The following is a 55,860-nucleotide window of genomic DNA, read 5'->3' as shown; positions in this document are numbered from 1 at the left end:
CGGCGCGCATCGCCTCGCGGTAGTTCACCAGCTCCTCGGCCACGAGGAATGCCAGCTCCAGCGATTGCGAGGCGTTCAGCCGCGGATCGCAGGCGGTGTGGTACCGATCCGACAGGTCCTCGTCCGTCACGTCGCGCACGCCGCCGGTGCACTCGGTCACGTCCTGCCCCGTCATCTCGAAATGCACGCCGCCGGGCACGGTGCCCTCGGCGCGGTGGATGGCGAAGAACTCCCGCACCTCGCGCAGCACGCTGTCGAAGGGCCGGGTCTTGTAGCCCGAGGCCGACTTGATCGTGTTGCCGTGCATCGCGTCACACGACCAGACCACGTTGGCGCCCTCTTCCTTCACGGCCTGGATCAGGCGCGGCAGGTGTTCGCCCACCTTGCCCGCGCCGAACCGCGCGATCAGGGTCAGGCGGCCCGCCTCGTTGTCGGGGTTCAGACGCGACATCAGCACCTTGAGGTCCTCTGCCGTGGTGGTCGGACCGCATTTCAGCCCGATCGGGTTCAGCACGCCGCGCGCGAATTCGACATGCGCGCCGTCTGGCTGCCGCGTGCGGTCACCGATCCAGATCATGTGACCCGAACCCGCCAGCCACTTGCCCGAGGTCGAATCGAGCCGCGTCAGCGCCTCTTCGTATTCCAGCAGCAGCGCTTCGTGGCTGGTGTAGAAATCGACCGATTGCAGGCTGTGCGCGGTCGCGGGCGTCACGCCCGCGGCGGTCATGAAATCGAGCGTGTCGCTGATCCGGTTCGCCATGTCGCGGTACTGCGCGGCACGATCCGACTCGGTGAACCCCAGCGTCCAGGAATGGACCTGGTGCACGTCTGCATAACCGCCCGTCGAAAAGGCCCTGAGCAGGTTCAGCGTCGCGGCGGCCTGCGTGTAGGCCTGCAGCATCTTGCGCGGATCGGGGATGCGCGCGCCCTCGTTGAAGTCGAGTTCGTTGATGATGTCGCCACGGTAGCTGGGCAGCTCCACGCCATCCTTGACCTCGGTCGGCGCGCTGCGCGGCTTGGCGAACTGGCCCGCCATGCGACCGATCTTCACCACCGGCACCTTGGCGCCATAGGTCAGCACGATCGCCATCTGCAGCATCACCTTGAACGTGTCGCGGATGCCGTCGGCCGAGAATTGCGCGAAGCTTTCGGCGCAATCGCCGCCCTGCAGCACGAAGGCCTCACCCCGGCTGGCGGCGGCCAGTTCGGACTTGAGACGCCGGGCCTCCCCGGCAAAGACAAGCGGCGGATACTGCGCCAGCTGACCTTCGACAGCCTCCAAAGCGCCCGAATCCGTATATTCGGGCATCTGAACCCTGGGCTTGGCGCGCCAGTCGGTTTTATGCCACGTGCTCATCTGATCTACTCCGTTTGTGGTATGTCCGAGGCGCATCTATACGCGAGCGCTAACGGGTGCACCACCGCCGATTTGCCATTGACGCACCATTTGCGATCGGGCCACATGATCTGCCAAGAGACACCCAAAGGCAGGGGTGAACGAGCCATGAAGCCAAGCCGCACAGCAGAACGCAACGTGCCCCCGGAAGACCGCGCGCAACGCTTTGTCTTCCTGCTTCTGCGCGACTTCACGCTTCTGTCCTTCGCATCGGCCATCGAACCCCTGCGACTGGCCAACCAGCATCTGGGCTATGACAGCTTCGAATGGCGGCTGGCCAGCGAGGATGGGCAGACGGCCTATTGTTCGAACGGGACGGGCCTGACGGTGCATATGGGCCTCGACGAGTTGTCGCGGGATGACGTGCTGCTGGTCTGCGGCGGCATCAACATCCAGCACAACACGACCAAGCCGGTCGTCAACTGGCTGCGGCGCGAGGCGCGGCGCGGCGTGACCATCGGCGGGCTCTGTACCGCGTCGCACACGCTGGCCAAGGCCGGGCTGCTGGACGACCGCAAGGCCACGATCCACTGGGAGAACCAGGACAGCTTTGGCGAGGAATTCCCCGAGGTGAACCTGTCCAAATCGGTCTTCGTGATGGACGGCAACCGGTATTCGACCGCCGGGGGCACCTCGTCCATCGACCTGATGCTGAAACTGATCGCCGACCGGCATGACGAGGAACTGGCGAACGCCGTCGCGGATCAGCTGATCTATTCCTCGATCCGCACGGACCAGGACACGCAGCGCCTGTCGATCCCCACCCGGATCGGCGTGCGCCATCCCAAGCTGAGCCAGGTCATCCAGCTGATGGAACAGAACATAGAAGAGCCGATCAGCCCCTCGATCCTTGCGCAGGACGTGGGCATGTCGACGCGGCAACTGGAACGGCTGTTCCGGCGCTACCTCAACCGCTCACCCAAGCGGTACTACATGGAATTGCGGCTGCAGAAGGCGCGGAACCTGCTGTTGCAGACGGATATGAGCGTGATTAACGTGGCGCTCGCTTGCGGGTTCACCTCGCCCTCGCATTTCTCGAAATGCTACCGGGCGCATTACGACACCACGCCCTACCGCGAGCGCGGCACGCAAAGCGCGCGTCTATCTGTCTGACCTGACATCCGAATTCCGCGCCGGGCGAAGATTTTTCCTGCGAAAAATCTTCGCTACCCGCCCGAGCTTTCCGCGCCCATGCGATCGTCGAGGCTGTCGGCCAGCGCCTCGGCCTGCGCGGCGAGTTCCGCCAGCTTGTCGCTCACCTCGGTCGGGATCACCGGCACCTCGATCCGTTCCGGCGCGGGGGCCGGACGATCCTTGAGGTCGCGCAATTCGTTCACCTTTTCCGACATCTGCTCCTGAGTCTCGCGCAGCCGGTCCTCAAGGCCCGCCGTCTTGTCGGCCAGCATCAGCCCCGCCATCAGCAGCATCCGCGCCTCGGGCATGCGCCCGATCTGGTCCGCCAGCACCTGCGCTTCGTTGTCGAGCATCTTGGCCGCCGACAGCAGGTAATGTTCCTCGCCCTCGGCGCAGGCCACTTCGAACGAACGGCCCCCGATCTGGATCACCACTTCAGGCATCAGTTCACCCCGCCATCTGCTGGCGCCTCGGCCAGCGCCGGTTCCAGCGCGCCGAGAATCGCCGCCGCCTCGGCCACGTCCGCCGCGCGGGCGGCCCGGACGGCCTTCAGTTCCGCGGCCAGCGCCGCATTGATCGCGTTCGGGTCACCGACCCCGCCCTCGGCCGAGGCGCGCAGGGCCGCGCTTGTCCGTTCCAGTTCGTCATGGGCCTTGCGCATCTCGTCCAGCGCCGCCTCGACCCGCTGGGTCTCTTCGCGCAGCGTGCGGATCTCGGCGCGCAGGTCGGCAACCGTGCCTTCCTGCCGCTCTTTGAGGGCATGCACCCGCTGTTCCAGCTGGGCATTGGCCGTGCGTTCCTCGGCCAGCGCGGTCTGCGCCGCCTCCAGCGCTTCGAGCGTCGCGGGACTGTCGGCCTGTTGCGCGGGCAGCGCATCCAGCCGCGACCCGATCCGGTCGAGCGCCGCCGCCAGGCGACTTTCCAACTCGTTTATCTGGCTCATCCGCTCCTGCCTCGCCGTCTTCGCGCCCACGATTGCGACCGCGCGCGCGGGTCTGATGTGCGGGCCCCGTCCGAATCGACGCCCTTGGCACGAGTGTATCTTCTTAACTCACACGCGCAAATTGCCCATTGGACGCGTTGTCAGTCACTTACGGCATGCGCTTGACGTGAAACCCCACCCTGTTACATCGGGCGCCAATCCAGCGCCGTTGATAGCCACAGGAGCCGCATCTTGGATATTTCCGCTCTTCGCACCGCTCACCCCGAACACTGGATGCGGGCGACCGCGCTGCGGACGCTGGCGCTCGATGCCGTCAACGCCGCCAATTCCGGGCATTCGGGCATGCCCATGGGCATGGCCGACGTCGCCACCGTCCTGTACGGCAAGCACCTGAAATTCGACGCCTCCGCGCCCGACTGGGCCGACCGCGACCGGTTCATCCTGTCGGCGGGTCACGGCTCGATGCTGCTCTATGGCCTTCTGTACCTGTGCGGCGACCCGGAAGTGACGCTCGACGAGGTGAAGAACTTCCGCCAGCTGGGCGCCAAGACCGCTGGCCACCCTGAAAATTTCCTGCTCAAGGGCGTGGAGACGACGACCGGCCCGCTCGGCCAGGGCATCGCCAACTCGGTCGGCTTCGCCATTGCCGAGGAAAGCCTGCGCGCGCGGTTCGGGCGCAAGCTGGTCGATCACCACACCTACGTGATCGCCGGTGACGGTTGCCTGATGGAAGGCATCAGCCAGGAAGCCATCGCGCTGGCAGGGCGCCAGCAGCTGGGCCGCCTGGTCGTGTTCTGGGACAACAACAACATCACCATCGACGGCGAGGTCACGCTGGCCGACCGCACCGACCAGATGCAGCGCTTCCGCGCCAGCGGCTGGCACGTGCAGGAAATCGACGGCCACGATCCCGAGGCGATCGACGCCGCGATCGAGGCCGCGAAGAAGACCCGCAAACCGTCGATGATCGCCTGCAAGACGCATATCGCCATCGGCCACGCCGCGCAGGACACCTCGAAAGGTCACGGCGCGCTGACCGATGACGCGCAATTGCAGGCCGCCAAGGACGCCTATGGCTGGCCCTACGGCCCGTTCGAGATCCCCGAGGACGTCAAAAGCTGGTGGGAAGGCGTCGGCGCCCGCGGTGCCGAAGAGCGCGCCGCGTGGGACGCACGCCTCGCCGACGTGTCCGAACGCCGGCAGGCGGAATTCCACCGCACCATGGCGGGCGAGACGCCCAAGAAGCTGACCGCCGTCATCCGCGCCTTCAAGAAGCAGGTGTCCGAAAGCCAGCCCAAGGCCGCGACCCGCAAGTCGAGCCAGATGGTGCTGGAGGTCGTGAACCCCGTCCTGCCCGAAACCATCGGCGGGTCCGCCGACCTGACCGGATCGAACAACACGCTCACCGCCGATCTGGGCGTCTTCGACGAAACCGACCGCAAGGGGCGTTACGTCTATTACGGCATCCGCGAACACGGCATGGCGGCGGCGATGAACGGCATGGCCTATCACGGTGGCATCCGCCCCTATGGCGGCACGTTCATGTGCTTCACCGACTACGCCCGCCCCGCGATGCGCCTCGCCGCGCTATCGAAACTGCCGACCGTCTTCGTGATGACCCATGACAGCATCGGCCTTGGCGAAGACGGCCCGACCCACCAGCCGGTCGAACACCTCGCCATCAGCCGCGCGACGCCCAACACCCATGTCTTCCGCCCCGCCGACACGGTGGAAACGGCCGAGGCGTGGGAACTGGCGCTGATGTCCACCGGCACGCCATCGGTCCTGTCGCTCACCCGCCAGGGCCTGCCCACCGTGCGCACCGAACACAAGCCGCGCAACCTGTCGGCACAGGGTGCCTACGTCCTCGCCGAAGCCGAGGCCAAGCGGCAGGTCATCCTGATCGCCACCGGCTCGGAAGTCGCGCTGGCGCTCGACGCCAAGGCCACGCTGGAAGCCGAAGGGATCGGCACCCGCGTCGTGTCCATGCCCTGCATGGAGCTTTTCGCCGAACAGGACGAGGCCTATCGCCGCAAGGTCCTGCCAGCTGGCGCCGTCCGCGTCGGCATCGAGGCCGGCGTGCGCCAGGGCTGGGATCGCTGGCTTTTGGGTGAGCGTGGCCGCGAGGCGAAAGCCGCCTTCATCGGCATGGACAGCTTCGGCGCCTCCGCACCCGCCGAGGCCCTGTTCGAACATTTCGGCATCACCGCCGAAGCCGCCGTCGCGGCCGCCAAGGCGATGCTCTGACCCGGTCGCTCCCGGTGCCTCGCGGGCATCGGGAGCCTCCACCACGCGCTCGGTATGTTGCCGCCCTGTTTCCGCTAACGTGAGCGCAATCATCATATTTCTGCCCACCTTTATCGCTAACACTCTCTAAAACCTACAATTTCTTCATTGCTCTGCCGCATTTTCAGTGTACGCCCGTGCACAGGCATCACGGGGCATCAGGAGTGGCAGACATGACCGTCACAGTCGGCATCAACGGGTTCGGGCGCATCGGGCGCTGCACGCTTGCACATATCGCGGAAAGCGCGCGCAACGATGTGCAGGTGGTCAAGATCAACGCCACAGGCCCGATCGAGACGAACGCACACCTGCTCCGCTACGACAGCGTGCATGGCCGCTTCGGCGGTGACGTGACCGTCAAGGGCGACACGATGGACCTTGGCCGCGGCCCGATGCAGGTCTTTTCCACCTACGATCCGCAAGAGCTGGACTGGGACGGCGTCGACGTCGTGCTGGAATGCACCGGCAAGTTCAACGACGGACACAAAAGCTCCGTGCACCTCGAACGTGGCGCCAAGAAGGTCCTGATCTCGGCCCCGGCCAAGAATGTCGACCGCACGGTCGTCTACGGCGTCAACCACCGTGACCTGCTCGCCGACGAGCGGATGATCTCGAACGGGTCGTGCACCACCAACTGCCTCGCACCGCTTGCCAAGGTGCTGCACGAAGCGATCGGGATCGAGCGCGGGATCATGACCACGATCCACTCCTATACCGGCGACCAGCCGACGCTCGACCGCCGCCATAGCGACCTCTACCGCGCCCGCGCCGCCGCCATGGCGATGATCCCCACCTCGACCGGCGCCGCCAAGGCGCTGAAAGAGGTGCTGCCCGAGCTTGAAGGCCGCCTCGACGGCACCGCGCTGCGGGTGCCCACGCCCAACGTCTCCGCGGTCGACCTGACGTTCGAGGCGGGCCGCGACGTGAGCGTCGATGACGTGAACGCCATCGTGGCCGAAGCCGCGGCGGGCCGCATGGGCAGCGTCCTGTCCTACGATCCCGACCCGAAAGTCTCGATCGACTTCAACCACACGACGCACTCGTCGATCTTCGCACCCGACCAGACCAAGGTCGTGGGCGGGCGCACCGTGCGCGTGCTGGCATGGTACGACAACGAATGGGGCTTCTCGGCGCGCATGGCCGATGTCGCCGCCGCCATGGGGCAGCTTCTGCACTGATCGGCACGGGGGGTCGGCTGCGAACCAGCCGACCTACAACTACCCGCCGGTAAGTCGGCTGCTTGCCAGCCGACGCATCCTCCTTCCGCACCTGACGTCGTAGGTCGGCTGATGATCAGCCGACCTTCCTGCTTGACCGGCCCCGTGCGCCTCGGGCACCAAGGCGGCATGACCAACACCGTCGCCTACTCGCTCGCCGCGCTGATCGGCCTCGCCATCGCGGCGGATGTTGTCCTGAACGACGGAACCGCGCTCCTGTTCCTCGCCAAAAAGTTCTCCGACCTCCTCTACGTCGTCGCCTTCTGGCGCTGATCGGCCCGCGCGCCGGTTGACACGCCACGCATGCGCGCGTATGCGCGGAATTGTTCGTGTTATCGCTAACACGAACCTGTCGCCGATCCCCACGGAGGAGCCTTCCATGACCGTCACCGTCGCCATCAACGGCTTTGGCCGCATCGGCCGCAACGTCCTGCGCGCCATCATCGAATCCGGCCGCACCGACATCGAAGTCGTGGCCCTCAACGACCTGGGCCCGGTGGAGACGAACGCGCACCTGCTGCGCTATGACAGCGTGCATGGCCGGTTCCCGGCCGAGGTGACCGTCAAGGGCGACACGATCGACGTGGGTCGCGGCGCGATGCGTGTCACCGCCGAACGCAACCCCGCCGACCTGCCGTGGTCGGACGTGGACATCGTGCTGGAATGCACCGGCATCTTCACCTCGAAAGAGGCCTGCCAGGCGCATCTTGAAAACGGCTCGTCCCGCGTGCTGATCTCGGCGCCCGGCAAGAACGCCGACAAGACCATCGTCTACGGCGTCAACCACGACACGCTGACCGGCGATGACCTTGTCGTGTCGAACGCGTCCTGCACCACCAACTGCCTCGCCCCCGTGGCCAAGGTGCTGAACGACAGCGTCGGCATCTCCAAGGGGCTGATGACGACGATCCACTCCTATACCGGCGACCAGCCGACGCTCGACACGATGCACCGCGACCTCTACCGCGCGCGGGCCGCGGCGATGTCGATGATCCCGACCTCGACGGGTGCGGCCAAGGCGGTGGGCCTTGTTCTGCCGGAACTGAACGGCAAGCTCGACGGCGTCGCGATCCGGGTGCCGACGCCCAACGTCTCCTGCGTCGACCTGACCTTCGAGGCCGCCCGCGAAACGACCGTGGAAGAGATCAACGACGCCATGCGCACGGCCGCGGGCGGGCCCCTGAAAGGCGTGCTCGGCGTGACCGACGAAAAGCTCGTCTCGATGGATTTCAACCACGATCCCCATTCCTCGGTCTTTGCGACCGAACAGACCAAGGTGATGGAAGGCACGATGTGCCGCGTGCTGGCGTGGTACGACAACGAATGGGGCTTCTCGAACCGCATGGCCGACACCGCCGTCGCGATGGGCAAACTGCTCTGATCACGCCCCGCCACGGGTTTTTTCACCGGACGCCGCCGCTTGGGGAACCTCGCGGCGGCGTTTCTCGTTTCCGGAGCGAACCCGGACCAAGGAACGCTCCCGATGCCCAAGTCTTTCGAAACCGCGCTCGCGACGCTGCACGCCCGGCATGTGGACGCCAAGGCCGGGTTCGATGTCATGGTCGACCGCGCAAAGCCCGGTTTCAAACCCGTCGCCACGCGGTTCCGCGATTTCCATGCCGAACAGGCACGGGCCATCGCCGCGCTGTTGCCCGAAGGCGCGCGGAAGGACGGGTCGTTCATGTCCACCGTGAACCGCACGGTGGTGAGGTTGCGCGATATCTTCGACGAACTCGACGAACACGTGATGAAGCACATCCGGTCGGGCGAGGAATGGGTGCACACCGCCTATCTCGACGCGATCGAACTCGCGCCGCCTGATGCCCGCGCGGTGCTGGTGGACGGCATGGTGCAGCTGGAGACGCTGATCGCGGACACCCGCCGCCAAGACTGACCCTTGCGCGCCATGCATTGCCGCCTTGCCGCCACTGACCTTGCGCCGCCGCGGTGACCCTATATCTCGGTGTCGAGCAGAGGTGTTACCGCTAACGCACCCCCCGGAAATACAGACTGGAGATCAAAATGACCCAATTCCTGCAATCACTTGCAGACCGTTGCGAGAAACGGGCGCGCTACAACCGCATCGTGTCCGAAATTGAATCGATGCCGCTCGACGTGGCGCTCGACCTCGACATCTATCGCGGCGACGCGCATCGCATCGCGCGTGCCACCGTCTATGGCGGCTAGGCCGCGCGCCTACCGCACGTCCGGCGCGCGGTCCTCGTAACGGCCCGAGGTCACCCGCTCCGCATCCCCTACATCCCATGAATAGAGGTAGGACCGCGCCCGCAGGGTCGCGCCGTCTTCCATCGTGACGGGCACCTCGCGCAGGATGAATTCGTGCGGTTCGGGGTGGTCAGGGCTGCAGGCCTCGTAGCGGTCGAAGGCCGGGAAGACCGCTTCCGGGTCCACCACCTCGTAAACCTCGCCATGAACCCTGTCTTCAGGGTCCGGCGACGGCAATGCACCGGGATAGAAATTCTGCCCCGGCTCGTCGGGGTCGTCGATCACGTACAGGCGCGCGCGGATATGGCCCCGCCCCACCAGCCGCGCATGGTCGCGCAACAGCCGCCCCATGGGGTGATCGGCGCTCGCGCGGAGCGTCCCGTAGACGAACAGCGCCTCCATGGCCCCGTCAGCCGCCCAGCCGTTCGATCAGCGCCGCGTTGACCGGCGCGGGCACGAAATGGGACACGTCGCCGCCCAGCCGCGCGATCTCTTTCACCAGCTTGGATGCAATCGCCTGGTGCCGCGCCTCGGCCATCAGGAACACCGTCTCGACGGAATCGTCGAGCACGCGGTTCATGCCCACCATCTGGTATTCGTATTCGAAATCCGCAACCGCCCGCAGGCCCCGCACGATCAGCGTCGCGTTCACGTCGCGGGCGCAATCGATCAGCAGGTTCTCGAACGGATGAGCGACGATCTCGACCCCGCTGTCCTTCGACAGCTTGGCGCATTCCGCCTCTACCATCGCCACCCGCTCGTCGAGCGAGAACAACGGCCCCTTGTCGCGGTTGATCGCCACGCCGATCACCAGCCGGTCGACCAGCCGCATGGCGCGGCGGATGATGTCGATATGGCCCAGCGTGACGGGGTCGAACGTGCCGGGATACAATCCGATGCGCATGCGCGGTTCCTGATCTGACATTCCGGGCCAGAGGCAAACACCATCCCGGCCCGCGATGCAAGGGCGCGAAACCGTCGCAGGGACGCGGTCAGTGCCCCTTGATCATCTCTTCCATGGCGTCGCGTTCATAGGCGACCTCGTCCAGCCGCGCCTTGACCGCATCGCCCAGCGACAGGATGCCGATCATGCCGCCGCCCTCGACCACGGGCATGTGGCGGAACCGGCCATCGGTCATCGTCGCCAGCGCCGCGTCGAGCGTTTCGTCGGGATCGCAGGTGATCACGTTGCGCGTCATCACCTCCTCGACCTTGCGTTCCAGCGCGCCCGCCCCTTCCGAGGCCAGCCGCCGCACGATGTCGCGCTCCGACAGGATGCCGTCGGCCTGCGTGCCGTCGTTCGAAATGACCACGGTCCCGATGCGTTCCTGCGACAATCGCTCTGCCGCCGCGCGCAGGGTTTCGCCCTGCGGCAGGGTGACCAGCGCGCGTTGCGCCTTCGCCTTCAGAACGTCACGGATCTTCATGTGGGCCTCCTCAGCAAATCTGCACAATCGGGGCTGCCAGCCTGCGCCCCCGACCCCTGCCCTGTCAAGTTCGCGCCTCGGCCCGCCGGATTTCAGCGCGCATCCCGGCCACAAGCGCCGCCGCCAGCCGGTTCATCCGGTCGAGCCTGCGATCTTCGGCATGGCGCACAAGGTAGAAGGTCCGCGTCAGCGCCACGTCGCCGGGCAGGACTTGCTCCAGCCCTTCCGCCGCCTCCAGCGCGAAATCGTGCACCACGCCCAACCCCAGCCCCTGCCGCACCCAGCTGAACTGCACCGCGACCGAGTTCGACGCGAGCGGCACCCGCTGCAACCCGAGGTCACCCAGGTAATCCAGCTCGGCGTCGAAAATCATGTCGGGAATATACCCCACGATCCGGTGGCCCTTCAGGTCGGCGCGCGTGTGGATGGCAGGATGGGCGGCAAGGTAGTCGCGATGCGCCACGAGATGCAGGCGGTAATCGCAGATCTTCTGAACGCTCAACCGTTGCGATGACGGCGGCGACACCGTCACCGCCATGTCGGCCTCGCGCTTCGACAGGTTCACCACGCGCGGCAGGGCGAGAATTTGCAGGTCGAGCGCGGGGTTGGTCGCGCCGATTGCCGCGCAGACCTGCGGCAGCACGAAATTGGCGCAGCCATCGGGCGCCCCGATCCGCACCTGCCCGCTCAGCGCATCCGCCGCGCCCGCCACGTCCTCCCGAGCGGCCGACATCGCCTGTTCCGCGGCCTCGGCATGGCGCACCAGCCGCGCCCCCGCCGCCGTCAGGCTGTAGCCCTGCGGCGAGCGGGCGAAGAGCGCCGTGCCCGCGCCCTCCTCCAACCGCGCGACCCGGCGCGACACGGTTCCGGGATCAACCTTCAGCGCCGTGGCCGCCGCCGTCAGGCTCTCCCCGCGCGCAACCGCCAGAAATACCCGCATGTCGTCCCAGTTTTGCATGATCATCCCTGCATTTTCGCAAAACTTACCCGAAGCCTTGCCCCTGTTCCACCCATCCTTCCCCGCGTATCCTGCGGCCAACGCATCGCGGGAGGACACCATGCAAGAACTCAGCCACTACATCGACGGCGCGCAGGTCGCCGGCACATCCGGACGCTTCGCCGACGTCTTCAACCCGGCCACGGGCGAAGTGCAGGCGCGCGTCCCGCTCGCCTCCGCCGACGAGGTCGCCAGGGCGGTCGACATCGCCGCCGCCGCGCAACCGGCTTGGGCCGCGGTGAACCCGCAGCGCCGCGCGCGGGTGATGATGCAGTTCGTGCACCTTTTGCACCGCGACATGGACAAGCTCGCCGAAGCGCTCAGCCGCGAACACGGCAAGACGCTGCCCGATGCCAAGGGCGACGTGATCCGGGGCCTCGAAGTCTGCGAATATTGCATCGCCGCGCCCCAGATGCTGAAGGGCGAGTTCACCGACAGCGCCGGCCCCGGCATCGACATGTATTCCATGCGCCAGCCCCTCGGCGTCACGGCGGGCATCACGCCCTTCAACTTCCCGGCCATGATCCCGATGTGGATGTTCGCGCCCGCGCTCGTCTGTGGCAACGCCTTCATCCTCAAACCGTCCGAGCGCGACCCCTCGGTCCCGCTGATGCTCGCCGAACTGATGGAAGAGGCCGGCGCGCCCAAGGGCATCCTGCAGGTCGTGAACGGCGACAAGGAGGCGGTCGACGCGCTCCTCGACCATCCCGTCGTGCAATCCATCGGTTTCGTCGGCTCGACCCCCATCGCCGAATACATCTATGGCCGCGGCTGCGCGAACGGCAAACGCGTGCAATGCTTCGGCGGCGCCAAGAACCACATGATCGTCATGCCCGACGCCGACATGGATCAGGCCGCCGACGCGCTGGTCGGTGCCGGATACGGTGCGGCTGGCGAACGCTGCATGGCGATCTCGGTCGCCGTGCCGGTTGGCGACGACACCGCCGACCGCCTGATCGAGAAACTGGTCCCCCGGATCGAGAAGCTGAAGGTCGGCCCCTACACCTCGGGCGACGACGTGGATTACGGCCCCGTGGTGACCGCGGCGGCCAAGGACAATATCCTCAAACTCGTCCAATCCGGCGTCGACCAGGGCGCGAAACTGGTGGTCGATGGCCGCGACTTCTCGCTGCAGGGCTACGAGGACGGCTTCTTCGTCGGCGCGCACCTCTTCGACAACGTCACGCCCGACATGGACATCTACCGCAAGGAAATCTTCGGCCCCGTCCTGTCCACCGTCCGCGCCCAAAGCTACGAGGAAGCGCTCGGGCTGGCGATGGACCACGAATACGGCAACGGCACCGCGATCTTCACCCGCGACGGCGACACCGCCCGCGACTTCGCGCAGCGGATCAACATCGGCATGGTCGGCGTGAACGTCCCCATCCCCGTGCCGCTCGCCTACCACACCTTCGGCGGTTGGAAGAAATCGGTCTTCGGCGACCTCAACCAGCACGGCCCCGACGCCTTCAAGTTCTACACAAGGACCAAGACCGTCACCGCCCGCTGGCCCTCGGGCATCAAGGAAGGCGGCGAATTCTCGATCCCGGTGATGGAGTGACCAAGGGGGGCCAGCCCCCCACGTCGAAAATCCTTGCGAATTTTCAACGCGCCCCCCGACATATTTGAAAAGAGAAGAAGACAAAGAACCTCCCTCCCCTTCTTCTCTTTGAAAAATATGTCGGGGAGTCCGAAGGACGGGGCAGAGCCCCACGTGTTACCTCACCTTCAGGTCACGGCGTCTCAGCCACGCGCGGCTTTAGTCAGAACCTCTTCCAGCTTGGTCAAGAGCTTGCCATTGTCGAACCGCTCGCAGGCCACGTCACGCGCCCGCGCGCCCATGGCTGCGCGTTGCGTGGATGGCATGGCAAAGGCCTCCACGACCCGCGCCGTGTACCCGCCCGCATCCCGCTCATCGACAAGGAATCCCGTCACCTCTTCATCGATCGCCTCGGGAATGCCCGCGTGACGGGTCGACACGGTGACGCAGGCCGCTGCCATCGCTTCCTGGATGGCCGTGGGCAGGCCCTCGGTATTGCCGTCGTCGGCTGTCAGCGAATGCTGCAGGAAAATCTCGGAGGTCACGGCGATCTCGCGCACCTGTTCGTGCGGCAACGCTCCCGGAAGCGACACCGCGTCCGCGAGGCCCAAATCGGCGACGCGCGCACGCAAGGGCGCGAGGAGCGGCCCGTCTCCCACCATCGTCAGCGTGGCCTCCGGCGCGACCTTGCGCGCCTCGGCGAAGGCGTCGAGCGTCATCAGGGGCTGTTTCTTTTCCACCATCCGGCCCACCGCCAGCGCCGACAGGGGCCGCTTGGCTTCGGGCGCGAACCAGCGCACGTCCACGCCCGACGGGATCACGTGCGCGTTGTCGTGGCGCACGCCCGCCTTGTCGGCGAGGTTGTCAAGCAGGAATTGCGACACCGCCACGACCCCCGTCAGCCGCGGGAACATCTGCCTGTAGGCCCGCCGCACCGACGCCTCGCGCAGGCGCGACGACGCGTCCGAGCCACGGAAATAGGTGAACATAGGGATACCCGCCGCCTGCGCGATGGGCGCGAGCACCACGCCCTGCGTCCCGAATTCCGACAGGATCACGTCCGGCTTCTGCTCTTCCAGCCACGCCATCAGCTGCACCCGCGCGCGCCCGAACGGCACCCGCTCCGTGCCGTAGCGCCACAGGTTGAATGGCAGCATCACCGGCGCCTTCAGCACGTCTCCCAGCACGGGCCGCGCGCGGCGTTCAAAGAACCGCTCGTCCACCGGCCGCTTGTCATTCAAACGCCCCGCCACGACGCATGTATTGCCGCCGAACATCTTCTCGATATGGCGGTTCACGAATGTCTGGCCGGGAACATAGTAATCGGCGACGGCGATACAGGCTTTCATGCCCCGCGCATTACCGCTTGCGTCCGACGCCTGCCAGTCTAGAGTATTGAACAATCGTTCAATTCGGAGGGAGGCCGATGGACTTCGCCCTGACGGAAGAGCAATCCGCGATCTTCGACATGGCCCGCGACGTGGGCCAGGCCGAGATCGCGCCGCACGCCCGCGCGTGGGAGGCCGACGGCACCATCCCCCGCGACCTGTGGCCCAAGCTGGGCGAGTTGGGGCTGGCGGGCCTTTACGTCCCCGAGGAACACGGCGGCACGGGCCTCTCGCGGCTCGACGCCACGCTCGTGTTCGAGGCACTCAGCATGGCCTGCCCCTCGGTCGCGGCCTTCCTGTCGATCCACAACATGTGCGCCAAGATGGTGTCGTCCTTCGGCTCGGACGAGATGCGCGAACGGCTTTTGCCCGACGCCCTGACGATGGAGCGGGTCTTTTCCTACTGCCTGACCGAGCCCGGCAGCGGATCGGACGCCGCCGCGCTGAAGACGAAGGCCACCCGCACCAACGAAGGCTATACCGTCACAGGGACCAAGGCCTTCATCTCGGGCGGCGGTTATTCCGATGCATATATCGTCATGTCCCGCACGGGCGAGGACGGGCCGAAAGGCATCTCGGCCCTTGTCATCGAGGACGGGATGCAGGGGCTGTCCTTCGGCGGGCTCGAAGACAAGATGGGCTGGCGGTCGCAACCCACGCGGCAGGTCCAGATGGACAATGTCGCCGTGCCGTCCGCGAACCTTCTGGGCGAGGAAGGCAAGGGCTTCACCTATGCCATGATGGGCCTCGACGGCGGGCGGTTGAACATCGCGGCCTGCTCGCTGGGCGCAGCGCAGACGGCGCTGGACGCCACGCTTGCCTACATGCGCGAACGCAAGGCATTTGGTAAGGCGCTGACCGATTTCCAGGCGCTGCAATTCCGTCTTGCCGAACTGGAGATCGAATTGCAGGCCGCCCGCGTCTTCCTGCGGCAGGCCGCGTGGAAACTCGACACCGGCGCACCAGACGCCACCAAGCATTGCGCCATGGCCAAGAAATTCGTGACCGAGGCCGGAAGCCGTATCGTCGACGGCTGCCTGCAACTGCATGGCGGCTACGGCTACCTTGCCGATTACGGGATCGAGAAGCTCGCGCGCGACCTGCGCGTGCACCAGATCCTCGAAGGTACGAACGAGATCATGCGCCTGATCGTCGCCCGCGATATGCTGCGCGCATGAGCGATATCCATATCCGAATCGACGGCCGCGCCGGGCGGATCACCCTGAACCGGCCCAAGGCGCTGAACGCGCTGACCTACCAGATGTGCCTTGATATCGAGGCCGCGCTGGATGCGTGGCGCGACGACGATGCCGTGGCGCTCGTGCTCTTGGAAGCCGAGGGCGACAAGGCCTTCTGCGCGGGCGGCGACATCGCCGAGATGTACGCGACGGGCACCGCCGGAGACTACGAGTACGGCCGCCAGTTCTGGCGCGACGAATACCGCCTGAACGCCAAGATCTTCGAATATCCCAAACCCGTCGTCAGCTTCCTGCAGGGCTTCACCATGGGTGGGGGCGTGGGTGTCGGGTGCCACGGGACGCACCGGATCGTGGGCGAAAGTTCCAAGATCGCCATGCCGGAATGCGGGATCGGGCTGGTCCCGGACGTGGGCGGGTCGCTGATGCTGGCCCTCGCGCCCGGACGGCTGGGCGAATACCTCGGCACCACCGCGCACCGGATGGGACCGGCGGACGCGATCCTGGCAGGCTTTGCCGACCACTTCGTGCCCGAAGAGCAATGGGAGGCCGCGAAAGAGGCGCTCCTGACCGGCACGCTTGACGATCTCGAAGCGCGCGCCACGACGCCCCCACCCGGCACGCTGGCCGACCTGCAACCGCGGATCGACGCGCATTTTGCCGGCGAAACGCTGGCCGACATCCATCGCGCGCTCAGGGCCTCGGACGATACGTTCGCGCAAGAGGCGCTCGACAAGCTGGCACGCAACGCGCCGCTCGCGATGGCCTGCGCGGTGGAAATCGTGCACCGGGTGCGCGGCGCCACCTCGATCCGCGACGCGCTCGACCAGGAATACCGCTACACGCACCGCGCGATGCAGCAGGGCGATTTCCTCGAAGGGATCCGCGCCGCGATCATCGACCGGGACCGGCAACCGAAATGGGCGCATGCCGGGATAGAAGACGTGCGCGATATCGAGGTGGCGCAGATGCTGCTGCCCCTCGGCAAGGACGCGCTGACATGGGAGGACAGGACATGAAAATCGGCTTCATCGGGCTGGGCAACATGGGTGCGCCGATGGCGAAGAACCTCGCCGCGGCAGGTCACGACGTGACCGGGTTCGACACCGTGGTCTCCTCGGTCGAGGGCGTCGCGATGGCCGGATCGGCGGCAGAGGCGGCGACAGGCGCCGACGCCGTGATCACCATGCTGCCCAATGGCGCGATCCTGCGCGCGGTTGCAAGCGACGTGATCCCTGCAATGCAGGCGGGCGCAACGCTGATCGATTGCTCGACCGTCGACGTGGACAGCGCCCGCGCCGTGGCCGGCGATGCCGCCGCTGCCGGGCTGGGTTTTGTCGACGCGCCCGTGTCCGGCGGGATCGGCGGCGCCTCGGCCGGAACGCTCACCTTCATGGCGGGCGGTACGGCAGAGGCCTTTGCCGCCGCGCAACCGCTTTTCGACATCATGGGGCAGAAGGCCGTGCATTGCGGCGATGCAGGGGCCGGACAGGCGGCCAAGATCTGCAACAACATGATCCTCGGCGCGACCATGATCGTGACCTGCGAGGCCTTCGCGCTGGCCGATAAGCTAGGCCTGTCGCGGGAGAAGATGTTCGACGTGGTCTCGACCTCGTCCGGTTATTCCTGGTCGATGAACGCCTATTGCCCCGCCCCCGGCATTGGCCCGCAATCGCCCGCGGACAACGACTACCAGCCGGGCTTCGCCGCCGACCTGATGGTAAAGGACCTTGGCCTCGCGCAGGACGCCGCCGCGAGCGTTGATGCCGCGACACCCATCGGCGCGCAGGCGCTGGAACTTTATCGCCAGATGGCAGAGGCCGGCGATGGCGGGCGCGATTTCAGCTACATGCTGCCGCGCCTTGCGGCCATGTCCCGCGACGAGGTCGGCTGACGAGCAGCCGACCTACATGGGTGCGGTGCTGTAGGTCGGCTGCTCGCCAGCCGCCCCCCCTATTCCGCCGCGACGCTGCGCGGGGTGAGCATCGGTTTCAGGTATTGCCCGGTATGCGAGGCCGCGACCTCGGCCACCTGTTCGGGTGTGCCTTCGGCCACGATGGTGCCGCCCCCGTCCCCGCCTTCGGGGCCGATATCGATGATCCAGTCAGCTGTCTTCACCACGTCGAGGTTGTGTTCGATCACGATCACCGTGTTGCCGCCCTCGACCAGCTCGTGCAGCACCTCCAGAAGCTTGCGCACGTCCTCGAAATGCAGGCCGGTCGTCGGCTCGTCGAGGATATAGAGCGTCCGCCCCGTGGACCGTTTCGCCAGCTCCTTCGACAGCTTCACGCGCTGCGCCTCGCCGCCTGACAGGGTCGTCGCCTGCTGGCCGACCTTGATGTATCCAAGGCCCACCCGCATCAGCGCATCCATCTTCTCGCGGATCGACGGCACCGCCTTGAAGAACTCCTGCGCGTCTTCTACCGTCATATCAAGAACGTCGGCTATGCTCTTGCCCTTGAAGCGAATTTCCAAGGTTTCGCGGTTGTACCGCGCGCCCTTGCAGGTCTCGCATTGCACGTAGACGTCGGGCAGGAAGTGCATCTCGATCTTGATGACGCCGTCGCCCTGGCAGGCCTCGCACCGCCCGCCCTTGACGTTGAAACTGAAGCGTCCGGGCTTGTAACCCCGCGCTTTTGCTTCCGGCAGGCCCGCGAACCAGTCGCGGATCGGGGTGAAGGCGCCGGTATAGGTCGCCGGGTTCGACCGGGGCGTGCGCCCGATGGGGCGCTGGTCGATGTCGATCACCTTGTCGAGGTGTTCGAGCCCCTTGATCGTCTCGCAGGGCGCCGGCGTTTGCCGCGCCCCGTTCAGCCGCATCGAGGCGGTCTTGAACAAGGTCTCGATCGTCAGCGTCGACTTGCCGCCACCCGACACGCCCGTCACGCAGACGAACTTGCCCAGCGGAAACTCGGCCGTGACGTCCTTCAGGTTGTTGCCCGTCGCCTTCACGACCTTCAGCTTCTTCTTGTTGCCTTTCCGGCGCGTGGCCGGAACGCTGATCTCCCGCACGCCCGACAGGTATTGCCCGGTGATCGAGCCTTCATCGGCGGCAATCGCCTGCGGCACGCCGTGGCTGACGACCTGCCCGCCATGCACCCCCGCGCCCGGCCCGATGTCGAACACGTAGTCCGCCTCGCGGATCGCTTCCTCGTCATGTTCGACGACGATCACGGTATTGCCCTGGTCGCGCAGGTTCTTGAGCGTGCCCAGCAGCCGGTCATTGTCGCGCTGGTGCAGGCCGATGGACGGCTCGTCGAGCACGTACAGAACCCCCGTCAGACCCGACCCGATCTGGGAGGCCAGACGGATACGCTGGCTTTCCCCACCGCTTAAGGTACCGCTTGAACGTGACAGCGTAAGATATTCCAGTCCCACGTTATTCAGGAACCCAAGACGTTCACGAATTTCCTTAAGGATGGCACGGGCAATCTCGTTCTTCTGCTGCGTCAGGCTCTCCGGCACCGACTGGCACCAGTCATAGGCCTCGCGGATCGACATCTCGACCACCTGCCCCACATGCAGGCCCGCGATCTTGACCGCCAGCGCCTCGGGCCGCAGGCGATAGCCGCCGCAGACGCCGCAGGGGCGGTTGTTCTGGTAGCGCTCGAATTCCTCGCGGATCCACGACGAATCCGTCTCGCGATAGCGCCGCTCCATGTTCGGGATCACGCCCTCGAAGGTGCGCTTCACCTGGTAGACGCGCCCGCCCTCGTCATAGCGGAACTGGATTTCCTCGTCGCCCGAGCCATACAGGAACACCTGCTGCACGAAGGCCGGCAGGTCCTTCCACTTGGCGTTGCGGTCGAACTCGTAATGCTTGGCGATCGCCTCGATCGTCTGCAGGAAATAGGGCGACTTGCCCTTCCGCCACGGCGCCAGCGCCCCGTCCGAGATCTTCAGCGTCTGGTCCGGCACCACCAGCCGCTCGTCAAAGAACAACTCGTGCCCCAGCCCGTCGCAGGCCGGGCAGGCCCCGAAGGGCGCGTTGAACGAGAACAGGCGCGGCTCGATTTCCGGGATCGTGAAACCGCTCACCGGGCAGGCGAAGTTTTCCGAGAAGGTGATGCGTTCGGGGTCGCCCTCGCTCGGCGCGGTTTCCAGGATCGCGATACCATCGGCAAGGTCGAGCGCGGTGCGCAAGCTGTCGGCCAGCCGCGTCTCCATCCCCTCGCGCACCACCAGCCGGTCGACCACCACGTCGATGTCATGGCGGAACTTCTTGTCGAGCGTCGGCGGCTCGTCCAACTCATAGAACTCGCCATCGACCTTGACGCGCTGAAAGCCCTGCTTGCGCAACTCCATGAATTCCTTGCGGTATTCACCCTTCCGGTCGCGCACGATGGGCGCCAGCAGGTAGGCGCGCGTGCCCTCCTCCATGCCCATGATCCGGTCGACCATGTCCTGAACCTGCTGCGCCTCGATCGGCAGGCCGGTCGCGGGGCTATAGGGCGTGCCCGCGCGGGCATAGAGCAGCCGCATGTAATCGTAGATCTCGGTCACCGTGCCGACGGTCGAGCGCGGGTTCTTCGAGGTCGTCTTCTGCTCGATCGAGATCGCGGGCGACAGGCCCGAGATGTGATCGACATCCGGCTTTTCCATCATGTCGAGGAACTGGCGCGCATAGGCCGACAGCGACTCGACATACCGGCGCTGCCCCTCGGCATAGATCGTGTCGAAGGCGAGCGACGACTTGCCCGACCCCGAAAGGCCGGTGATCACCACAAGCTGATCGCGGGGAATATCGACGTCGATCCCCTTCAGATTGTGCTCGCGCGCGCCGCGGACCTCGATGAACTTCTGCTCGGCCATGATCGCCCTCAAATCTCGGTGCGTGGAAGATAGTGCCACACCGCCAAAGTACCAGCGGCACGCAAGAACATTAACAGAACATTTCCAATTTATGCACAGAAAATCGCCGTCCCGGTCTGGAAATCCCGTCTTGCCGTCGCGCGCCGGACGGATCACCCTGTCCGCGATTTCGGACACAAGGGGGTTATCATGCGTTGGATTGTGACCGCGGCGGCAAGCGTCGCGATGATGGCAGGCGCGGCATGGGCCGAGGAACGGCCGCGCAGCATCCTTGTTCTCGACGGGTCGGGATCGATGTGGGGGCAGATCGACGGCACCGCCAAGATCACCATCGCGCAGGACGTGGTGGGCCAGCTTCTGGGCACCCTGCCCGATGCCCAGGAACTGGGCCTCACCGTCTATGGCCACCGCCGCAAGGGCGATTGCACCGACATCGAAACGCTGGTGGCGCCCGGTCCGGGCACGCGCGCGGCGATTGCCGACGCGGTCAACGCCGTGACCCCGCGTGGCAAGACGCCCCTGTCGGATGCCGTGATCGCCGCCGCCGAGGCGCTGAAATACACCGAGGAAGCCGCAACCGTGATCCTCGTCTCGGATGGGCGCGAAACCTGCGAGGCCGATCCCTGCGCCGTGGGCCGCGCGCTGGAAGAGGCGGGCGTGGATTTCACCGCGCATGTCGTGGGCTTCGACGTGTCGGGGGACGAGGCCGCGCGGGCCGAGTTGCAATGCCTCGCCGACGAGACCGGCGGGCAATTCCTGCTGGCGTCGAACGCCGCCGAACTGGGCGCGGCGCTGGCCGAGGTCGCGGATGAACCGGTACCGGTGCAGGTCACCTTCCGGGCCATCGCGGGCGATGGCCCGGAAATCACCGACGCGCTGATGTGGGACGTGAGCGGAGGCGACGGCCCCATCGTCGAATTCGAACGCGGCGCGCGCATCACGCTCGACCTTGTGCCGGGCGACTATACCGCCGCCGTCCTCCGCCCCGCGGACGAGGCCACCACCGATGCCACCTTCACCGTCGGCAACGCGGCGATGACGGTCACGCTGGTCCTGCCCGCACCCCTGCCCGAGGCGACGCTCGACGCCGCCGACAGCGCGCCGCTTGGCAGCACGGTCGCGGTTACGTGGGACGGACCTGACGGCAAGAACGATTACGTCGCCGTGGCCGATCCCAACCGCAAGGGCCGCTACATCAACTATGCCTATACCCGGAACGGCAACCCCGCAGAGGTGATGATGCCGGCGACCACGGGCACGTTCGAACTGCGCTATTTCCGGGGCGACAACACGCTGCTCGCCACCCGCCCGATCGAGGTGACGCCGGTCACCGTGTCGATTGACGCGCCCGACAGCGCACCGCAGGGCGCCAACGTGCCGATTGCGTGGGAGGGTCCGGGTTACAAGAACGACTATATCGCGGTCGCGCCGAAAGAAGGCGGCCCGCGCTATATCAACTATCGCTACACCCGCGATGGCAGCCCGGCGGACCTCGCCATGCCGCCCCTGCCCGGTGATTACGTCGTGCAATACGTGCTGGCGCAGGGCAGCACGGTGCTGACCTCGGTGCCGATCACGGTCACGCCGGTCGAGGTGACGCTCGACGCGCCGGCGTCAGTCCTTGCGGGATCGGCGGTGCCGGTGACGTGGACGGGCCCGGATTATCGCAACGATTACATCGCTATCTCGAAAATCGACGGGCCACGGTACGAAACCTACACCTACACGCGCGAAGGCGGGTCGCTGACCGTCAAGGCGCCGCTGGACGCGGGCGAGTACGAGTTGCGCTACATCATGGCGCAGGACAACACCGTTCTGGCCGCGCAGCCGCTGACCGTCACCAATATCGGCGCGACGCTCACCGCCGCGTCGACCCTGCCCGCCGGGGCCAAGCTGCTCGTCGAATGGGAAGGGCCGGGATACAAGGGCGACTACATCTCCATCGCCGTGCCCGACACGCCTGACAACAAGTACCTCGGCTACACCTATACGCGCGAGGGCTCTCCGCTGACCGTGCGCATGCCGCCAAGGCCGGGGACCTACGAATTGCGCTACCTCGTGACCGGCAGCGGCGCGCAGGTGCTGGCGCGGCAGACGATCACGCTGACCCCGCCCGAGGCCACGATCACGGCGGCAGCCACCGCCCCGGTGCGCGGTCAACTGGCCGTCGACTGGACGGGCCCCGACTACCGTGGAGACGTCCTCCGCCTGGTCCGCGAGGGCGAGACGCGGGCCTATGTCACGATCAACACGGCCGAGGACGCGCCGGTGGTGATCGACACGCCCGAAGGTCCGGGCGCGTACGAGTTGCAATACGTGATCGACGGCAAGACGGTGATCGCCACCGCACCCGTCACACTGACGCTGGAGTGACCGAAGCGAGGCGCGCTCGGAAGAGAGCGACGAGCGCGCCCGTTAACCCGTTCTTTACACGTAACCCGTGGGTTACCCCCCGGTCAGGTCCAGCAGGCCGCCGCGGCGAGGTATCCGGGGCCGTAATACTCGGCCGCCTTCACGTGGTCGCGCCCGGCATCCTGCCACGCCTTGTAGGACCGATAGACGCGGCTTTCCTGCGTGGCATAGCCCCGCCGGTGATAGGCGGCGACCACCTCTTCAAGCGGTGGATGTTCGTCGCGCAGCCATGCGTTGCGTTCGGGATATGGCTCGATACAGGTGACCTTGTCCGGCACGACCAGCGCGCGGCTGACCTCGGTGGTGCCTCCACATCCTGCAAGTGTCGCGCCACAGGCGACCAGTATCCAGTGTTTCATGCCCTGCCCCACTGCCTTCTTTTTCGCGCAGCCTAGGCCGCGCGCCGGGCGTGAGGCAAAGAAAATCGTTTAGCGGTAAAGCAATGACTGGCCGTTGTGGAAAATGTGCACCTTGGACGGATCGGCGGTCAGCGCCACCTCGGTGCCGCGCACGTCGGTGTGGATGCCCGGCAGCTTGGCGATCACCTGCGCCGCGTCCGGGTCCGCATCCCCGAAATAAAGCAGCGTGACCTCGCCCAGTGCCTCGGTAAAGGCGACCCTCCCGGTATAGAGCATCTGGCCGCCCGCGGGCGCTTCGACCATGTCCTCGGGGCGCACGCCCACGTTGACCTTCAGGCCCATGTCGGCGGCCTCTGTCGGCACGTCCGACACCGCCACACCGCCCTTGTCGAGCTTGACCGTGGTCTGCGCGCCGGTCTGCACGACCTCGCCCGCAAGCAGGTTCATCGACGGCGAGCCGATGAACTGCGCCACGAATTCGCTGTTGGGGCGTTCGTACAATTCCAGCGGTGCCCCCACCTGCGCGATGCCCTTGTTCGCCAGCACCACGATGCGCGAGGCAAGCGTCATCGCCTCCACCTGGTCATGGGTGACGTAGATCATGGTCGAGTCGGGCATCTGCTCTTTCAGCTGCGCGATCTCGATCCGGGTGGCGACGCGCAGCGCGGCGTCGAGGTTCGAGAGCGGCTCGTCGAACAGGTACACCTTCGGGTCCCGCACGATCGACCGGCCGATGGCGACCCGCTGCCGCTGCCCACCCGACAGCGCCTTGGGCAGGCGGTCGAGATAGGGTTCGAGTTGCAGGATGCGCGCGGCCTTGTCGATGGCGGCGTCGATTTCCGCCTTCGACTTCTTGGCGATCTTCAGCGCGAAGGCCATGTTGTCGCGCACCGTCATGTGCGGGTAAAGAGCGTAGGACTGGAACACCATCGCGATGCCCCGTTCCGAGGGCGGCACGTCGTTCACGACCTGCCCGTCGATCTGCAACTCGCCGCCGGTGATCCTTTCCAGCCCCGCGATCATCCGCAACAGAGTGGACTTGCCGCAGCCCGAGGGGCCGACGAACACGATCAACTCGCCCTGCTCGATATCGAGGTTGATGTCGTTCAGGACGTTGACCGCCCCGGCATAGGTCTTTTCGACATCCGTCAGCTTCAGATTGGCCATCAGGCGTCCTCCTCCCCGTCATGCGACGCGTCCGTCGCGAAAACCGCCTGCCACGGCCCCAAAAGCGCATCCTGCCCGTCGCCCGGCGCCTCGAACGGGGCGCCGACGGCGATCTGCCACTGGCCCTCGGGCCATGTCACCGGCTGCGCGGCGTTGGTCAGGTTGAACGCGCAGAACAGCCGCTCGTCGCCGTTCTGCCGCACGAAACTCAGCATCTCGTCCGTCGCTTGCAGATGACTCATCGTGCCTTTCACAAGCGCCGGGTGATGGCGCCGGAACGCCAGCAGGCGGCGATAGAAATTCAGGTGCGAGGCCGCGTCATCCTCCTGCGCCGAAACCGCCCGTTCCAGATGTTCGACCGCGACGGGCAGCCATGGCTTGCCGTCGGTGAACCCGCCCGTCGCGTTGTCGCGCACCCAGACCATCGGCGTGCGGCACCCGTCGCGGCCCTTGAACTTGGGCCAGAACGCCTTGCCATAGGGGTCCTGCAGGTCCTCGAAGGCGACATAGGCCTCGGTCAGGCCCAGCTCCTCGCCTTGGTACAGGCAGACCGAGCCGCGCAGCGACACGAGGATCGCGGCGTAAAGGCGCTGTTCGGCCTCGGACATGTTCCAGCGCGAGGCGTGGCGCACCACGTCGTGGTTGGAAAAGGCCCAGCAGGCCCAGCCGTCGCCGACCGTCTTTTCGAACTTCGACAGCACCTCGCCGATGCGCTTGCCGGTGGGCTGGGCCGCCGACAGGAAGGCGAAGTCATAGCACATGTGCACCTTGTCCCCGCCCGAGGTGTATTCGGCCTGGATCTCCATCCCGCGCTGGTCGTCACCGACCTCTCCGACCGCGGCGGCGGCGGGGTATTCATCCAGCAGCGCGCGGAACCGTTTCAGGAACGCGATGTTTTCCGGGCGGTTCTTGTCATAGAGGTGGTTCTGCCAATTGTACGGGTTGACCGACGGCGCGATGGAATCGTTGCGCGCCTCCAGCGCCAGCGCCGGGTTCGACCGCAATTCCGGGTCGTGGAAGTAGAAATTGATCGTGTCGAGCCGGAAGCCGTCGACACCGCGATCCAGCCAGAACTTCACCACCGACAGCAATTCGTCCTGCACCTCTTCGTTGTGCAGGTTCAGGTCCGGCTGTTCGGACAGGAAGTTGTGCAGGTAGTACTGCATCCGCTCCCCGTCCCACTGCCAGGCCGGGCCGCCGAAGATCGACAGCCAGTTGTTCGGCGGCGAGCCGTCGGGCTGCGCGTCGGCCCAGACATACCAGTCGGATTTCGGGTTGTCGGCCGAGGTGCGGCTTTCGCGGAACCAAGGATGTTCGTCGGAAGTGTGCGACAGCACGAGGTCGATCATCACCTTCAGGCCCAGCTCGTGCGCCCGCGCCACCATCGCGTCGAAATCGCCCAGCGTGCCGAACATCGGGTCGATGTCGCGGTAATCGCTCACGTCATAGCCGAAATCCTTCATCGGCGAGCGGAAGAAGGGCGAGATCCAGATCGCGTCCGCGCCCAGCGACGCGACATGCGGGAGGCGGTGGATGATGCCGGCAAGGTCGCCGATGCCGTCCCCGTTCGAGTCCTGATAGGACCGCGGGTAGATCTGGTAGATCACCGCACCGCGCCACCAGTCCTTGTCGACGGGCTGGCCCGCCATCGGGTCGGAATGGGTTTGAGGGTCGAGAAAGCTCATGTGCCGTCCTATTTCACGGAGCCCGCGAGCATGCCGCGGACAAGGTATTTCTGCATGGCGAAGAACACGACCAATGGCATGATGATCGAGACGAAGGCCGCCGTTGCAAGGATCTCCCAGTTGCCGCCGCGCGTGCCGAGGAGTTCGACGATCTTGTTGGTCATCACCGTGGTCTCGCCGGTGCTGTCGATCAGGAACACCTTGGCCACCAGCAGGTCGTTCCACGTCCACAGGAACTGAAGAATCGCGAAGGATGCCAGCGCCGGGAAGCAGAGCGGCAGGATGATCTTGGTGAAGATCTGGAACTCGGTCGCGCCATCGACGCGCGCGTTTTCGATGATGTCGCGCGGCAGGCCGACCATGTAGTTGCGTAACAGGTATATCGCGAGCGGCATGCCGAACCCGGTATGGGCCAGCCAGACGCCGATATATCCCTTCCCGATCCCGATCTCGTTATGCAGCTTCAGAAGCGGGATCAGCGCCAGTTGCAGGGGCACCACCAGCGCGGCCACAACGGCGGCGATCAGGAGCGCGCGGCCCGGAAACTCCATCCATGCCAGCGCGTAGGCCGCGAAGGCCGCGACGAGGATGGGGATGACGGTGGCCGGGATCGTGACGGTCAGCGTGTTGATGAAGGCCTTGGACATGCCTTCGACATTGCTTTCGTCGAACAGCATGAAGCGGTAGTTTTCGAGCGTGAATTCGGGCGGCACGGCGGCGGTGACGAACAACCGCTTGCCGCGCTTGCCGCTCATCTCCTCGGTGCTTTCGATGCGGTAGTCGCCGTTCGTCTCGACGATCACCCGCTCGCCCGAGCGAAACTCGCCCGCCTCGCCCGCGGCATAGTCGGAAATCGACCGCGAGGATGTGCCATAGCGGCTGATCGTGCCGACGGGGCGGCCATCCTCGGTAAAGACGTTGCCCTCGATCACCCAAAGGTTGCCCTCCTGCACCTGCTTGTCAGGGTCCTGGGTGCGGACGACGAGGTTCTGCTCGGCCGTGAACATGGATTTCCACCAGCCAGACGACGCGATCTGGTCACCGGTGCGGAACGAGGACACCAGAAGACCAACCGTCGGGAACAGCCACAGGAAGACAAGCGCGAGGACGGACAGGTTGACCGCCCATGTCAGCGAGGATTTGGTGCCGGCGATATTGTCCATCACTTCATCTCCTTGCGGGCGTTGTAGACGTTCCAGACAAGGATCGGCGTCACCAGCAGCATGATGACCATGGCGGCGGCGGACCCGACGCCCCAGTCATTGGCGCGGAACAGCTTGTCGTACATGTAATTGGCCAGGACCTGCGTCTCCCACTGGCCGTTGGTCATGGCGAACACGATGTCGAAGACTTTCAGGACGACGATGGTGATCGTGGTCCAGACGACGACGATGGTGCCCATGATCTGCGGCACCTTGATCTTGAAGAAGATCTGGAACGGGCCCGCGCCATCCACGATGGCGGCCTCGACCGTTTCTTCGGGGATGCCGCGCAGGGCGGCGGACAGAATCACCATGGCAAACCCGGTCTGGATCCAGATCAGCACGATCATCAGGAAGAAGTTGTTCCAGAACGGGATCGTCAGGATCGTCTTCGGCTCACCGCCCGCGGCGACGATGATGGCGTTGATGATGCCGATCTGCTCGGTCTCGATGGGGCGCGCGTCGTAGACGAGTTTCCAGATGACGGCGGCGCCCACGAACGAGATCGCCATGGGCATGAAGATCAGCGACTTGGCAATCGACCCCCACGCGATGCGGTCGGTCAGTTGCGCGGCCAAGAGCCCGAACGCGGTCGAGGCGGCGGGCACCACCAGCAGCCACAGCATGTTGTTGCGCAGCGCCTCCCAGAATTTCGGCTCGTCGAGCATCTGGGAATAATTCGCCAGACCCACGAACTCGCTGCCGCCGGGCACGCGCTCCATCAGCGACAGGCGCAGCGTTTCGATCACCGGGTAGCCGAGGTAGAGCGTCAGCACGAACAGCGCGGGGAACAGGAAAAGCCACGGGCGGACCATGTTCGCGCGGTTGATGTTTCGGCCCGCATTCGGGCCTTTTGCGGGAAAGATGACCTTGTCGAGGATCAGGTTCGACGCCCAGAAGTACCCCACGCACCCCGCAACACCCAGAACGATCGTGAAAATGCCCAGCAGGACCGGTGACATCGGTCTCTCCTCCCCTGGCGGATTGGCGAAAGGTGGGGCGGCCCGCTCGTGCGTGGCGGGCCTGCCCCGGTCGTTTGGTCGTCAGTCAGACAACGCGATTACTTGATCGCGTCCCAGCTGGCCTGGATGTCGTCGGCCACGGCTTGCGCGTCCTTGCCGCCGACATAGTCGACCATGCCGGTCCAGAACGAGCCCGCGCCGACAGCGCCGGGCATCAGGTCCGACCCGTCGAAGCGGAAGGTGGTCGCGCCCAGCAGGATCTCGCCCTGGCCGCGCAGCGTGTCGTCCTTGTACGCTTCGAGGTTCACGCCCGAATGCGGCGTCAGGAAGCCGGTCTGGGCCATCATCACTTCATGCGCGATGGGTTGCTTGAAGAACTCCATCAGCGCCGAGGTGCCGTCCGACGGATCGGTGATCGCCATCAGCGTGCCACCGCCCAGAACCGGGTTGCCGAGGTCCTTGTCGGCATAGCTCGGGAAGTAGAAGAAGTCGGCATCCACGCCGATTTCCACACCCTCGGGCATGAAGGCCGGGATGAACGACGCCTGGCGGTGCATGTAGCAGCCCGGAGGCGAGTCGAACATGGCGTCGGGGCTGTCGCGGAAGTCGGTCGAAGCAACCGCGCCCGTGCCGCCGTTCACCTTGGCGTCGTCACGTGCGAACCAGCCGAATTCCTCGATCGCGGCCACGACCTTGGGATCGTTGAACGGCAACTCGTTGGTCGTCCATGCGTCGTAGACGTCGGGCGACTGCGTGCGCAGCATGATGTCCTCGACCCAGTCGGTCGCCGGCCAGCCGGTCGCGGCACCCGACCCCAGGCCGATGCACCACGGCGTCTCGCCATCGGCGACCATCTGTTCGGTCAGCGCGCGCAGCTCTTCCATCGTTTCCGGCACTTCGTAACCGGCATCTTCGAAGTTTTCGGGGTTGTACCAGACCAGCGACTTGACGTTCACGTTGAAGAAGAAGCCGTACATCTGCGGGTTGCCGTCGGCATCGTTGTAGGTGCCCAGATCGACCCAGGACTGGCCTGCCGAGTAGTTGTCGCGCACCCAGTCGGCCATGCCGTCGCCCAGCGGCGTCAGCTGGCCCTGGCTGGCCATCACGGCGGCAAGACCGGGCTGCGGGAAGACCGCGATGTTGGGGGCCGAGCCGGCCTCGGCATCGATGACGATCTGCTGCTCGAAGCTGTCGGAGCCGGTGTATTTCACGTCGGCGCCGGTCGCGGCCTCGAAATAGGCGAGCGTCGATTCGAAGATTTCCCATTCCGGCGTCAGCCACGGACCCGAGATCGTGATCTCGACGCCCGACAGGTCCGGCGCGCTTTCGGCCCATGCATTGTAGGCGTCCCAGCTGAACGGCCCTTCGCCCGGAGCGAATTTCAGGTTGGCGTGGCCATCCGCGGCTGCCGCCCCGGCCACGAGCGCCGCTGCCGCGGCTGTCATCATCAGGTGTTTCATGTGGTGATGTCCTCCCTAACCGACCCCGCCGGGCCGGGACACGATTGCAGCGCCCGAATCTTTCAAAGCGCTTTCAAACCAAGCGCAACCTACGCGATGGCGTGGGCCTGTCAATCTGGATTCAGCGCGACGCGTGATGCTGCAACGCAGCACAACCGCAATCACCTCACATCCTTTTGCACCCACCTTTTCTCCCTCATTTCAGGCGTTCCCGCAAATCGCCACGCCGTGCGGCGCGCACTTTCATTTTGACGGATCGGTCCGGAGCCTTTATCCCGATCCCTGCCCGAAGCGCTTTGGAATACCATGAACCTCAAGCAACTGTCAGATCACCTTGGCCTGTCCCAGACGACCGTGAGCCGGGCGTTGAACGGCTACCCGGAAGTCAGCGAAAGCACCCGCGAACGGGTGCAGCTGGAGGCCGACCGCGTGGGCTATCGCCCGAACGCGCGGGCGCGCGGGCTGGCCACGGGCCGGGCGCAGGCGATCGGGCATGTCCTGCCGGTGAGCGCCCAGCATGAAATGGTGAACCCCGTCTTCGGCGACTTCATCGCCGGTGCCGGGGAGACCTACCTCAAATCGAATTACGACCTGCAATTATCGCTGGTCCCCGATGGCGAGGAGGAAGCGGCCTATCGCAGGCTTGCCACCACCGGCACGGTGGACGGCATCATCGTGCACGGACCGCGCATGGACGACCCGCGCATCGGCCTTCTGCACGAACTGGGCCTGCCCTTCGTCGTGCATGGCCGCGCCTCGAACGAGGCGCTGCCCTATTCGTGGCTCGACGTGGACAATTACCGCGCCTTCCATCGCGCCACGCAGTTCCTGGCCGAGCTGGGCCACCGCAAGATCGCGTTGATCAACGGGCTGGAATTCATGGATTTCGCCCATCGGCGGCGGCAGGGCTACCTGTCGGCGCTGGAGGCGGCGGGCATCACCCCGCGCGACGACCTGATGTCATCGGCCGAGATGACCGAGGTCAACGGCCACCACGCGATGCGCGACATGCTGAACCGGCCCGATCCGCCGACGGCCGTGCTGACCTCGTCCCTGATCCTTGCCATCGGCGCGCGCCGCGCGCTGGACGAGGCCGGGCTGCAACTGGCCCGCGACGTGTCGATCATCACCCATGACGACGACCTGAGTTACCTGCGCAACGGCCAGGACGAGGCGATCTTTACCGCCACCCGGTCGTCGGTCCGCGACGCGGGCCGCATCGTGGCCGAGATGGTGCTGGAGCGGATCGACGTGCCCGATGCCCCGCCCCGGACGGTGATGATGGAAGCCGAACTGATCATCGGTCGCTCGACCGGCCCCTGCCCCACCCCCTGACGTGATGGACCTGCCCATGCTGCGCCACGCCCGCGCCGATTTTCCCGATGGTTTCCTGTTCGGGACCGCCACCTCCGCCTACCAGATCGAGGGCCACGCATATGGCGGTGCGGGCCCCACGCATTGGGACAGCTTTGCCGCCACGCCCGGCAACGTCGTGCGGGCCGAGGACGGCGCATATGCCTGCGACCATTACCACCGTTATGAAGAGGACCTCGACCTTGTCGCAGGGGCCGGGTTCGACGGCTACCGCTTCTCGACCTCGTGGGCGCGGGTCATGCCGGACGGGGTGAACGTGAACCCCGAAGGGCTGGACTTCTATGACAGGCTGGTGGACGCGATGTGCGCGCGCGGGCTGAAGCCCATGGCGACGCTCTATCACTGGGAATTGCCGCAGGCGCTGGCCGATGTGGGCGGGTGGCGCAACGGCGACATCGCCGACCGTTTCGCCGATTTCACCACTGCGGTGATGCGGCGGATCGGCGACCGCGTGCATTCGGTCGCGCCCATCAACGAGCCGTGGTGCGTTGGATACCTGAGCCATTTCATGGGCCTGCACGCCCCCGGCCTGCGCGACATCCGCGCCACCGCCCGCGCCATGCATCACGTGCTGGTGGCGCATGGCCGCGCGATACAGGCGATGCGGGCGCTGGGGATGACGGGGCTGGGCTGCGTGTTCAACCTCGAATGGTCCGAACCCGCCGATGACAGCCCCGCCGCGCGCGAGGCCGCCGCGCGGTACGACGCGATCTACAACCGGTTCTTCCTTGGCGGCGTGTTCAAGGGCGCCTACCCCGACGCGGTGATGGAGGCCTTCGCGCCGCACATGCCCGACAAGTGGCAAGACGATTTCCCGACCATTCAAGAGCCTTTGGATTGGTGCGGGCTCAATTACTACACCCGCAAGCTGATCGGCCCCGCCCCCGGCCCGTGGCCCTCCCTCGCGGAAGTCGAAGGCCCGCTGCCCAAGACGCAGATGGGATGGGAGATCTACCCGGACGGCCTGCGCGATTTCCTTGTCCGAACGGCGCGCGACTATACCGGCGACCTCCCGCTTTTCGTCACCGAGAACGGCTGCGCCAGCGCCATTCCCTTCGACGATGCTGACCGGATCGCGTATCTTGATGCGCATCTCGGCGCGGTGCGCGAGGCCATCGCGGCGGGTGCGCCGGTCGCGGGGTACGTCGTGTGGTCCTTGCTCGACAATTACGAATGGGCGCTGGGATACGAAAAGCGGTTCGGGCTGGTGCACGTGGATTTCGACACGCTGACGCGCACGCCCAAGGCGTCCTACCGCGCGGTCGCCGCCGCACTGGACGCGCAGCAAGGAGGCGCAGATGCCTGATCCCCTGCTTCTTGTCGCCGACGTGGGCGGCACCAATACCCGCGTCGGGCTGGCGCGTGGCACGGTCGTCGATACCGCGAGCGTGAAACGGTACCGCAATGCCGATCACGCGGGCCTCGAAGACGTGCTGGCACGCTACCTCGCCGAGGTAGAGGCGACACCCGATGCTGCCGCCGCAGATGCCGCCGGCCCGCTGATCGACGGCAAGGTGCGGCTGACGAACCTCGACTGGACGGTTTCTCCCGACGGGCTGCGCGCGGCGACGGGATGCGCGACGGTGTCGGTCCTGAACGATTTGCAGGCGCAGGGCCATGCCCTGCCTTTCATCGACGAGGCGAACCTGCCCCCCGTCATCACCGGCAGCCACGTGCCCGCCGACAGCGACACCCGGCTGGTCATCAACGTGGGCACCGGGCTGAACGCGGCTTTGGTCCTGCAGCACCGCGGCGACACCATCGTGCCGCCGTCGGAAACCGGGCATATCGGCCTTCTGACCCCCACGCCCGACCTGCGCGATCTTGGCAACTGGTTGCGCGACCGGCACGGGTTCGCCTCTGCCGAAGAGGCGCTTTCGGGGCGTGGCGTCGGGCATGTCTATGCCTGGGCCTGCGACGTGGCGGGGGTGCCGAATTATCCGCCGAAATCCTCGCAGGAGGTCATGTCGCTTCTGGCAGATGGCGATGCGCAGGCGGTCATGGCGGGCCGCGCCTTTGCCACCGCGCTGGGCGCGCTGGCCTCGTCGCTGGCGCTGATCCACCTGCCGTTCGGAGGCATCTACCTGTCGGGCGGCATTTCGCGCGCCTTCGCGCGCCACCTGTCCGACCTCGGCTTCGAAAGCACGTTCCACGCCAAGGGGCGGTTTTCGGATTACATGCGGCAATTCTCGGTGCGGGTCCTCGAAGACGATTACGCCCCGCTGACCGGCTGCACCGCGCACCTGATGAAGCTGCTGTAAGGGTCAGGCGGGCGGCCCTTTCCGGGGGGCCGCCCCTGCCGTTACCATGACGGTCTCAGCCGCGAGACCACCAGCCCCGGCGACGGGGCTTTTTCGTGTCCGCCTCTGCCGGTGCGGCCTCTGCCACCTCGGCGACGACGGTTGTGTCCTCGGCCACGGCAGGTTCCGGTTCCGGCTCCGCTTCCGGCGCGGGCTCCGGCTCTGCCGGGGCTTCCGGTTCCGGGGCCACGGCTTCCTCGGGCTCCGGTTGCGGCTCGGGTTCGGCCGCCGGGGTCTCCTCGACCTCGTCCTTGGCGGGTTTCTTGCGGCTGCGGGTCGCCCGCTTGCGCTTGGGCTTCTCGGTCGCCTCCTCGGCAGGCGCTTCGGCCTCCTCGGCAGGTGCCTCGGCCTCGGCCTCCGCTTCTGTGGGCGCTTCGTCGGCAGGGGTGTCCTCGGCGGGTGCCTCGGCCTCTTTGGCCTTCGGCTTGCGTCGGCTGCGGCTGCGCTTCTTGGGCTTCGGGGCTTCCTCGGCCTCTGCCTCGGGCGCGTCGGGCGCGTCGGCTGTCGCCTCGGCTGCTGCCTCCTCGGCAGGGGCCTCGGCCCCGTCCTCGCCACCTTCCGTGGCGGGCGCGTCGCCTTCGGCCTGCGCCTCGCCGTCACCGCCGCCCTTGCCGCGCCGACGACGCCGGCGGCGCCGCTTCTTGGGCTTGGGCGCCTCGTCTTCGGCCTCGTCCTCGGACACCGCCTCGGCCACGTCCTCGTCCTCGGTCTCGTCGAACATCGATGCGTCGACCGATACGACCGGCGCGGTCGCTTCGGGGACCGAGCGCGTGGCGGTCTTGAACTTCTCGATGGTGAAATCGGGCGAAACGAGCGCCGGGTCGCCTTCGACCCGCACCGACATCCCGTAATTGCCCTCGATCTGCGCGATATGCTCGCGCTTCTGGTTCATCAGGAAGTTGGCGATGCCCACGGGCGCCTTGACCAGAACCTCGCGGTTGCGGCGGCGGGTGCCTTCTTCCTCGATCTGGCGCAGGATCGACAACGCCATGTTGTCGTCCGACCGGATCAGGCCGGTGCCGTGACAGGCCGGGCAGGCCTGCGTCGTCGCCTCGATCATGCCGGGGCGCAGGCGCTGGCGGCTCATCTCCAGCAGGCCGAACCCGCTGATCCGCCCGACCTGGATGCGCGCGCGGTCGGTTTTCAGCCGGTCCTTCAGGCGCTTTTCGACGGCGTTGTTGTTCTTGCGCTCGTCCATGTCGATGAAATCGATCACGATCAGGCCGGCAAGGTCGCGCAGGCGCAGCTGTCGCGCCACTTCCTCGGCCGCCTCGAGGTTGGTCTTGAGCGCGGTTTCCTCGATCGAGCCTTCCTTGGTGGCCCGGCCGGAGTTCACGTCGATCGCCACTAGCGCCTCGGTCACGCCGATCACGATGTAGCCGCCGGATTTCAGCTGCACCGTCGGGTTGAACATCGACGCGAGGTAGCTTTCGACCTGGAAGCGCGCGAACAGCGGCATCGGGTCGGTATACTGTTTCACGTTCTTGGCGTGGGACGGCATGATCATCTTCATGAAGTCCTTGGCGATGCGGTAGCCCGCCTCGCCCTCGACCAGCACCTCGTCGATGTCGCGGCTGTAGAGGTCGCGGATCGAGCGTTTGATCAGGTCGCCCTCTTCATAGATCTTCGCGGGCGCGATGGATTTCAGCGTCAGCTCGCGGATCTGTTCCCACAGGCGCTGCAGGTATTCGTAATCGCGCTTGATCTCGGTCTTGGTGCGCTTAGCACCCGCCGTACGCACGATCAGGCCCGCGCCGTCCGGCACTTCGATCGACGTGGCGATTTCCTTCAGCTTCTTGCGGTCGGCGGCGTTGGTGATCTTGCGGCTGATCCCGCCCCCGCGCGCGGTGTTGGGCATCAGGACGCAGTAACGGCCCGCGAGCGACAGGTAGGTGGTCAGCGCCGCGCCTTTGTTGCCGCGCTCTTCCTTGACGACCTGCACCAGAAGGATCTGGCGGACCTTGATGACTTCCTGGATCTTGTAGCGGCGCGGGCGGGGTTTGCGCGGCGGGCGGATGTCGTCCTGGTCGTCGTCATCCGCGACGGCCTCGATGCTTTCGTCCTTCTCGGCGGCGTCGGGGCGGTCGGCTTCGGCGTCGTCCTCGTCTTCGTCGGCGGCTTCTGCTTCGTCCGCAGCCGCCTCCTCTGCGATCTCGTCGGCCACGGCATCGGCGGCGGGCACCGTCTCCTCGATATCGGCAAGCTCCGCGCTTGCGGTGCGCATCTCGGCCTGTGCCTCGGCATCGGCGGCCTCTTCGGCGAGGACCGGGGCATCGCCCACCGCGTCCTCGACCGCAACCTCGGTATCGACGAGGTCGGATGCCAGCGTGTCGGCATCATCGCCCAGGTCGATCGTTTCCATGCCCGATATCGTCTCGGACACCTCGTCCTCGACCTCGGCGGTCTCGACCGCGTCGGTGGTCGACACCTTCGACGCCTTCGACCGGCGGCGCGAGCGGCGCGGTTTCTTCTCTTCCTCGTCCTCGCGGGCGCGCATCGCCTCGGCATAGGCGCGCTCTTCGGCCATCAGCGCCTCGCGGTCGGCGACGGGGATCTGGTAGTAATCGGGGTGGATTTCCGAGAACGCGAGGAAGCCGTGGCGGTTGCCGCCGTAATCGACGAAGGCCGCCTGAAGCGACGGTTCGACGCGGGTTACCTTCGCGAGGTAGATGTTGCCAGCAAGCTGGCGCTTGTTTTCGGATTCGAAGTCGAATTCCTCGACCTTGTTTCCGTCCACGACCACCACACGCGTCTCTTCGGCGTGGGTGGCATCGATAAGCATTTTCTTGGCCATGGTGTCCGTCTGCACCGCACACGCGAAAGCACGCCGGGCGGCGCGTCGGACGATGTGAGGTGGCTTGTCGTGGCGTATGACGCGGCGTGCCCCGCCCCTTGGGGCGCGGCTGTCACAGTGGATGCGGTCGCGCGCGTCATCGCGTTTCTTCTCCGACACAGCGCGCGGAAATCCGCCGGTGTGCCCGTTCAGGTGCCCTCGGCGCTTGCCGCCGGGCGTTCGTGTTGGCCCGGTTGGGCCAAAAATCATGCCGGCGGCGGGTCCACGTGGTGGTCCTGCCCGGCCGGCAGTGAATCTCGTGAAAGGGTGGCGCGATATCGCGTCACACCTTGGGTCACATTAAGGGGACGAGCATTGGAAACACAAGGGCCTAAAGACAAACCGCGCCCACCGCAGCGGTGGACGCGGCGCCAAACCGGTGGCTCCGCTCAGCCCACGTGGTAGAGCGATTTGAACAGCGTCGGGTCAAGGCTGTCGGCGGCAAAGGTCGGTCCCTCGGTCAGGACCGAAACCGCGTCGTGGCTGTGCAGGCTTTCCTGGTGGCTTGCCACCACGCGGAAATCGCCGATACGCGAATCGCCCTGAAGCGACAGCGCGAAAAGCCGCGCCGCGTCCTCGACGAAGATCGGGTTGGCCGCGTTCAGTTCTGCAAACGCCTGTTCGTCCTCGCGCTTGACCATCACCTGCGTCTCGGTCGGAATGGCGTTGCGGCACAGGTCGATCAGGTCCTCGAACCACAGGCACTCCTCGCCCGTCACCTCGACCGAGATGCGCGCGACCGACCGCTGCGAATGCGGCGTGGCCAGCTGGTTGCGGGTGGCCCGCGCATGTTCGCTCAGCTCCAGCGAGCACGGGCAGGTCGAGGAATAGACATAGTCGAGATGCACCACCTTGCGGCGCACGCCCTCCACCTCGATCAGTTCAAGCGCGATGTCGTAGTACTGGTAGCCCGACAGGCCCGAGCGCAGGCTTTCGACCTTCATCGGGAAGGAGCAGCGCATCTGGATGCGCGCGTCAAAGCTTTCGAGGTCGGTCTTGTAATCGTCCAGCGCCGCTTCGATCACGCCGAACGAGAACGTCTTTTCGGCATGGCCATAAAAGGTGCGCATGATGCGCGACATGTTGATGCCTTTCTTCTCGGCCTCGAGGCTGACGGTGCCGGTCACGCTGGTTTCAAGCTGAACGTCGCCGTTGTCGCGCGTCTGGTAACGGATCGGCAGGCGGAAATTCGAGATGCCCACGTGCTGGATCATCCGTTTCGCGCCGCGGATCAGCGACGAGGGGCCGTTTTGCAGGTCAGGCAGGCTGGATTTGTACGCGGTGTCCACCGCGAACGTGTCGGGATAGACGCGTTCGAACGGCGCCGCGACCTGCGCCAGCGCCTTCATGTCGGGCGTCAGCGAGTCCAGGTCCGTTTCCGTCGCGGTTTGCGCCCATCGACGCAGAATAGACAATGCCTCTTCGGCTTCCTTGCGGTCCGGCGACTTACTGATTCCAGGGGTATGGATGTTCATTGTCCCCTCCTCGTCCTAACTGCGATCCTCAACATAGGGATGCTGGCACCAGTTATCCATCTCAGAGGTTAATACGATATGAACGCGCGGTCGGATCATGACAATTTAAGACAAGGTGAGTCAGATTCGGTCGAGCGCCTGTAGGATATCCCCCGCCAGATCGGCCGGATCCTCGATCCCGACCGACAATCTCACAAGACCCGGCGTGATGCCGAGCGCGGCGCGCTGGTCTTCGGTCAGGCGTTGGTGGGTGGTGGTGGTGGGATGCGTAGCAATTGACTTTGCATCTCCCAAGTTATTGGAAATCAATACGATTTCCAGCGCGTTGAGGAAGCGGAAGGCGGCCTCCTGCCCGCCCGCGATGTCGAGCGCCAGAACGGTGCCGCCCGCGCCCATCTGCCGTTCGACAAGCGCGTGCTGGGGATGGCTGGGATGGCCGGGATAGATCATGCGGTCGAGCCGGGAATGACCTGCCAATGCCTCTGCAAGATGGGTCGCGGTCGCGGTTTGCGCTCGGACGCGAAGATCAAGTGTTTCCAATCCCTTAAGCATGACCCAGGCGGTGAACGGGCTCATCGCGCCGCCGGTATGTTTCATGTAGGGTTCGACCACCTTGCGGACATGGTCGCGCCGCCCGAGGATCACGCCGCCCAGCATCCGCCCCTGCCCGTCCACATGCTTGGTCGTGGAATAGACCACGATGTCGGCACCTTGTTCGATAGCGCGGGAATAGACCGGGGTTGAAAAGACGTTGTCGACGATCACCGTGGCGCCCTGCGCGCGGGCCAGCCGGGCCACGCCCGCGATGTCGACCACGTCGAGGGTCGGGTTCGCAAGCGACTCGAAGAACACCGCCTTAGTATCTGGCCTGATTGCCTTTTCCCATTGCGACAGATCCGTGCCGTCGACAAAGGTGACCTCCACCCCGTAGCGGGTCAGGATCTCTTCGAGCACGTAAAGACAGGAGCCGAACAGCGCCCGCGCCGATACGACGTGATCGCCCGCGCGCAACAGGGACAACAGCGCGCCGGAGACCGCCGCCATGCCGCTGGCGGTGGCAAAGGCGTCTTCGGCCCCCTCGCACAGCGCCATGCGCTCTTCGAACATGCGCACCGTGGGGTTGCCGTAGCGGGCATAGATGTATTCGTCCTCGCCCGCCTCGACGAAGCGGGCGGCGGCGGCTTCGGCGCTGTCATAGACGAAGCCCTGGGTGAGAAAGAGCGCCTCGCTCACCTCGCCATACTGGCTGCGACGGGTGCCGCCATGGACCATGTCAGTGCGTTTCGAACGTGTCATTTTGACCTCCAAGGGCTTGAAGCCCAAAGAAAAACCCCCGATCCGGGTCAGCGGAAAGGGGGGCTTTCACGTCCTGACCTCTTTAGCGGCATGTTTAACGTGGCCCGCAATCCGGTAACAAATCGCCACGGGTTTCTGATTACTCTTTCGCACTTGCAGCGTCAACCGCGAAGCGGGTTGCCGCGCCGCCCGTTCCCGCCCAGAGTGGCGGCGATGACGGGAGCCTTTGCATGATCGACCTTTATTACTGGCCCACTCCGAATGGATGGAAAATATCCATTTCTCTCAACGAGATGGAGCTCGATTTTCAGACGCATCTGGTGAATATCGGGCAAGGTGACCAGTTCAGGCCGGACTTTTTGAAGATCGCGCCGAACAACCGGATGCCGGCGATCGTGGACCATGACGGGCCGGACGGGGCGCCGGTTTCGGTCTTCGAGTCCGGTGCGATCCTGCTCTACCTGTCTGAAAAGACGGGGCTTTTCGGCGGCAAGACGGCGCGGGAGCGGATCGCGGTCAACGAATGGCTGATGTGGCAGATGGGCGGAGTGGGGCCGATGGCGGGTCAGGCGCACCATTTCCTGAAATTCGCGCCACGCGCCGATCCGCCGCGGGACATCCCCTATGCCAAGGACAGATATCGCAATGAAACCGGTCGGTTATACGGCGTTCTTGACAGGCGTCTGGCCGACAACGAGTTCGTGGCGGGCGATTTCTACAGCATTGCGGACATGGCGATCTGGCCGTGGGCCTCGTTATGGGAAGGGCAGCAGCAGACGCTGGACGACAAGCCGCACCTTGCCCGCTGGCTGGACCAAATGGCGGCGCGGCCGGGCGTGCAGGCGGGGCGCGCGCTGCATGCCGAGCTGCGGAAGGATCCCGGCCCGAAATAGCGGGGCGTTCTGCTCGAATTACACAGAATACCCCCCGAATCTGAGCAGATCGCCTAGCCCGCGACTGGAGTGCGCGCGGGGCGTTCACATCGTGTTCACGAAGGGCTGATCGGGGCGGCGCGGCGCGCGGTAGCGCAAGGTTTCGTCAGGATTTGTCGCCTTGCCCGCCTTCATCCTCGAACGCGCCGAGGGAGGCGAACTGGAACCACAGGAAGGCGAAGAGCGCGATGGGGAAGCCGAAGGTTTCGATCTTGACCCAGAGGTCGGTCGACATCGTGCGCCAGATGATTTCGTTCGCGACGGCAAGCGCGATGAAAGCCAGCATCAGGCGGCGCGTCAGCGTCATCCATGCCTCGGGCTTGAGCGGCAGGGCGTCCGACAGGACATAGGCGAGGTAGCTTTTGCCCTGCACCAGCCCGATCCCCAGCAAGGTGGCGAAGAAGCCGTAGACCAGCGTCGTCTTCATCTTGAAGAAGCGTTCGTCGTTGAACCACCACGTGAGCGCGCCGAAGAAGACGACGATCACGGCGGTGAAGATCTGCAGGCGCGACAATTGCCCCGTCAGTTTCCACAGGATGCCCATGGCGATCAGCATGATCGGGACGAAGATGATGGTGGCGACGATGAAGCCGGAATACTCGACCCCGCCCCAGGTGAAGACCTGGTCGCGCAGGCGCAGGTAGATCACGAAGAACGCAATCGGAGGCCCGAGTTCGAGCAATTGTCGCAGGAAGGGGTTGATCTCGCGCGGGGTCTGGTCAGCCATGGGCCCCATTTAGGCACATGGCGCGGCGGGGGCAACGGCGATTGCGGGACGCGGCCCGCGAGCGGTGCAAGCATTTTCGAAAATGCTTGCCGCCTAGCCGCCGAATTCGACGATGACGGCCCCGGCAGCGATCAGGCACATCAGCGCGGCGCGGCGCGGGCCGACGGTTTCGCCCAGGAGCGCCCAGCCGAGGATCGCGGCGAAGACGGTGGAGCTTTCGCGCAGGATGGCGGCCTCGCCCACCTTGTCGAGCCGGGTGGCGAGGATGACGAAGCCGAAGGAGCCATAGGCGATGAGCGCGCCGGCGAGGCCGCGGCGCAGGAGCGGGCCCGGTTCGACCGGGTCGCGGCGCCAGCGCAGGTAGCCGATCACGGGGAAGTCGAGCGCGGTGATGAAGAAGAACCATGCGAGGAAGGTGAAGGGGTTGGGCGTGGCGCGGATGCCGTAGGCGTCCCACGTGGTATAAAGCGCAACCAGCCCGCCGGTCGCCACCGCGAACCAGAGCGCGGGCGCCAGCGTGTCGCGCGCCACGGTGATGGTGTGCAGGTTGTAGGCGGCCAGCCCGAAGATGCCCGCGAGCACGACCGCCACGCCGAGCCACTGGGTCGGCGAAAAGGTCTCGCCGAAGATCAGGTAGGCGCCGACCACGGTGAAGAGCGGCCCTGTCCCGCGCACCACCGGGTAGACCACGGTGTAGGCGCCGCGCGAGTAGGCCAGCGCCATGCCGACCTTGTAGGCGAAGTGGATGACCAGCGCGCCGAAGATCAGGATCCACTCGGTCCCTTGCGGCCATGGCACGAGAAACAGCGCCATCGGGGCCGAAAGCACGGCGAGCCAGCCGTCGATCGCGCCGCGCGTGACCCATGGGTCGTGGCGGCCCTTTTGCAGGGCACCGAAGAGCGCGTGCAGGAAGGCCGAGCAGAGCGCGAAGATCAGCGCCGCGCGGGTGCCGGCGGGCGTGCCTTCGATGGAAAGGATCAGGTCCGCGATGGCCAGCCGCCGGGGGCGCGGCCCCCGGACCCCCGAGGTATTTCGGAACCGAAGAAGGTGGGACGCGTGCTCATCGGCCGAGGTCGTGACCCGTGAGGGCGGCGGCGAAGTCCTGCGGGTCGAAGGGGGCGAGGTCGTCGATCTTTTCGCCGACGCCGATGGCGTGGATCGGCAGGCCGAACTTGTCGGCGAGTGCGACGAGGATGCCGCCGCGGGCGGTGCCGTCAAGCTTGGTCATGACGAGGCCGGTGACGTCGGCGAGTTTCTGGAACGTCTCGACCTGCGCAAGCGCGTTCTGGCCGGTGGTGGCGTCGAGGACGAGGAGCGTGTTGTGGGGGGCGTCGGGGTCCTGCTTGCGGATGACGCGGACGATCTTGGCCAGTTCCTCCATCAGGTCGGCGCGGTTTTGCAGGCGGCCGGCGGTGTCGATCATCAGAAGGTCGGCGCCGTCGCGGCGGGCCTGTTCCATGGCATCATAGGCGAGCGAGGCAGGGTCGGAGCCTTCGGGGGCCGTGAGGACCGGCACGCCGGCGCGGTCGCCCCAGACCTGCAATTGTTCGACCGCCGCCGCGCGGAAGGTGTCGCCCGCGGCGATCACCACCTTCTTGCCGGCGGCGCGGAACTGGGAGGCAAGTTTGCCGATGGTCGTGGTCTTGCCCGACCCGTTCACGCCCACCACCAGCACGACCTGCGGTTTCTGGGCGTAGAGCGGCATGGGTTTGGCGACGGGCTCCATGATGCGGGCAATCTCGTCGGCCAGGAGGCCCTTGATCTCGTCGGTGGAGAGGCGTTTGCCCATGCGGCCCTCGGCCATGTTGGCGGTCACGCGCAGGGCGGTGTCGACGCCCATATCGGCGGTGATCAGGAGCTCTTCGAGCGCTTCGAGCATGTCGTCGTCCAGCTCGCGCCGGACGACCTGGCGCGGCGCGGCGCGGCCCATGAGGCGGCCGAAGAAGCCGGGGCGTGCGGGAGCGGCCTCTTCGGCGACGGGGGTCGGGTCGGCGGCGGGTGCGGGGCGTGGCGGTTCGGGGGCCGGGGCCGGTGCGGGTTCGGGTGCCGGGACGGGCGGGAGGTCGGGTTTGGGTTCAGGGGTCGGTTCGGGTTGGGGTGCGGGGTCCGGTGTGGGCGCGGGTTGGGGTATGGGTTCGGGCGCGGGGTCCGGTGGCAGGTCGGGTTCGGGGGCCGGTGCGGGCTCCGGCGGCAGGTCGGGCGCGGGGGCCGGCTGGGGGATGTCGTCGGGTGCGGGAGGTGCGGCGGGGGCGAGATCGGGGGCCGGGGCGAGGTCGGGCTCGGGCGTGGGGGCGTGAGATACGGGGGCCGGGGCGGCGGAGGCCGGGGATGGGAGCGGATCGTCCGCGAGCGGATCGGCGGCGACGGGCGCGTCGTCGCGCGGGGTGGCGTCGGGCACGTCGGCGACCGCTTCGGAGGGCGTCTCCATCCGGTCATCGACGGGCGTGACCTCCTCTTCGACCGTTTCCTCGACCCCGCCGTCTTCGACGATCGCATCGAGCCCTTCTTCGAGGCGCGACGAGGATTTGAAGAGACGGTTTTTGAGTTTGCCAAAGAACGACATGCGCGGAGCCTTACGTGGAGCCTTCAATTCCCCTAAACCTGTTGGTGAAAATGATAAAGGGAAGAGGCATGCGTGCGAGACTTCTCCTTTTTCTCATGCTGTGGGCGGGTCCGGCATGGGCCGATCCGCGCGAGGGGTGGTGTTCGTCGGGCGAGTGGGATCACGTCATGTGCATCCGGCCGGCGCATTTCGTGCATGACACCTGCCAGGCGCTGGATTATTTCGCGCGGGCGCACGGGCTGAACCGCTATTTCTTTACCCGGCTGATCTGGCAGGAGAGTCGGTTCGATCCGAACGCCTTGAGCCCGGCGAACGCGATGGGGATCGCGCAGTTCATCCGGTCGACGGCGAAGCTGCGCGGGTTGCGCGACCCCTATAATCCGGCGGAGGCGCTGGAACACTCGGCGGAATACCTGGGCGAGATGCAGCGGCGCTACGGCAATATGGGACTGGCGGCCGTGGGGTATAACGGGGGCGAGCGGCGGGCCGAGGGGTTGATGCAGGGCGGCGGGCTGGCGCGGGAGACGATTAATTACGTGCGCATCATCACCGGGTTGACGGCCGAGACGTGGCGGGACACGCCGCCGGACAAGCTCGACCTGCGGCTCGATCCCGGCAAGGGGTTTATCGAGGCCTGCCATGCGCTGGCGCGCGGGCGGCGCCTGACCAAGCTGAAGATCACCCCGCCCGAGCCGGTGCTGAAACCGTGGGGCGTGCAGCTGGCATGGGGCACGACGCAGGCCAAGTCGAAGGCCGCGTTCCGGCGGCAGACGGCGGCCTGTCGCGGTGCGGTGAAGGGCGAGCGGGTGGATTACGTGAATGTGCGCAACCGGGTGCGCACCAAGCCCGCCTACGTGATGGCGCGGATCAGCCGGAACACGCGCAAGGCGGCGGACCGGTTCTGCAACAGCCTGCGGCGGGCGGGCTGTACCTGCGCCGTCTATTCAAACCGCCAGTAGCCCCAGCGTGAGCGCCTGAAGAGCCGCGTGGTAGGTGAGCCAGATCGCCACCCCCTGCCCCGTCCAGCGCCGGTCGAGGAAGGTCTGCTGCCCGATCAGCGCGTCCGACAGGACGAACAGCGCCGCCCCGGCGAGGATGAGCGGCAGCGCGGGCATGGGTGGCAGGGCAAGCGCGGCAAGGCCCATCGCGGCGATGATCGCCACATAGCCGATCACAGGCAGGCACAGCGGACCGGCCTGCCGCGCGAAGGCACGGCCGAGCCACAGCGCGAGGGCCACGAGGGCAATCGCCGCGAAGGCGCGCACGGGTATGGCAAGGATGGCGGGATCGGCCCCGGCGCCGGCGAAGAGCGCGATGAAGCCGATATGGGCGAGGCCGAAAGCGGCCATGCCTGCGAGGAACGGCCTTGATCCCCGGAAGGCCAGCGCGATGTCGCCGAGGGCGGCGGCGACCAGCGCCAGCGCGAGGAGCGGTGCGGCATTGAGTGCGGCCAGAAGCGCAAGCGCGAGGGTCGAGGCGCCCTTGCCCGCCGCGCGCAAAGGCCCCTCGGCGGGCGTGAGGAGCGTCAGCAGCGCAAGCGCGGCGGCGAGAGGAGCAAGGGAGAGCGCGGTGAGGTCGGGCAGCATGGGATCGGTCGGGTCGGGATGAGAGGTGGATAGCGCAGGCGGATGCGCGAGGGGTGGCGAAACCGGTCGGGTTTGTCGAAAATCCGACATGAAAACACCCAACGCCTACCGAATTTGTTAATATACTCGCGCCCATCAAACACGGTCAGACCAGAGGTGCCCCGCGTGCTGTCCCGATTGCCCCGACTGGACATGTCGATGATCCGTCCCTCCCGCATCGCGCTGTCGCGCTTTGCGCTGGCGACGCTTGTGCCGGCCTTCCTCCTGGCGGTGGCGGCGCTGGCGGGCGGTGTCTGGCCGCTGATCGCGGTCCTGTCGATGACGGCGCTGGTCGTGGCGCTGGATTACCTGATCATCGAGGAAGGCCCCAAGGAGGGCGTGGAATTCCCGGCGGAGCCGTGGCTGGCGCAGGCGCTGGCATGGGTGCATTTCGTGCTGTTGGCGCTGGGGGTCTGGGCGCTGTCGGGCGCGACCGGTCTGGGCGCGGGAGAGCGGCTTTTGTTGTTCGTGGGCCTTGGCCTCTATTTCGGGCAGGTCAGCAATTCGAACGCGCACGAGTTGATCCATGCCGGGTCGAAACGGCTGCGGCGGCTGGGCATGTGGGTCTATATCTCGATGCTCTACGGCCACCATGCCTCGGCCCATGTGCGGGTGCATCACGTGCATGTGGGCACCGAGGCCGACCCGGCCAGCGCCGAGGTGGGCGAGAGTTTCTATGCCTATGCGCGGCGGGCCTGGGTCGACGGGTTCCGCGCCGGGTACGAGGCCGAGCAGGACCTGACCGCGCGCGGGACGAAGCGGCGGCTGAACCCTTACGTCGCCTATGTGGGCGGCGCGGTGGGGATGCTGGCGCTGGCGGGCGCGATCGGCGGGTTCGGCGGCGTTCTGGCGCTGCTTGGGCTGGCAGGATACGCGCAGGTGCAGCTTCTGATGTCGGATTACGTGCAGCATTACGGGCTGCGCCGCAAAACGCTGCACGGCACCACGCTGGAGCCCGTGGGGCCGCAGCATTCGTGGAACGCCCCGCACTGGTATTCGAGCGCGCTGATGATGAACGCGCCGCGCCATTCCGATCACCACGTGCATCCCGGCAAGGGATATGCCGACCTGCAGCTGGAAGACGAGACGCCGATGCTGCCTTATTCCCTGCCCGTCATGGCCACGCTGGCGCTGTGGCCTGCGGGCTGGCGCAAGGTGATGGACTGGCGCGTCGTCTACTGGACCTGAACGCGCGGGAAATCGCCGCCGCGCGCGGGGATGTGACTGGCCGGGCGGGCGGCTCTCTGTCAGGATCGGCGGCATGAGACACGCGCTTCTGACCGCCCTTCTTCTCGCCACGCCCGCGACTGCCCAGACGCCGATGACGGCGGAGGAGTTCGAGGCCTACACCACCGGCAAGACGCTCTATTTCGGCAGCCGGGGACAGGCCTACGGGGCCGAGGAATACCTCGACAACCGGCGGGTGCGGTGGTCCTTCCTCGACGGCAAGTGCAAGGAGGGCATCTGGTACGAGGAAGCGGGGCTGATCTGCTTTGTCTACGAGGACCGGCCCGAGCCGCAATGCTGGAGTTTCGTGAAGACGGGCGACCGGCTGACGGCACTGTTCCAGGACGAGCCGGGCAATACCGAGCTTTACGAGGCGCGGCAGAGCGACGAGCCGATGATGTGCCTTGGCCCCGATGTGGGCGTCTGACCCGCCCTAGTCGGGCAAGTCCCCGCACTCGAGCGCAGTAGCGAAGGAGCCGCGCCCGGCATGCGCGCCAAGGTCGCGCTGGGTGATGTCCGAGCCATCGAAAGTCAGGGCCAGCACACGGCGCCAGTCGGCGGAGGCGACGATCATTTCCGGCCCCGCGCCGCAGTCGCGCAGGCCGCCGGCGATGTCGACCTCGCCGATGCGGTGGTTGGTGACGCCGGGCAGTGCGCCCACGGGCGCCAGCGTCACGGTCGCGCCGTCGGCGGCATAGCGCCAGATGCGCAGGGTCTTGGCGAGGTGCGGGCGGTCGACATAGGCGATCTCTGCCACGCCGTCGCCGTCGAGGTCGCCTGCCCCCACCACCGCCAGCCAGCGGAACCGGGTGCCGATGAAGGGTGTGGCGGCGCGCAGGGCCAGCACGTCGCCAAAGATGCCATAGACCGCCAGCCGCGCGCCCTGCCGTTCGTGGCTTTCCACCACGATCACCTCCGCCTTGCCGTCGCCGTCAAGATCGGCAAGGCGCGGCGCGGTGTCTTCGAACACGATCGTGTCGGGCCAGCGCAGGCGCAGGACGCGGCCATCGGCGCGCACCACTTCGAGCGCGGCATTTTCCACGTCGTCACCGAGGACCCCGTGGGGATAGCGCGTGGTGGGTTCCGCATAGCGGGCCTCAACCGGGTCGGAGGCCGCCAGACCGGGTGCAACGGCCGCCAGCGACACCGCCAGCCACAGGCCCGGACGGCAGAGCGCGCGGCGGGCCCGCGCGGGCCACGGGCGCGACGGCTGGCGCCGCGCCTTCATCATCAGATCTGCTTTTCGGGCATCTGCACGACCAGCCCGTCCAGCGCGTCGGTGACCTTCAACTGGCAGGTCAGACGCGAGCGGGTTTCGTCGGGCTCATAGGCGAAATCGAGCATGTCGACTTCCATGTCTTCCTTGGCGGGCAGTTTCTCCACCCAGTCGGGATGCACGTAGACGTGGCAGGTCGAACAGGCGCAGGCGCCGCCGCAATCGGCCTCGATGCCGGGGATGTTGTTGTCCCGCGCGCCTTCCATGACGGTCAGGCCGTTCTTGACCTCCACCACGTGCTCGGTGCCGCCATGTTCGATATAAGTGATCTTTGCCATCGTCAGCCTCATTGCTCCTCAACTCGCACAGAGGTGTAGCCTTCGCACGGAAAAGTCCAGCCCTTGGCGGGGCGCGGTGCGTGTTCTATATTCGTTCTCATGCCCGCGACCGGAGACCCGATGACCCCCGCCCCGCATCACCGCCCCGATCTGCACTGGCCGCGTCCGCCCTCGTGCCTGCGCGCGGACCAGCTGGACCTGCCGCCGAACGGCGCGCGGGTCTGCGTGGCGGGGCTGGTAATCCTGCGGCAACGGCCGGGCACGGCGAAGGGCGTGATCTTCATCACCCTCGAAGACGAGACCGGCGTGGTGAACGTGATCGTCTGGCGCAAGCTGTACGAACGGTTCCGCCGCGCGGTGATCGCCGGGCGCTGCCTGAGGGTCACGGGCCGGATCCAGCGCGAGGGCGGCGTGTGCCACGTGATCTCGGAAGTGATCGAGGACATCTCGCCGATGCTCGACCGGCTGCTCGACCCGGAAGACACACTTTCCGAGAGCCTCGGATAATCCCTTTCTGGAAAGCCTAAACCGCGTTAAATTCCTTGCAAAAATCGCGCGAGGCTTCGAGCATGCACCGCCCGCCAACCCTGTCCATCGTGGCGCTGGCCATACTGGTCTACACCACGGGATGTCAGCCTGTCGTGGCGCCCGAGGACGGGCCGCCGCCCGCCCTGCCCCTGTCGGCGGGGTATATCCTGCCGCCCGAAGGCGCGGCCGAGGGCACCTGCTGGGGCCGCGCGCTGGTGCCCGCGATCATCCAGACCGTGACCGAACAGGTGAACCGCTCCCCCACCGTGCTGAACCCCGACGGCAGCGTGATGCGCGCCGCGACCTATGACACGGTGGTGCGGCAGGAGATCCTGCGCGAACGCGGCGAACACGCGTTCGAGGCGGTCTGCGAGAACGCCCTGACACCCGAACTGGTGGGATCGCTGCAGCGCGCGCTGCAGGCGCGCGGCGCCTATGTCGGCGACATCACCCAGCGCATGGACTGGCCCACGCGATCCGCGCTGAAGACCTACCAGCGCACCACCGGCCCCGACAGCGACATCCTGTCGATCGACCTTGCGCGCAGCCTCGGCCTTGCCGCCGTCGACCGCGCGACGCTCGACTGACGCACCACATCCCCGCCCTGCAATGAAAAAGGGCGCCCGGACCATGTCCGCGCGCCCCGAAATCCACATGAGTGGGGGTCTGGATCAGCCGTCGTCGAGGCCAAGCGCCACGAAGCGCGGCTCGTTGGCGCGACGCACCAGCAGCAGGAGCGATTTGCGGCCCGCCTCGCGCGCCTCGTCGATCCGGGTGTTGAGGTCCGCCAGTTCCGCAACCTTCTGCTGGCCCGCCTCGGTGATGACGTCACCGGCGCGCAGGCCCTTTTCATAGGCCTGGCTGTCCTCGTCGACATCGGTCACGACGAGGCCGGTAACCTTGTCGCCCAGTTCCAGCTGCTCGCGCAGCTCGTCGGTCATCTCGGACAGGGAGAGGCCAAGGATGTCGGCGGTGGCCGGTCCCTGGTTCTCGTCCTCGGCCTCGGGCACCGGCATGGAGGCGTTCACCGCCTCTTCCCGGCGGCCCAGCGTGACCTTGACCGTTTCGGTCTGGCCGTTGCGCAGGATGGTGACGCGCACGGTCTTGCCCACGGGGCTGTTGCCCACGGTGCGGACGAGGCCGCGGGTGTCCTCGACATCGACGCCGTCGAAGGTGAGGATGACGTCGCCGGTCAGGATGCCGGCATCCTTGGCCGGGCCGTCGGGCACGTTCGACACCATCGCGCCGCGCGCCTCGTCAAGGCCGTCGATCGCCTCGACCATGTCGTCGGTCACGTCCTGGATCGACACGCCCAGCCAGCCGCGACGGGTTTCGCCGTATTCCTTCAGCTGGTCGATCACGCGGGTCACCACGTTCGACGCCATCGAGAAGCCGATGCCGATCGAGCCACCGGTGGGCGACAGGATCGCGGTGTTCACGCCGATCACCTCGCCGTTCATGTTGAACAGCGGCCCGCCCGAGTTGCCGCGGTTGATGGCGGCGTCGGTCTGGATGTAGTCGTCATAGCTGCCCGACAGGGCGCGGTTGCGCGCCGACACGATCCCGGCCGAGACCGAGAAGCCCTGCCCCAGCGGGTTGCCCATCGCGATCACCCAGTCGCCCACGCGGGCGGTGTCGCTGTCGCCGAAGGGCACGAAGGGCAGCGCGCGGTCTGCTTCGACCTTCAGGAGCGCGAGGTCGGTGTTGGGGTCGGTGCCGACCAGTTCGGCGGGCAGTTCGTCGCCGTTGAAGAACTCGATCAGAATCTCGTCGGCGTTCTCGATGACGTGGTTGTTGGTCACCACGTAGCCGTCTTCGGAGATGACAAAGCCCGATCCCAGCGCCGAGGACCGGCGCGGGCGCTGGCCGTCGGGGCCGTTGCGATCACGGAAGTCGCGGAAGAAATCCTCGAACGGGGAGCCATCGGGCACCACGCCGCGCGGTGTCGCGTCGCGGGCGACGGTGGTGGAGGTGGTGATGTTGACGACCGACGGGCTGATCGCTTCGGCGAGGTCGGCGAAGCTTTCATGGGTGCCGCGCGCGGCGACGTCGGCTGCCGAGCCGAAGACCATCAGCACGGACACGGCCATCGCGCCGACCACCGCGGTGATCCGGCGCGCAGGCCGCATAATGAGGGTTTGGTTGTCAGGGTGCACTCTCTCGAACTCCTCTGGTGACTTTTGGGCGCTTTGGTTTTTCAAGGATAATAGCGCCATGGCATGCAACGTCGATACAGGATGTGACCGTCAGGCCACAAACCCTGAAATGATCGCTCACCGCATAGTGAAACGGGCGCGGACCGGCGCCGGGTTCGGCGCCGAAAAGCGCCTTTACCGTCGCGCATTTTCACGAATCCGAGAGGTGGAACGCGGCCTAGACGAAGAGGAAATCGGCCACCGTGAGGGGAATCACCCCGTCGAGCTCCACCGCGAAATCGGCGATTCCATCGCCGTTGGCATCCGCCTCGACCCGCGTGACGCCGCCTGTCACCTCGAACCGGACATCGCCGGCGGTGTTGGTGAAGGCCGCGCCGCCGATGAACTGGCCGGTTTCGAAGAAGACCAGCGTATCGTCGGCGGCCACGAAATCGACGATGGTTTCGGTCAGGATGGTGGTCGGACTGGCATCGTCGAACATGTACCAGAACTCGTCCGCGCCTGCGCCGCCGAACAGCCGGTCGATCCCGCGATCGCCGATCAGGGTGTCGTCGCCCGCGTCGCCGCGCAGCACATCGCGCCCGCCGTCGCCGAGGATCCAGTCATCCCCCGCGCCACCGCGCACCGAATCCGGGCCGTTGGTGCCGTCGAAGCTGTCGTTACCGGCATCGAGCGCGATTAGTCCGGTCATCGACGCGCCGGGGTCGTCACTGACGACCGAGTCGTCGCCCTGCCCGGTCGACAGGAACCCCGTGAACGAACCGTCGAGCGTGACGGTATCCGCGCCCACGCCGAGGAGTATGTCGCCGGACGCGGTGCCGCCCGAGAAGATGTCGAAATCGTCGTCGCCGCGCCAGAGGTCCATGATGTTGGCGTGGAAGGTGCCGGTGCCCGAGACCTCGACATTCTCGCGCCCCTGCCCGCCGATGATGACCTGCGAGGTGACGCTGCCGCCCGAGAAGATTTCAAGGTCGCGCAGGCCGTATTCGCAGAACAGGACGCTGCCTTCGAACGCGCCGTACACGTATACCGCGCCTTCGATGTAGAGATCGCCCATCATGTCCGAGATGATGGTGAACGCGGTGTCTTCGTAGACTTCGACCAGCGCGCCGAACGTGCCCGAAGCGAGGTCGAGCGTCAGCGATCCGTCGTAGATTCCGAAGGTGCCGGTGCCGTCGGCGGTGCCCTGCAGCACGGTGTCGCCGAAGATGTCGATGTCGTTCGTGCCCGTGGCGAGGTGGTTGCCGACGACGATGCGTTCGTTGACCGTGCCGCCGCCAAGCGACGCGCCGTCGGTCAGCGTCAGGTCATCCCCTTCGACCACCAGCCTGCCGTTCGACGAAAGGCCGGTGAAGCTGAACGCGCCGGCGGTGTTGTCGATAGCAAGCGAGAAAAGCTCTACCCCCGACACGTGCAGATCGTTGCCGGACGTGAAGGTCGTGGGCGTGCTGGTACCCGTGTCGGTAAATCCGCTGTCGCCCAGGGCCAGCGTCAAGGTATCGAGAAATCCAAGTCGCGTCGTGTTCGTCAGATTTGCCATGCTGCCCGGTGCCCCCGTCTGTCCCACGCGCGGCAGGGTGCCGCAGGGTCAACGCTATGACGTTGTGGCGGGTCTGTCCAAGGAAAGTCGGGCGGGCGCGCGGATCAGGCGGTGGCGATCCAGACGAGCGCGACGCCCGAGGCGAGCGCCACGAGGCCCATCAGGCGCCGCTGGTCGAGCGGCAGGGTGCGCAGGGCTTCGAGCAGTTGTTCGACAAGCGAAGGGGCCAGTGCGTACACCAGCCCCTCGACAATCAGCACCAGCCCGAGGGCCAGAAGCGCGGTTTCGATCATTCCGCCGGGGCCGCGCCACGCGGCTGGTCGGATTTGAGGTAGTCGAAGAATTCGCTGTCGGGCGACAGCACCATCGTCGAGTTCCCTTCGCGCAGGGAGCGCTGGTAGGCGGTGAGCGAGCGGTAGAATTCGAAGAATTCAGCGTCCGCCCCGAAGGCCTCGGCGAAGATGCCGTTGCGTTCGGCGTCGGCCTCACCGCGGATGATCTCGGCCTGCCGGTTGGCGTCCGACACCAGTTCCACGACCGTCCGGTCGGCGGTGGCACGGACCCGCTGCGCGGCCTCGTTACCGCGGGCGCGTTCGTCGGTCGCTTCGCGCTCCCGCTCGGCGCGCATCCGTTCGAAGGTGGCGTCGAGGTTCTCGCGCGGCAGGTCGGTGCGTTTCAGGCGCACGTCGATGACTTCGAGGCCGAGGTTCTCGGCCTCCTCGATCGCGCCGTTGCGGATGCGCAGCATCAGCGCCGCCCGGTCCGACGACAGGATGTCGTTGGAGGAAACCGAACCCAGCACTTCGCGCAACTCGTTCCGCAGGATGCCGTCGAGCCGCCGTTCGGCCGCCAGTTCGCCACCCGTACCCACGGCCTGGCGGAACTGTTCGACATCGGCGATCCGGTAACGCGCGAAGGCGTCGACCACCAGCCGCCGGTCATCCAGCGGCGTGACTTCGAGCGGGTCGACATCGCGGCTGAGGATCCGGTCGTCGTAGCGCACGACTTCCTGGATCAGCGGGATCTTGAAGGCGAGGCCCGGCTCTTCCTTGACCGACACGACGCGGCCGAATTGCAGGACCAGCGCCTTCTGACGTTCGTCGACGATGAAGACCGCCGACAGGGCCGCGACAAGGACGACGGCCACGAGGATTACAAGATAGCGCATCAGTTGCCTCCTTGGCCGGCGTTGCGGCGCAGCTCGTTGAGCGGCAGGTACGGCACGACGCCCTGGCCGCCGCCGCCCTGTTCGTCGAGGATGATCTTGTCGACGCGGCCCAGAACCTGTTCCATCGTCTCGAGGTACAGACGCTTGCGGGTCACTTCGGGGGCCTTCTGGTATTCTTCGAGGACCGAGGTGAAGCGCGACGCCTCACCCTGCGCCTCGTTCACCACCTGCGCGCGGTAGGCTTCGGCCTGTTCCAGCACCTGCGCCGCTTCACCGCGGGCCTCGGCCAGCACCTTGTTGGCGTAGGCGTCGGCGACGTTCTGCAGACGGTCACGCTCCTGCTCGGCGGCCTGGACGTCGCGGAAAGCGTCGATCACGGGTTCCGGCGGGTCGGCCTTGTCGAAGTTGACCCGGATCACGTTCACGCCCGCGTCGTAGCTGTCGAGCGTCAGCTGGATCAGGTCGGTCAGGCGGGCGGCGATGACGCCGCGGTCCCGGTTGAGGATCGGGGCCAGTTCGGATTGCGCGATGATCTCGCGCATCGCCGATTCCGCCACCGCGTCGATCGTGGCGCGCGGATCGCGGAGGTTGAACAGGAACTTGGCCGGGTCGTTGATGTTCCAGACGACCTGGAAGTCGATGTCGACGATGTTCTCGTCCCCGGTCAGCATCAGGCCCGCATCCGAGCCGCGCGCGCCGACGCCGATTTCCTCGGTCCGTTCCGAGGTCACCGGCACGACTTCCGCCGTGACCAGCGGCCAGGGCGCGAAATTGAGGCCGGGATTGCCGGTCGAGGAATACTCGCCCAGGAACAGTTCGACCGACTGTTCTTCGGGCCTGACGGTATAGAACGAGGCAAGCAGCCACAGGATCAGCGCCGCGAGGATGCCGAGCCCGACGGTGCCACGGGTCAGCGCGGGGCCACCGCCGCCGCCGGGACCACCGGCGCCGCCGCGTCCCTGCCCGCCGCGACCGCCCATCAGGACGCGCAGCTGTTCCTGGCCTTTCTTGACCAGTTCGTCGATTTCGGGGATTTGCGGGCCCTGATCGCCGGGCCCACGCCCGCCGCCACCATTATTGCCGCCACCGCCCGAGCCGCGATTGCCGCCGCCCGAACCGCCAGAGCCTCCGCCCCAGGGGCCGTTATTTCCTGCCATTGTCGTCCTCTTGTGGAGATGCATGGGTATGTTGCGTCATAACCTGTGGACGCGGGAATGAAAATCAAGCCGTGCGGACCGGGTGTCGCATGGTGACGATTTCCTCGCTCATGGTCGGGTGGACCGCACATGTTGCGTCGAACTGCTCTTTCGTGGCGCCCATCTTGATCGCGATTCCGGCGAGTTGGATCATCTCGCCCGCCTCGGGCGCGACGATGTGGCAGCCCAGCACGCGGCGCGTGTCCTTGGCGACGATCAGTTTCATCAACACGCGTTCGTGACCGTCGGCGAAGGCTTCGCGCATGGGGCGGAAGGAGGTGCAGTAGACCTCGATCTCGCCCTGCGCCATCGCCTGTTCCTCGGTCAGTCCGACGGTGCCCAGTTCGGGCCGGGTGAAGACGGCCGACGGGATCAGGTCATGATCCACCGGCGTCGGGTTGCCCTTGAACACCGTTTCGACGAACGCCATGCCCTCGCGGATGGCGACGGGCGTAAGTTGCACGCGGCCGGTCACGTCGCCGATGGCGTAGATCGAGGGCACCGCCGTCTGGCTGTATTCATCCACCTCGATCGAGCCATTGCGGGCCAGTTTCACGCCCACCTCTTCAAGGCCCATATCGGCGGTGTTGGGCGCGCGGCCAGTGGCGAAGAAAACCTTGTCGAACACGCCTTCCTCGCCGTTGCCCGCCTTGACCCAGACCGGGCCGTCCGGGGCGGCGCCATCGGTGTCCGCATGCGCGACGGTTTCGACCATTTCACGGTCCGCACCCATCGCGGCGTCGGAATCGGTGAGCGTGATCGAGCCGTGATCGCTGTTGGCGGGGGCCATTTCGAGGATGTTGGCGCCGGTGTGGATCTCGATCCCGCGCCGGGCCATGGCGTCGGCCACGAGACCGCGCGCCTCGTCATCGAAGCCGCGCAGGATCTGCGCGCCGCGGTAATACATCGTCACGTCGACGCCGAGACCGTTGAGGATGCAGGCGAACTCGCAGGCGATGTAGCCGCCGCCGATGATTAGGATCTTCTTCGGCAGGTTTTCGAGGTGGAAGATGTCGTCGGACACGAGGCCCAGATCGGCATTGGCGAGGTCGGGGCGCACGGGGCGGCCGCCGGTGGCGACAAGGATATGCTTGGCGCTTTTGCGGGTGCCGTCGGCCAGTTCGACCGTGTGGGCATCGACCAGCCGCGCGCGCTGGTCGAAGGTTTCGACGCCCGACCGCGACAGGATCGAGCGATAGACCTCTTCCAGCCGGTCAAGCTCGGCCGCCATCTTGCCGTGGAAAGCGGGCCAGTCGAACGGGCCCTGCTCCATCGCCCAGCCATAGGCCTTGGCCTCTTCCACCGCCTCGGGATAGCCGGAGGCGAAGACCATCAGCTTCTTGGGCACGCAGCCGCGGATCACGCAGGTGCCGCCATAGCGGCTTTCCTCGGCCAGCGCGACCTTCGCGCCTGCCTCGCTTGCCGCCACGCGGGCCGCGCGCACGCCGCCCGATCCTCCGCCGATCACGAAGAGGTCGTAATCAAATGCCATCTGTCACCTGTTCAGTCTGCAAGGTCGGAGAAGAGATTGTCGCTTTCGACGAAATCCAGACGTTC

General features: G+C 66.3%; 52 protein-coding genes and 1 riboswitch (2 of these 53 cut by a window edge). Of the genes, 21 read left to right on the top strand and 31 right to left on the bottom strand.

Translation table 11 applies throughout. From position 1 onward, the window contains the following. A protein-coding gene (locus ATO11_RS03235) for a class II 3-deoxy-7-phosphoheptulonate synthase (RefSeq protein ID WP_050529349.1) crosses the window boundary here: on the bottom strand, window positions 1-1,357 show its 5' portion. It extends 8 nt beyond the left edge of the window; 1,357 of the gene's 1,365 nt are visible here — the first part of the coding sequence; the start codon lies at window positions 1,355-1,357; the stop codon falls past the left edge of the window. 147 nt (window positions 1,358-1,504) lie between these two features. Between ATO11_RS03235 and ATO11_RS03230 the strand changes: the two genes are divergently transcribed. Continuing rightward, on the top strand, window positions 1,505-2,509 hold the full coding sequence (locus ATO11_RS03230; RefSeq protein WP_082176108.1) for a GlxA family transcriptional regulator: 1,005 nt from the start codon (window positions 1,505-1,507) through the stop codon (window positions 2,507-2,509). Window positions 2,510-2,562: 53 nt separating this feature from the next. On the opposite strand, the gene ATO11_RS03225 is transcribed toward ATO11_RS03230, so the two are convergent. After that, on the bottom strand, window positions 2,563-2,973 hold the full coding sequence (locus ATO11_RS03225) for a cell division protein ZapA (RefSeq protein ID WP_050529347.1): 411 nt from the start codon (window positions 2,971-2,973) through the stop codon (window positions 2,563-2,565). Continuing rightward, the gene (locus ATO11_RS03220; RefSeq protein ID WP_050529346.1) at window positions 2,973-3,473 is read right to left on the bottom strand and encodes a hypothetical protein; all 501 of its coding nucleotides are present in this window, start codon (window positions 3,471-3,473) and stop codon (window positions 2,973-2,975) included. The genes ATO11_RS03225 and ATO11_RS03220 overlap by 1 nt, the downstream gene beginning before the upstream one ends. 231 nt (window positions 3,474-3,704) lie before the next feature. Here ATO11_RS03220 and tkt point away from each other — a divergent pair, with 231 nt between their 5' ends. The 6 genes from tkt to ATO11_RS22030 all read left to right on the top strand — a co-directional run bounded on the left by tkt (window position 3,705) and on the right by ATO11_RS22030 (window position 9,163). Beyond that, window positions 3,705-5,720: a transketolase gene (tkt, locus tag ATO11_RS03215; RefSeq protein WP_050529345.1), complete on the top strand. Its 2,016-nt coding sequence runs from the start codon at window positions 3,705-3,707 to the stop codon at window positions 5,718-5,720. A 212-nt stretch (window positions 5,721-5,932) separates the two neighbouring features. Further along, complete coding sequence (gene gap, locus ATO11_RS03210; protein ID WP_050529344.1) at window positions 5,933-6,937, top strand: type I glyceraldehyde-3-phosphate dehydrogenase; 1,005 nt, start codon at window positions 5,933-5,935, stop codon at window positions 6,935-6,937. Between the two features lie 168 nt (window positions 6,938-7,105). Beyond that, window positions 7,106-7,249 carry a hypothetical protein gene (locus tag ATO11_RS22035; protein ID WP_050529343.1) on the top strand — a complete coding sequence of 48 codons (144 nt, stop codon included), beginning with the start codon at window positions 7,106-7,108 and terminating at the stop codon, window positions 7,247-7,249. A gap of 106 nt (window positions 7,250-7,355) precedes the next feature. Beyond that, window positions 7,356-8,357 carry a type I glyceraldehyde-3-phosphate dehydrogenase gene (gap, locus tag ATO11_RS03200; protein WP_050529342.1) on the top strand — a complete coding sequence of 334 codons (1,002 nt, stop codon included), beginning with the start codon at window positions 7,356-7,358 and terminating at the stop codon, window positions 8,355-8,357. A 102-nt stretch (window positions 8,358-8,459) separates the two neighbouring features. After that, complete coding sequence (locus ATO11_RS03195) at window positions 8,460-8,870, top strand: DUF2383 domain-containing protein (protein ID WP_050529341.1); 411 nt, start codon at window positions 8,460-8,462, stop codon at window positions 8,868-8,870. A 128-nt stretch (window positions 8,871-8,998) separates the two neighbouring features. Beyond that, on the top strand, window positions 8,999-9,163 hold the full coding sequence (locus ATO11_RS22030; RefSeq protein ID WP_165586921.1) for a hypothetical protein: 165 nt from the start codon (window positions 8,999-9,001) through the stop codon (window positions 9,161-9,163). Between the two features lie 9 nt (window positions 9,164-9,172). On the opposite strand, the gene ATO11_RS03190 is transcribed toward ATO11_RS22030, so the two are convergent. The 4 genes from ATO11_RS03190 to ATO11_RS03175 form a co-directional block, all read right to left on the bottom strand. After that, entirely contained in the window at window positions 9,173-9,604 is a 432-nt protein-coding gene (locus tag ATO11_RS03190; protein WP_050529340.1) for a gamma-glutamylcyclotransferase family protein, read from the bottom strand. Window positions 9,605-9,611: 7 nt separating this feature from the next. Then, the gene (gene coaD, locus ATO11_RS03185; protein WP_050529445.1) at window positions 9,612-10,106 is read right to left on the bottom strand and encodes a pantetheine-phosphate adenylyltransferase; all 495 of its coding nucleotides are present in this window, start codon (window positions 10,104-10,106) and stop codon (window positions 9,612-9,614) included. A gap of 88 nt (window positions 10,107-10,194) precedes the next feature. Continuing rightward, window positions 10,195-10,629 carry a CBS domain-containing protein gene (locus ATO11_RS03180; protein WP_050529339.1) on the bottom strand — a complete coding sequence of 145 codons (435 nt, stop codon included), beginning with the start codon at window positions 10,627-10,629 and terminating at the stop codon, window positions 10,195-10,197. 64 nt (window positions 10,630-10,693) lie between these two features. Beyond that, window positions 10,694-11,590 carry a LysR family transcriptional regulator gene (locus tag ATO11_RS03175; RefSeq protein ID WP_110553545.1) on the bottom strand — a complete coding sequence of 299 codons (897 nt, stop codon included), beginning with the start codon at window positions 11,588-11,590 and terminating at the stop codon, window positions 10,694-10,696. Between the two features lie 97 nt (window positions 11,591-11,687). On the opposite strand from ATO11_RS03175, the gene ATO11_RS03170 reads away from it, so the two are divergent. Next, the gene (locus ATO11_RS03170) at window positions 11,688-13,187 is read left to right on the top strand and encodes a CoA-acylating methylmalonate-semialdehyde dehydrogenase (RefSeq protein ID WP_050529444.1); all 1,500 of its coding nucleotides are present in this window, start codon (window positions 11,688-11,690) and stop codon (window positions 13,185-13,187) included. A 182-nt stretch (window positions 13,188-13,369) separates the two neighbouring features. Here ATO11_RS03170 and ATO11_RS03165 read toward each other — a convergent pair whose 3' ends face one another. Beyond that, window positions 13,370-14,515, bottom strand: a complete 1,146-nt coding sequence (locus tag ATO11_RS03165) for a glycosyltransferase (protein ID WP_050529337.1) — start codon at window positions 14,513-14,515, stop codon at window positions 13,370-13,372. A gap of 77 nt (window positions 14,516-14,592) precedes the next feature. Between ATO11_RS03165 and ATO11_RS03160 the strand changes: the two genes are divergently transcribed. The 3 genes from ATO11_RS03160 to mmsB are packed head-to-tail and all read left to right on the top strand — an operon-like array spanning window position 14,593 to window position 17,644. Next, on the top strand, window positions 14,593-15,732 hold the full coding sequence (locus ATO11_RS03160; RefSeq protein ID WP_050529336.1) for an acyl-CoA dehydrogenase family protein: 1,140 nt from the start codon (window positions 14,593-14,595) through the stop codon (window positions 15,730-15,732). Next, on the top strand, window positions 15,729-16,769 hold the full coding sequence (locus ATO11_RS03155; RefSeq protein ID WP_050529335.1) for an enoyl-CoA hydratase/isomerase family protein: 1,041 nt from the start codon (window positions 15,729-15,731) through the stop codon (window positions 16,767-16,769). Before ATO11_RS03160 ends, ATO11_RS03155 begins: the two co-directional genes overlap by 4 nt. Next, window positions 16,766-17,644 carry a 3-hydroxyisobutyrate dehydrogenase gene (gene mmsB, locus ATO11_RS03150; RefSeq protein WP_050529334.1) on the top strand — a complete coding sequence of 293 codons (879 nt, stop codon included), beginning with the start codon at window positions 16,766-16,768 and terminating at the stop codon, window positions 17,642-17,644. The genes ATO11_RS03155 and mmsB overlap by 4 nt, the downstream gene beginning before the upstream one ends. Window positions 17,645-17,703: 59 nt before the next feature. On the opposite strand, the gene uvrA is transcribed toward mmsB, so the two are convergent. Continuing rightward, window positions 17,704-20,562 carry an excinuclease ABC subunit UvrA gene (gene uvrA / locus ATO11_RS03145; RefSeq protein WP_050529333.1) on the bottom strand — a complete coding sequence of 953 codons (2,859 nt, stop codon included), beginning with the start codon at window positions 20,560-20,562 and terminating at the stop codon, window positions 17,704-17,706. Between the two features lie 189 nt (window positions 20,563-20,751). Between uvrA and ATO11_RS03140 the strand changes: the two genes are divergently transcribed. Beyond that, window positions 20,752-22,935: a vWA domain-containing protein gene (locus ATO11_RS03140; protein WP_050529332.1), complete on the top strand. Its 2,184-nt coding sequence runs from the start codon at window positions 20,752-20,754 to the stop codon at window positions 22,933-22,935. Between the two features lie 83 nt (window positions 22,936-23,018). On the opposite strand, the gene ATO11_RS03135 is transcribed toward ATO11_RS03140, so the two are convergent. The 6 genes from ATO11_RS03135 to ATO11_RS03110 form a co-directional block, all read right to left on the bottom strand. Next, the gene (locus ATO11_RS03135; RefSeq protein ID WP_050529331.1) at window positions 23,019-23,333 is read right to left on the bottom strand and encodes a hypothetical protein; all 315 of its coding nucleotides are present in this window, start codon (window positions 23,331-23,333) and stop codon (window positions 23,019-23,021) included. A 69-nt stretch (window positions 23,334-23,402) separates the two neighbouring features. Continuing rightward, window positions 23,403-24,500 (bottom strand): ABC transporter ATP-binding protein, encoded by a 1,098-nt coding sequence (locus ATO11_RS03130; RefSeq protein WP_050529330.1) that lies wholly within the window; start codon window positions 24,498-24,500, stop codon window positions 23,403-23,405. Then, a complete protein-coding gene (bglA, locus tag ATO11_RS03125) occupies window positions 24,500-26,185 on the bottom strand; it encodes a beta-galactosidase BglA (protein ID WP_242601337.1) in 1,686 nt (561 codons plus the stop codon). Before bglA ends, ATO11_RS03130 begins: the two co-directional genes overlap by 1 nt. Before the next feature lie 8 nt (window positions 26,186-26,193). After that, window positions 26,194-27,348 carry a carbohydrate ABC transporter permease gene (locus tag ATO11_RS03120; protein WP_050529443.1) on the bottom strand — a complete coding sequence of 385 codons (1,155 nt, stop codon included), beginning with the start codon at window positions 27,346-27,348 and terminating at the stop codon, window positions 26,194-26,196. Next, on the bottom strand, window positions 27,348-28,349 hold the full coding sequence (locus ATO11_RS03115; RefSeq protein ID WP_050529328.1) for a carbohydrate ABC transporter permease: 1,002 nt from the start codon (window positions 28,347-28,349) through the stop codon (window positions 27,348-27,350). Before ATO11_RS03115 ends, ATO11_RS03120 begins: the two co-directional genes overlap by 1 nt. A 98-nt stretch (window positions 28,350-28,447) precedes the next feature. After that, window positions 28,448-29,809: an ABC transporter substrate-binding protein gene (locus ATO11_RS03110; protein ID WP_050529327.1), complete on the bottom strand. Its 1,362-nt coding sequence runs from the start codon at window positions 29,807-29,809 to the stop codon at window positions 28,448-28,450. 306 nt (window positions 29,810-30,115) lie between these two features. Here ATO11_RS03110 and ATO11_RS03105 point away from each other — a divergent pair, with 306 nt between their 5' ends. Genes ATO11_RS03105 through ATO11_RS03095 form a run of 3 tightly spaced genes read left to right on the top strand, consistent with a single transcriptional unit; the run spans window position 30,116 to window position 33,444 of the window. Then, complete coding sequence (locus tag ATO11_RS03105) at window positions 30,116-31,144, top strand: substrate-binding domain-containing protein (RefSeq protein WP_050529326.1); 1,029 nt, start codon at window positions 30,116-30,118, stop codon at window positions 31,142-31,144. 16 nt (window positions 31,145-31,160) lie between these two features. Next, complete coding sequence (locus ATO11_RS03100) at window positions 31,161-32,489, top strand: GH1 family beta-glucosidase (protein ID WP_050529442.1); 1,329 nt, start codon at window positions 31,161-31,163, stop codon at window positions 32,487-32,489. Next, window positions 32,482-33,444 (top strand): glucokinase, encoded by a 963-nt coding sequence (locus tag ATO11_RS03095; protein ID WP_050529325.1) that lies wholly within the window; start codon window positions 32,482-32,484, stop codon window positions 33,442-33,444. Before ATO11_RS03100 ends, ATO11_RS03095 begins: the two co-directional genes overlap by 8 nt. Before the next feature lie 55 nt (window positions 33,445-33,499). Here the strand turns inward: ATO11_RS03095 and ATO11_RS03090 are convergent, their stop codons facing one another. The 3 genes from ATO11_RS03090 to metZ form a co-directional block, all read right to left on the bottom strand. Next, window positions 33,500-36,277, bottom strand: coding sequence for an Rne/Rng family ribonuclease (locus ATO11_RS03090; RefSeq protein ID WP_050529441.1), 2,778 nt, complete (start codon window positions 36,275-36,277; stop codon window positions 33,500-33,502). A gap of 428 nt (window positions 36,278-36,705) precedes the next feature. After that, window positions 36,706-37,791, bottom strand: coding sequence for a GTP cyclohydrolase FolE2 (gene folE2, locus ATO11_RS03085; protein WP_050529324.1), 1,086 nt, complete (start codon window positions 37,789-37,791; stop codon window positions 36,706-36,708). 120 nt (window positions 37,792-37,911) lie between these two features. Further along, on the bottom strand, window positions 37,912-39,087 hold the full coding sequence (gene metZ / locus ATO11_RS03080; RefSeq protein ID WP_050529440.1) for an O-succinylhomoserine sulfhydrylase: 1,176 nt from the start codon (window positions 39,085-39,087) through the stop codon (window positions 37,912-37,914). A 61-nt stretch (window positions 39,088-39,148) separates the two neighbouring features. Then, window positions 39,149-39,226: riboswitch (SAM riboswitch) on the bottom strand. A gap of 91 nt (window positions 39,227-39,317) precedes the next feature. On the opposite strand from metZ, the gene ATO11_RS03075 reads away from it, so the two are divergent. Further along, entirely contained in the window at window positions 39,318-39,980 is a 663-nt protein-coding gene (locus tag ATO11_RS03075) for a glutathione binding-like protein (RefSeq protein WP_050529323.1), read from the top strand. Between the two features lie 145 nt (window positions 39,981-40,125). Here ATO11_RS03075 and ATO11_RS03070 read toward each other — a convergent pair whose 3' ends face one another. From ATO11_RS03070 to ftsY, 3 genes are all read right to left on the bottom strand, one after another. Continuing rightward, window positions 40,126-40,746, bottom strand: a complete 621-nt coding sequence (locus ATO11_RS03070; RefSeq protein ID WP_050529322.1) for an inner membrane-spanning protein YciB — start codon at window positions 40,744-40,746, stop codon at window positions 40,126-40,128. 93 nt (window positions 40,747-40,839) lie between these two features. Further along, window positions 40,840-41,736, bottom strand: coding sequence for a DMT family transporter (locus ATO11_RS03065; protein WP_050529439.1), 897 nt, complete (start codon window positions 41,734-41,736; stop codon window positions 40,840-40,842). 70 nt (window positions 41,737-41,806) lie between these two features. Continuing rightward, window positions 41,807-43,309: a signal recognition particle-docking protein FtsY gene (ftsY, locus tag ATO11_RS03060; RefSeq protein WP_050529321.1), complete on the bottom strand. Its 1,503-nt coding sequence runs from the start codon at window positions 43,307-43,309 to the stop codon at window positions 41,807-41,809. Window positions 43,310-43,377: 68 nt separating this feature from the next. On the opposite strand from ftsY, the gene ATO11_RS03055 reads away from it, so the two are divergent. Further along, window positions 43,378-44,268 (top strand): transglycosylase SLT domain-containing protein, encoded by an 891-nt coding sequence (locus tag ATO11_RS03055; protein ID WP_050529320.1) that lies wholly within the window; start codon window positions 43,378-43,380, stop codon window positions 44,266-44,268. Here ATO11_RS03055 and ATO11_RS03050 read toward each other — a convergent pair. Beyond that, window positions 44,254-44,895, bottom strand: a complete 642-nt coding sequence (locus ATO11_RS03050; RefSeq protein ID WP_050529319.1) for a lysoplasmalogenase family protein — start codon at window positions 44,893-44,895, stop codon at window positions 44,254-44,256. The genes ATO11_RS03055 and ATO11_RS03050 overlap by 15 nt on opposite strands. 192 nt (window positions 44,896-45,087) lie before the next feature. On the opposite strand from ATO11_RS03050, the gene ATO11_RS03045 reads away from it, so the two are divergent. Beyond that, complete coding sequence (locus ATO11_RS03045; RefSeq protein ID WP_242601336.1) at window positions 45,088-46,122, top strand: alkane 1-monooxygenase; 1,035 nt, start codon at window positions 45,088-45,090, stop codon at window positions 46,120-46,122. Between the two features lie 73 nt (window positions 46,123-46,195). Next, window positions 46,196-46,588: a hypothetical protein gene (locus tag ATO11_RS03040; RefSeq protein ID WP_050529318.1), complete on the top strand. Its 393-nt coding sequence runs from the start codon at window positions 46,196-46,198 to the stop codon at window positions 46,586-46,588. A 6-nt stretch (window positions 46,589-46,594) separates the two neighbouring features. Here the strand turns inward: ATO11_RS03040 and ATO11_RS03035 are convergent, their stop codons facing one another. Together ATO11_RS03035 and ATO11_RS03030 are read right to left on the bottom strand one after the other, a co-directional pair. Further along, complete coding sequence (locus ATO11_RS03035; RefSeq protein ID WP_082176106.1) at window positions 46,595-47,392, bottom strand: FG-GAP-like repeat-containing protein; 798 nt, start codon at window positions 47,390-47,392, stop codon at window positions 46,595-46,597. Beyond that, window positions 47,392-47,715, bottom strand: coding sequence for a 2Fe-2S iron-sulfur cluster-binding protein (locus ATO11_RS03030; RefSeq protein ID WP_050529436.1), 324 nt, complete (start codon window positions 47,713-47,715; stop codon window positions 47,392-47,394). The genes ATO11_RS03035 and ATO11_RS03030 overlap by 1 nt, the downstream gene beginning before the upstream one ends. Before the next feature lie 99 nt (window positions 47,716-47,814). Between ATO11_RS03030 and ATO11_RS03025 the strand changes: the two genes are divergently transcribed. Both ATO11_RS03025 and ATO11_RS03020 read left to right on the top strand, forming a co-directional pair. Next, window positions 47,815-48,222, top strand: coding sequence for an OB-fold nucleic acid binding domain-containing protein (locus ATO11_RS03025; RefSeq protein WP_050529317.1), 408 nt, complete (start codon window positions 47,815-47,817; stop codon window positions 48,220-48,222). Between the two features lie 62 nt (window positions 48,223-48,284). Beyond that, window positions 48,285-48,830: a peptidoglycan-binding domain-containing protein gene (locus tag ATO11_RS03020; protein ID WP_082176105.1), complete on the top strand. Its 546-nt coding sequence runs from the start codon at window positions 48,285-48,287 to the stop codon at window positions 48,828-48,830. Window positions 48,831-48,914: 84 nt separating this feature from the next. On the opposite strand, the gene ATO11_RS03015 is transcribed toward ATO11_RS03020, so the two are convergent. From ATO11_RS03015 to rpiA, 7 genes are all read right to left on the bottom strand, one after another. Further along, on the bottom strand, window positions 48,915-50,372 hold the full coding sequence (locus ATO11_RS03015) for a DegQ family serine endoprotease (RefSeq protein WP_050529316.1): 1,458 nt from the start codon (window positions 50,370-50,372) through the stop codon (window positions 48,915-48,917). Window positions 50,373-50,616: 244 nt separating this feature from the next. Then, window positions 50,617-51,939, bottom strand: a complete 1,323-nt coding sequence (locus ATO11_RS03010) for a calcium-binding protein (protein WP_050529315.1) — start codon at window positions 51,937-51,939, stop codon at window positions 50,617-50,619. Between the two features lie 104 nt (window positions 51,940-52,043). After that, the gene (locus tag ATO11_RS03005; protein WP_050529314.1) at window positions 52,044-52,232 is read right to left on the bottom strand and encodes a DUF2065 domain-containing protein; all 189 of its coding nucleotides are present in this window, start codon (window positions 52,230-52,232) and stop codon (window positions 52,044-52,046) included. Further along, window positions 52,229-53,107, bottom strand: coding sequence for a protease modulator HflC (hflC, locus tag ATO11_RS03000; RefSeq protein WP_207382931.1), 879 nt, complete (start codon window positions 53,105-53,107; stop codon window positions 52,229-52,231). Before hflC ends, ATO11_RS03005 begins: the two co-directional genes overlap by 4 nt. Then, complete coding sequence (gene hflK / locus ATO11_RS02995; protein WP_050529312.1) at window positions 53,107-54,264, bottom strand: FtsH protease activity modulator HflK; 1,158 nt, start codon at window positions 54,262-54,264, stop codon at window positions 53,107-53,109. The genes hflC and hflK overlap by 1 nt, the downstream gene beginning before the upstream one ends. 64 nt (window positions 54,265-54,328) lie before the next feature. Then, complete coding sequence (locus ATO11_RS02990) at window positions 54,329-55,795, bottom strand: FAD-dependent oxidoreductase (RefSeq protein ID WP_050529311.1); 1,467 nt, start codon at window positions 55,793-55,795, stop codon at window positions 54,329-54,331. 11 nt (window positions 55,796-55,806) lie between these two features. Next, on the bottom strand, window positions 55,807-55,860 hold the final stretch of the coding sequence (gene rpiA / locus ATO11_RS02985) for a ribose-5-phosphate isomerase RpiA (RefSeq protein ID WP_050529310.1). It continues 735 nt past the right edge of the window; only the last 54 of its 789 coding nucleotides appear in the window; its start codon lies beyond the right edge, outside the window — the gene reads right to left on this strand; the stop codon is at window positions 55,807-55,809.

Origin of the sequence: Pseudaestuariivita atlantica, assembly GCF_001205715.1 — a bacterium.
GTDB lineage: Bacteria > Pseudomonadota > Alphaproteobacteria > Rhodobacterales > Rhodobacteraceae > Pseudaestuariivita > Pseudaestuariivita atlantica.
This window is presented reverse-complemented; position numbering and strand designations above follow the sequence as displayed.

What these genes read in the sequence shown, in the direction of transcription:
- ATO11_RS03030 (WP_050529436.1), bottom strand. Translation starts at nt 47,715, where the DNA reads ATGGCAAAGATCACTTATATCGAACATGGCGGCACCGAGCACGTGGTG.
- ATO11_RS03105 (WP_050529326.1), top strand. Translation starts at nt 30,116, where the DNA reads ATGAACCTCAAGCAACTGTCAGATCACCTTGGCCTGTCCCAGACGACC.
- hflC (WP_207382931.1), bottom strand. Translation starts at nt 53,107, where the DNA reads ATGCGCTATCTTGTAATCCTCGTGGCCGTCGTCCTTGTCGCGGCCCTG.
- ATO11_RS03155 (WP_050529335.1), top strand. Translation starts at nt 15,729, where the DNA reads ATGAGCGATATCCATATCCGAATCGACGGCCGCGCCGGGCGGATCACC.
- ATO11_RS03035 (WP_082176106.1), bottom strand. Translation starts at nt 47,392, where the DNA reads ATGATGAAGGCGCGGCGCCAGCCGTCGCGCCCGTGGCCCGCGCGGGCC.
- ATO11_RS03190 (WP_050529340.1), bottom strand. Translation starts at nt 9,604, where the DNA reads ATGGAGGCGCTGTTCGTCTACGGGACGCTCCGCGCGAGCGCCGATCAC.
- ATO11_RS03180 (WP_050529339.1), bottom strand. Translation starts at nt 10,629, where the DNA reads ATGAAGATCCGTGACGTTCTGAAGGCGAAGGCGCAACGCGCGCTGGTC.
- ATO11_RS03050 (WP_050529319.1), bottom strand. Translation starts at nt 44,895, where the DNA reads ATGCTGCCCGACCTCACCGCGCTCTCCCTTGCTCCTCTCGCCGCCGCG.
- ATO11_RS03140 (WP_050529332.1), top strand. Translation starts at nt 20,752, where the DNA reads ATGCGTTGGATTGTGACCGCGGCGGCAAGCGTCGCGATGATGGCAGGC.
- hflK (WP_050529312.1), bottom strand. Translation starts at nt 54,264, where the DNA reads ATGGCAGGAAATAACGGCCCCTGGGGCGGAGGCTCTGGCGGTTCGGGC.
- ATO11_RS03095 (WP_050529325.1), top strand. Translation starts at nt 32,482, where the DNA reads ATGCCTGATCCCCTGCTTCTTGTCGCCGACGTGGGCGGCACCAATACC.
- ATO11_RS03005 (WP_050529314.1), bottom strand. Translation starts at nt 52,232, where the DNA reads ATGATCGAAACCGCGCTTCTGGCCCTCGGGCTGGTGCTGATTGTCGAG.
- ATO11_RS02990 (WP_050529311.1), bottom strand. Translation starts at nt 55,795, where the DNA reads ATGGCATTTGATTACGACCTCTTCGTGATCGGCGGAGGATCGGGCGGC.
- ATO11_RS03135 (WP_050529331.1), bottom strand. Translation starts at nt 23,333, where the DNA reads ATGAAACACTGGATACTGGTCGCCTGTGGCGCGACACTTGCAGGATGT.
- ATO11_RS03040 (WP_050529318.1), top strand. Translation starts at nt 46,196, where the DNA reads ATGAGACACGCGCTTCTGACCGCCCTTCTTCTCGCCACGCCCGCGACT.
- ATO11_RS03090 (WP_050529441.1), bottom strand. Translation starts at nt 36,277, where the DNA reads ATGGCCAAGAAAATGCTTATCGATGCCACCCACGCCGAAGAGACGCGT.
- mmsB (WP_050529334.1), top strand. Translation starts at nt 16,766, where the DNA reads ATGAAAATCGGCTTCATCGGGCTGGGCAACATGGGTGCGCCGATGGCG.
- ATO11_RS03220 (WP_050529346.1), bottom strand. Translation starts at nt 3,473, where the DNA reads ATGAGCCAGATAAACGAGTTGGAAAGTCGCCTGGCGGCGGCGCTCGAC.
- ATO11_RS03225 (WP_050529347.1), bottom strand. Translation starts at nt 2,973, where the DNA reads ATGCCTGAAGTGGTGATCCAGATCGGGGGCCGTTCGTTCGAAGTGGCC.
- ATO11_RS22035 (WP_050529343.1), top strand. Translation starts at nt 7,106, where the DNA reads ATGACCAACACCGTCGCCTACTCGCTCGCCGCGCTGATCGGCCTCGCC.
- coaD (WP_050529445.1), bottom strand. Translation starts at nt 10,106, where the DNA reads ATGCGCATCGGATTGTATCCCGGCACGTTCGACCCCGTCACGCTGGGC.
- ATO11_RS22030 (WP_165586921.1), top strand. Translation starts at nt 8,999, where the DNA reads ATGACCCAATTCCTGCAATCACTTGCAGACCGTTGCGAGAAACGGGCG.
- ATO11_RS03160 (WP_050529336.1), top strand. Translation starts at nt 14,593, where the DNA reads ATGGACTTCGCCCTGACGGAAGAGCAATCCGCGATCTTCGACATGGCC.
- gap (WP_050529344.1), top strand. Translation starts at nt 5,933, where the DNA reads ATGACCGTCACAGTCGGCATCAACGGGTTCGGGCGCATCGGGCGCTGC.
- ATO11_RS03045 (WP_242601336.1), top strand. Translation starts at nt 45,088, where the DNA reads ATGTCGATGATCCGTCCCTCCCGCATCGCGCTGTCGCGCTTTGCGCTG.
- gap (WP_050529342.1), top strand. Translation starts at nt 7,356, where the DNA reads ATGACCGTCACCGTCGCCATCAACGGCTTTGGCCGCATCGGCCGCAAC.
- ATO11_RS03020 (WP_082176105.1), top strand. Translation starts at nt 48,285, where the DNA reads ATGCACCGCCCGCCAACCCTGTCCATCGTGGCGCTGGCCATACTGGTC.
- bglA (WP_242601337.1), bottom strand. Translation starts at nt 26,185, where the DNA reads ATGAGCTTTCTCGACCCTCAAACCCATTCCGACCCGATGGCGGGCCAG.
- ATO11_RS03070 (WP_050529322.1), bottom strand. Translation starts at nt 40,746, where the DNA reads ATGGCTGACCAGACCCCGCGCGAGATCAACCCCTTCCTGCGACAATTG.
- ATO11_RS03120 (WP_050529443.1), bottom strand. Translation starts at nt 27,348, where the DNA reads ATGGACAATATCGCCGGCACCAAATCCTCGCTGACATGGGCGGTCAAC.
- ATO11_RS03025 (WP_050529317.1), top strand. Translation starts at nt 47,815, where the DNA reads ATGCCCGCGACCGGAGACCCGATGACCCCCGCCCCGCATCACCGCCCC.
- ATO11_RS03110 (WP_050529327.1), bottom strand. Translation starts at nt 29,809, where the DNA reads ATGAAACACCTGATGATGACAGCCGCGGCAGCGGCGCTCGTGGCCGGG.
- ATO11_RS03130 (WP_050529330.1), bottom strand. Translation starts at nt 24,500, where the DNA reads ATGGCCAATCTGAAGCTGACGGATGTCGAAAAGACCTATGCCGGGGCG.
- metZ (WP_050529440.1), bottom strand. Translation starts at nt 39,087, where the DNA reads ATGACACGTTCGAAACGCACTGACATGGTCCATGGCGGCACCCGTCGC.
- ATO11_RS03165 (WP_050529337.1), bottom strand. Translation starts at nt 14,515, where the DNA reads ATGAAAGCCTGTATCGCCGTCGCCGATTACTATGTTCCCGGCCAGACA.
- ATO11_RS03015 (WP_050529316.1), bottom strand. Translation starts at nt 50,372, where the DNA reads ATGCGGCCTGCGCGCCGGATCACCGCGGTGGTCGGCGCGATGGCCGTG.
- ftsY (WP_050529321.1), bottom strand. Translation starts at nt 43,309, where the DNA reads ATGTCGTTCTTTGGCAAACTCAAAAACCGTCTCTTCAAATCCTCGTCG.
- ATO11_RS03115 (WP_050529328.1), bottom strand. Translation starts at nt 28,349, where the DNA reads ATGTCACCGGTCCTGCTGGGCATTTTCACGATCGTTCTGGGTGTTGCG.
- ATO11_RS03100 (WP_050529442.1), top strand. Translation starts at nt 31,161, where the DNA reads ATGCTGCGCCACGCCCGCGCCGATTTTCCCGATGGTTTCCTGTTCGGG.
- ATO11_RS03010 (WP_050529315.1), bottom strand. Translation starts at nt 51,939, where the DNA reads ATGGCAAATCTGACGAACACGACGCGACTTGGATTTCTCGATACCTTG.
- uvrA (WP_050529333.1), bottom strand. Translation starts at nt 20,562, where the DNA reads ATGGCCGAGCAGAAGTTCATCGAGGTCCGCGGCGCGCGCGAGCACAAT.
- ATO11_RS03075 (WP_050529323.1), top strand. Translation starts at nt 39,318, where the DNA reads ATGATCGACCTTTATTACTGGCCCACTCCGAATGGATGGAAAATATCC.
- ATO11_RS03195 (WP_050529341.1), top strand. Translation starts at nt 8,460, where the DNA reads ATGCCCAAGTCTTTCGAAACCGCGCTCGCGACGCTGCACGCCCGGCAT.
- ATO11_RS03055 (WP_050529320.1), top strand. Translation starts at nt 43,378, where the DNA reads ATGCGTGCGAGACTTCTCCTTTTTCTCATGCTGTGGGCGGGTCCGGCA.
- ATO11_RS03230 (WP_082176108.1), top strand. Translation starts at nt 1,505, where the DNA reads ATGAAGCCAAGCCGCACAGCAGAACGCAACGTGCCCCCGGAAGACCGC.
- folE2 (WP_050529324.1), bottom strand. Translation starts at nt 37,791, where the DNA reads ATGAACATCCATACCCCTGGAATCAGTAAGTCGCCGGACCGCAAGGAA.
- ATO11_RS03170 (WP_050529444.1), top strand. Translation starts at nt 11,688, where the DNA reads ATGCAAGAACTCAGCCACTACATCGACGGCGCGCAGGTCGCCGGCACA.